Below are 44913 nucleotides of genomic sequence, written 5' to 3' on the forward strand. Positions count from 1 at the left end.
GGCTGATGCCCAGCAGCTCGGCCTGGCGCTTGATCGGCAGTTCGTGTTCGCGCTCGATCATCGCTTTGCGCTCAGCAAACCGGCCTTGCTGAGCGCGCCTTCCAAAAAATCTACAGGGACTTCCCAAACAGTCAAGCAACGGTTTTCGGTTTTCTTCCTTGATAAGCGGTATTCCTGGCAGTGCGTGATTTGAAGCCGCGATCAAACGAGGAACAGACTGCACATCTACAGACGGCCTTGTTGCATGCTCTGCGCGTGCGGACCCAGATACGAACCGCTCAGCGGGGCTCCATTCATTCTTCGGCGTCACCAACTTTGGTGCGACAGATTTTTTATCGAGCTTGCCCGCCGCCGGTCTGACCTGTTCAATGCATCTTCGAACTCACGTCTTGCAGGAAACAAACAATAGTTCGGGCGGCACTATGCCGGCGTGGCTGTCATGACCGGGGACGCTTTGATCAGAGCCCCGGGCTTCACGCTCACATGGTGGGCATCGAATGCCTTGCCTCGCACGAATACGGCCCAGAGAATGCGCGCATTCTTGTTGGCCAGCGCGACCACCGCCTTTTGCCAGCCAGACTTCTCACGCAGCCGGTACGCCCACTTCGAGATCGGATCGTCGCGCCGGTGCGCCGTCATCACTGCCGACTTCGCGCCTTGAATCAGCAGGGTGCGCAAGTAGGTCTCGCCTCGCTTGGTGATAGACCCGAGTTTGGACTGGCCTCCACTGGAATGTTGTCGCGGCACCAGGCCCAGCCATGCGCCAAACTGCGCGCCATTCTTGAACTGCTTGAAGTCTCCGACCGTGGCCACGACGGCAGAGGCAGTCACCGGCCCCACCCCGATGAGCCGTTCAGCTTCGCGCACCTGCTCGTTGCTTTTGAGGTGGGCGCCAATGCGCTCGTCGCACCAAGCGAGATGCGCGTTCAGCTCCTGCCACTGCACCCAGGCCCGCTGCAGCGCCAGCCGCGCCAGAGTGGCCATTTCGTTGCTCGCGTCCTCGATGACGTCGGGCAAGGCTTGCTGCAGCACCGTGGGCTTTTGCCCGAACACCAGACCAAACTCCGCCAGTAGGCCACGGATGCGGTTGATGCATGCGGTGCGCTCGGTCTTGAAGCCTTCGCGCAGGCGATGGATGCACAGCATGCTTTGCTGCTCGACGCTCTTGGCAGGCACGAAATGCATATGGGGGCGGCTGGCGGCTTCGCAGATAGCAGCAGCGTCGTTGGCATCGTTCTTGCCGCTTTTGCCCTGCAGCCGATAAGGCTCGACCAAGTGCGCAGCGATGATGCGCGCATCCAACCCCATGCCAATGAGTCGACGTGCCCAGTGGTGTGCACTGGCGCTGGCCTCCATGGCGACAAGACAGCCATGCGGCAGTTGCGCGCACCAGCCGGTGAATTTGTCGCGCACCAGCGTGCGGCCAGTCACCCGATTGCCGGCGGCATCAACGGCGTGAACCTGGATGACCTGCTTTGCCAGATCGACACCGACTCGTGTAATCTCGTTCATGGGGCTTCTCCTTTCAAAGGTTTCAGATTGACGTCCGCACATCAATCTTGGCACTCGATGCCGCTACCAGAAAGTGGGAAGTCCCTTCGTATTCATTCTCCAGTGTCAGTTGCCCGATCTTGGCGTGCAGCACCTTCAAGTCCACCGGCGGCGTCTCTGGCGCCGTCGCGCCCCCGAAGACGCCCGCGGCGCGCTCGATCAACTGGCGTCGCCACTCTGTCACCTGATTGGGGTGAACGTCGTGCTTGAGCGCCACCTCGGCGATCGTCTTGCCGTCGGCCAGCGCATCGATCGCCACCTTGGCCTTGAATGCCGCTGAGTGATTGCGGCGGGGTCTTTTGCTCATGTCGTCTGCTCCTGTCATCCGGGCTCTGTCCTCGCCCATGGGAGCAGCCTATCCACTTTGCGGCGTGTTCAGATTTGCGCGGCTGGCTCTTTGCCATGGCGGAGCGACGCATCAAGAGCCCACCCACTGCCAGCAAAGCCAGGGCTGCGCCCAGGTAGTACCAACTCCCGCCCAACCCGACCAGCCATGCGCCCGCGATGCCAAGCGCCACTCCCACCAAGGCGATCACGACACCTGAGATCAGGGGAATCGATGGGGAAGAAGGGGTCTTCATGAAGCTTTCCAGATAGCGCGTCCCGTCCGAAGTCTGATTCAGCGTCTCACCCAGGGGTTTCCCAGACGTGTCGATTTGACGCAGCATGTCGTAGGACTTTGCCAACGCCTTCTCGGCCATCAGCCTGCTGGCGACCAGCGCCTCGCTCGATCGCTCTCCCAACAGTGCGTCAAACAGGTCGAGCGTGGGATTGGGCCGGGCTTGGCTTCGGCGACTCCGGCTGCATGTTCATTCGCCGCTGGGTCGCTCTGAGGAACTCGTGAAACCCGGCATCGATGTACGCTGTCGGGGGCAGCACATCCGTGAGCAGCTGCGCATCCACTTCAGCCTCCAGTCGCGCAGCCGTTTCGTCGACTTCTCCCTTGATCAAGGCGAGCCCCACGACCAGAACGACGAGCGGCGCAACGATCCCGATGCGCAACCAGGGTTGGCTGCCTTGGAGGAAGGTCAGGAAGCCGGGCCGGGCCATGGGCGGCCGCGCGCGCTGCAGTTCCGGTTTGCGAGCGGCGATCGCACGAAACCGGGCCGCCTGCAAGCGCTGCGTGACATCGTGCGAAAGCGCGGCTTCTCCATCCGAGAGCCAGATGGCGATCGCGCGCCCGAACTCATCGAACGATCGCTCATCGGACGCCCATGGGTCGTCCCGCCTCGCGGCAGATGCCCTCGACCTCGTCGACTTCGCCAGCTCCATGATCAGCCTCCCTTGTGAATCGCACAGCCGCAACAACGCCAGGAGTTCCGAGACGCAAGCTCGAGGGAATACAACGGCTGACGCCACGCCCAGGATGACGAGTCGTTTCAGATTTCATCACAATATGAGTTAAATTTCGCCTAGAGTCGCGAGATAGTCCGCGCGGCCGCCACCTGATTGCCGCCGCACCGGCACCAGCGTTCGGGCCCATGCGCAGATCTTCAGCCGGATATGGAAGCGCGACCCGGCAACGCTGTCTTCCAGCGACAGGGACCCACCCAATCGGCGCATGATCTGCCAGCTGATCGCCAGCCCGAGCCCGGCGCCCTGGGGCCGGGGTTGCCTCTGTCTACCCTTTTCGCGGTCGCCGCCCTCATCTAACCTGACCCTGGCTCCCGGCCTGTTCCCGATCGCAACCCGGCTGGGCATCGATCCTGTGCATCTCAGCATCATCCTGATCGTCAGCGGGGAAATCGGCGTTGCGCCGATCACGTTGTGGCTGCTGTATCGGCTGTTCTGACTCACGCGAGCCCGCGGGGCGCCGCCGAGGCGGGCCGTTCTCCCTTCTGGCTCGATTCCTCGATCTGCCGCTGGGGCAGCGACAGCACGCGCGCGGTGTTGACCAGCGCCATATGGGTCAGCGCCTGCGGAAAGTTGCCCAGCAGGTGATGCGTGCGGGGGTCGTGCTCTTTGGACATTCGGTCGAGGTCGTTGCAGCGCGCGAGCAGCTGCTCGAACAGCGCGACCGCCTGCGCGCGCCGTCCGGCCAGGCTGAGGCAGTCTGCGAGCCAGAACGTGCAGGGCAGGAATACACCTTCGCCGGGCGGGAGTTCGTCGACGCCGCTGGCAGTGTGGTATCGCAGTACCAGACCGTCCACCATCAATTCGCGTTGAATGGCATCGATCGTCGATCGAACCCGGTCGCCCCCCTGTGGCAGGAAGCCCACCAACGGAATGAGCAAGAGGCTGGCGTCGAGTTCGGTGGTTCCATAGTGCGGCACGAAGCTGTTGCGACTCGCGTCGAAGCCTTGGTCGCAGACCTGCGCATGAATGGCATCGCGGGTGCGCCGCCAGGCCTCGACCGGCCCGTCCAGCCCATTGCGCTCGGCGTCCTTGACGGCGCGATCGAAGGCCACCCAGGCCATCACCTTCGAGTGGGTGAACTGCCTGCGCGGGCCCCGGACTTCCCATATGCCCTCGTCCGGATCACGCCAATGCGTTTCCAGGAAGGCAAGCAGCGCGCGCTGGATCTGCCAGGCATGCGGCGGCGGCGTCAGACCGGCGGCTCGCGCGAGATGCAACGTGTCCATCACTTCGCCATACACGTCGAGCTGGAACTGCCTGGCCGCTGCGTTGCCGACGCGAACGGGCGCCGCCCCGCGATAGCCGGGCAGCCAGGGCAGTTCGGTCTCGTCGATCCGCCGGGCGCCCGTGACGCTGTAGAGGATCTGCATGTCGACCGGACTGCCGGCCACGGCGCGCAGCAGCCAGTCCTGCCAGGCGACTGCTTCGGCGGTGTAGCCGGCGAGCAGCAGCGCATTGAGCGTGAAGGTGGCGTCGCGCAGCCAGCAGTAGCGATAGTCCCAGTTGCGCACCCCAGCGGGCTGCTCGGGCAGGGACATGGTTGGCGCGGCAACGATGCCGCCGGTCGGCTCGTAGGTCAGGGCTTTCAAGGTGATTAGGGAGCGAAGCACCTGCGCGCGCCAGCGTCCCTGGTCGATGCAGCGTCCGGACCATTCGAGCCACCAGCGCTCGGTCACCCGCAAGACCTGCTCGGCATCGATCGGCGGTTGTGTCGGCTCGTGCGACGGCCACTTCGAAGGTGGCCAGCGTCTTCAGATCCGCGCCGTGGATGGCCACGCGGGTGTGCAGCTCCAGCGTGTCCGGCCCGCCGGTGGCCAGCAGGGTGCCGCCCGTCCTTCGAACCCGCGGGATGACGGAGCCGTAGTCGAAGCGAATGACGAGTTCCATCTGGATGCGCACCCGACCGCGCAGGCCCTCGACGATGCGCACCACGTCCCAGCGCTCGTCCGACCGCGGCATGAAGTCGATCACGCGCACCGCGCCTTCGCCGGTCTCGAACTCGGTCTCGAGGATCAGCGTCGCATCGCGGTAGCGGCGCCGCCCCTGCTCAACCGTCGCAGGGCGCGATCAGCCAGCGACCGTGCTCGGGCTGGCCGAGCATGGCCGCGAAGCACGCACCCGAATCGAAACGCAGCAGGCACAGCCAGTCGATCGAGCCATCGCGGCCGACCAGGGCGGCGGTATGACAGTCGCCGATCAACGCGTAGTCCTCGATGGGCAAAGGCATCGCGTCAATCCGGGCGTCCGGGGTTGTGCCAACCCCCGTCTGCCGCGATGAAATGGCTGGCCGCCGCCGGGCCCCAGCTGCCTTTTGCATAGACAAGGGAGCGAGGAGGGTTGATCAGCACCGGCTCCACGGCTGCCCACGCCGCCTCGATAGCGCTCTCTCGGGTGAACAATGCGTCGTCGCCGGCCATCGCGTCGCCCAGCAGCCGCTCATATGGACTCTGTTCGTTCGGTGCTTCCTCGAGCAGCCGAAACTCCCGCTGATCGCCCAAGAAGGCCTTGCCCGCCCGCTTGACGCGGGCTCCCAACGCGATCATCGAACGCGGCGAGAGATGGAAGCGCAAGTAGTTTGCGTCCTCGGAGGTCCCCGAGTCCGCGAACAGGGTTTGCGGCGGCCGCTTGAAACGCACCATCACCTCACACACGTTCTCGGGCAGCATCTTCCCAGAGCGGAGGTACCAGGGCACGCCGTCCCATCGCCAGGAATCGACATAGAGCCTGACGGCGCAGTAGGTTTCGACGTCCGAGTCGTCCGCGACCTGTGGCTCGCTGCGGTATCCGGCGTATTGACCGCGCACGATGTCGTGAGGCCCCAATGGCCGCAATGCAGCGAACACGTCGGTCTTGTGGCGATGGACGGCCTCGAAGTTGCGGCTGGCGGGGGGTTCCATCGCCAGCAGCGCGACGATCTGGAACAGGTGGTTCTGCACCACGTCGCGCAGGCAGCCAGCGCTCTCGTAGAAGGCGCCGCGGCCATCGACGCCGAATCTCTCGGCCAACGTGATCTGCACGCTCGCCACGTGGTGGCGATTCCAGATCGGCTCGAGGAAGGAGTTGGCGAAACGGAAATACAGGATGTTCATGATCGCTTCCTTGCCGAGGAAGTGATCGATGCGAAAGATGGCGTCTTCGGGAAAGACCTGCTGCGCGACGCGGTTGAGTTCACGCGCCGAGGCGAGGTCGCGACCGAATGGCTTCTCGACGATCACGCGCGCGTTCGAGGCAAGTCCAGCGCTGCCGAGTCGCCGGATGACTGTGGCGAACAGCGACGGCGGGATTGCAAGGTAGTGCGCCGGGCGCTCGACTGCACCCAACGTCTGCTTGAGCGTCGCGAAGGTGTCGGCGTCGTTGTAGTCCCCGCTCACGAACTGCAGTTTAGAGAGCAGCCGTTCGAGGGCAGTCGCGTCGTCGGCTCCATGATCGCCCTCGATGCTGGTCCGCGCAAAAGAACGAAACCGCTCCAGCGTCCACGGCGACGACGCCACGCCTATCACCGGCACGGCCAATGCGTGACGCTTGCACAGCGCGTAGAGCGCTGGGAAGATCATCTTGTGGGCCAGGTTGCCGGTCGCGCCGAACACCACCAGCGCATCGGACGCGACGACAGCCATCTCAGAAGGAATGCGGTTCATTCACTGTATGAGTACCTCTCAGTGCCGATGGTTCAGTATGAGCCCGGCTGTGGCTCTAATTGAGGCGCCTCCCGATCGCACCGTGCTTCCTCTGTGTGCAAAAGTCTCCTAAAGCCACGGAGGCCCCGCAGGGCTCGCCCGGCGTCCTTAGCCGGCCTGGGGGCCATTTGATCTTGCAGTGGCGCAGGCGTTCACGGCCAGCACCTTTGCCACGTTCTCGGGTCCCGTCAGGACTGCACCGTCGGACTTCAAGGGAAAAGATGCGATTACGAGCCCTGCCTTGGTAAGGATTGCCGCCTTCTCGATGTCGCGGTGCGAGCTGAACGACATCGGCGATGGCGAAGAAGCGATCGAACGCAAGAGTTCAGTGGAAATACACCCGGCGGCGTTGGTCAGCCCGTGAATTGATGCTTGCAAGGTTGTTCTCGAAAAGCGATGTCTCGAGGCGAGTGAGCCGTTTGGCGAGGGTCGCAGCCTCGGCGGCGTCTTCGGCAGGCGCACGCCAGCCAAGCTCGCAAACCATTGTATGACGAGGATATGTCATGACATGAGTAAATACCCTCACAGTTGCACCGAACGCGTGCGGTCCCCGCGCCGAGGTCACTTGCCTCGCCGGTTCTTGTCCCAGATGTCCAGCAGAGTCAAGGCCATGAGGCCATTCTTCTGTTCGATCCAGGCTCATCCGATAGCGCGCCTTCATGCGTGGCGCATCTTGCTCATAAGGTCTATAAATGCAGTTCCGATGTTGACTCGGGCGCCTATGACCGTTTCTTTGTCGCGCAACGAAATGCGGCAATTCCATACTTCGACCGAATGCCTCCTGGCAGTGTGCGGTAACGCACAGACGCCATGGCATAACGTGACAGTATCTTGAAAGTCAGGAGCATTGAGCAATGGCCATCCACCATGCCCTTTCGGGCGAAATGATCGACATCCGACCACTCGGCGACGCGATACGGGCGACGCAAAGCGCCACGCTGTACAAGACGCAGCACCTCGAGGTGTTTCGCATGGTCCTGTCCGCCGGCAAGGAGATTCCCGAGCACAAGGTGGTCGGCGAGTTCACGATTCAATGCCTCGAAGGCAGCGTCGAGTTTTCCATCGGCACCACGCGCGACATCATGCGAGCGGGCGACCTCAAGTGCTTGGCAGGGGGCGTGAGGCATTCGCTCTTGGCCATCGAGGACTCGTCTCTGCTGGTCACGTTGCTGCTTCATGGCGCCTAGGTTCATGCGAACGATAAGTCCATCGTGGAAGCGCGGGGGGTGGTCTTCACCATCGGCCATTCGAGCCGGGCGATCGAGGACTTCATCGGTCTGCTGTGGTCGAATGAGGTGGCCGAGGTGATCGATGTGAGAACCATCCCGCGCTCGCGCCGCGACCCTCAGTTCAATCTCGAGACGCTCCCCGGGTCGCTCGCTGTTGCGCGCATCGACTATTCGCGCATGGCGGGTCTGGGTGGGCTGCGCCGCGCACGCACCGATTCGCCGAACATCGGTTGGCACAACGCCTCGTTCAGGGGTTACGCGGACTACATGCAGTCCCCAGAGTTCGCCGCGAACGTCGACGCGGTCGTGGCGCTTGCGCGCTCCCGGCAGTGTGCGCTGATGTGTGCGGAGGCTGTCCCCTGGCGGTGTCACCGTTCGCTGATCGCCGACGCGCTTCTGGTGCGAGGCGTACGCTTGGAGGACATCCTTGGGCTCCACGGGCGCAAGCTGCATGCGCTCACCTCGTTCGCCCAAGTCGAGGGCCTGCGTGTCACGTATCCTGCAGTAGGGTCAACTCCGGATCGGGCGAGACCATGAATGCGGCGGCGCCCCCGCGGCGGCTCGAGGCGATCACGCCTAGCCAGGACCTCGACAGTGTGTTGGCTGCTGCACGCGGCTGTCGTGCGTGCGAGGCCCGTCTCCCGCTGGGGCCGCGTCCGGTGCTGCAAGCCGGCTACACCTCACGTCTCCTCGTGGTGGGCCAAGCTCCTGGTGTTCGCGTGCACAAGTCGGGAATCCCATGGGACGACCCCAGTGGAGAGCGGCTGCGAAACTGGACAGGCCTCTGCGAAAACCGCTTCTACGACGCACGCCACGTAGCGATCATTCCGATGGGATTCTGCTACCCCGGGCGCGGGCAAGGCGGCGATCTACCGCCTCGGCGCGAATGCGCGGACCTGTGGCTAGATGGGTTGCTCGCCCGGCTGCCTCACGTCGAGCTCACACTGTTGATTGGCCTGTACGCACAGCGTCATTTCCTGGGCCGTCGACGCAAGGCATCGCTCACGGAGACGGTCAAGGCCTGGCGGGAGTTCGCGCCCGATTTCATTCCGCTGCCGCATCCTTCGGCCCGCAACACACCCTGGTTTCAGCGGAACCCCTGGTTCGAGCAGGAACTGCTGCCAGCGTTGAGGCAGCGCGTCGGCTTGTTAAAGCTGGATGGAGTGACCGCATGAGCCGGCGCGCCCCGGCTCGACCGGTGTTCTTCAAACTGAACCAGATTCAGATGCCGGTGGGGGCGCTCACATCGATCGTCCATCGCGTCACGGGCGTGATCCTGGCGATCGGCATCCCGTTTTGCTTCTACGCGATGCATCTTTCGCTCGACAGCGCGCAGTCGTACGAACGCCTGACACGAATGGCGAGCAACGGCTTGTTCAAGTTCGCGCTGATTGCTTTCATCTGGGCGTTGTCGCACCACCTGTTGGCGGGCGTGCGACATATGCTGATGGACATCGGCATCGGTTCGCACTTGTCCGACGCGCGCCGCAGCGCCTGGACCGTGAATGTCGGCGGCGTGGCCATGGCGCTGATGGCCGCTGGAGTCGTGCTGTGAGAAGACCCCTCGGCGGCCTCACGCCATGGTTGGTGCAGCGCCTGAGCGCGGTGTTCATGCTGGCCTTCATCGGCTTCGTGCTGGCGAACTTCCTGGTCGATCCGCCGGCTTCGTACGAGGCCTGGAGAGCCTGGATGGGCAATCCCGGCGTCAGCGTCGCCGCGCTCCTCTCCTTCGCCGCCCTGCTGATGCATGCATGGGTCGGCCTGCGCGATGTGACGCTGGACTACGTCAAGCCCCTTGCCGCCCGCGTCGCCGTTCTGGCGTTGATCGCAACCGCGCTGCTGGGTGCAGGGGCTTGGGTCTTTCGCATTCTCTGGCTGGTTCGGGCGTGAAATTTTCTCGCGGCGCTTCTCTCGCATCCCTTGAAAGACGTTCATGAAATTCTCGATCTATCGCTTCAATCCCGAGCAAGCCGTCAAGCCCTACATGCAGGATTTTGAGCAGCCCATTGGAGACGAGGATCACATGCTGCTGGACGTGATCCTGCGCATCAAGGCGCAAGACAACACGCTGACGATCCGTAAGTCGTGCCGCGAGGGCGTCTGCGGCTCCGACGCGATCAACATCAACGGCCGCAACGGACTGGCGTGCATCACACGGGTGCGGGACCTGAAAGAGCCGGTCGTTTTGCGCCCGCTGCCGAGCTTCCCCGTGATTCGCGACTTGGTGGTCGACATGACGCGCTTCTACGCCCAATACACCTCTGTCAAGCCTTGGCTGATCAACGACGAGCCTCCGCCCGAGAAAGAGAGACTGCAATCGCCTGAGGAACGCGACCGCTTGGACGGGCTGTACGAATGCATCCTGTGCGGTTGCTGCACCAGCCAATGCCCTTCGTCCTGGTGGAACCCGGAAAGGTTCGTGGGCCCCGCAGGCTTGTTGCAGGCAGACCGCTTCATCGCCGACAGCCGCGACCGCGCGACGCGCGAGCGGCTGGACGACCTGAACGATGTCTACAGGTTGTTTCGCTGCCGCTCGATCATGAACTGCACGGAGGTGTGCCCCAAGGGACTCGCCCCGTCGCGGGCGATCGAGAGTATCCGGCTGACCCTGCTGAAGGAGGCGCTTTGAGCACCGCGACCGGCAGCGTCGCGGCGCAGCCGTTTAACGAAGACGACGGCGCGCTGTCACCTTGGTGGATACGTGCCGTCGTGATCGTGATGATCCTGGGCTTTGCCGGGTTGATCCTGATTACCGCCCTGTCGTACCGGAACGCGCCGCCGATTCCGGCACGCGTGGTCGACCCGCAAGGCGCGTTCTTGTTCGGGTCGGACGACGTCGGCGATGGGCAGGCGGTATTCCTGCGCTACGGCCTGATGGCCAATGGCAGTATCTGGGGCCACGGGGCCTACCTCGGGCCCGATTACTCGGCCTCCGCATTGCACCGCATGGGACTCGTCACGGCAGAAGCCATGGCGCAGGAGCGGCACCGAAAGGCTTTCGGGGCATTGGACCGAAGCGAGGCGGCGGCGGTCCAGGCGGAGACTGCGGTGGCACTGAAGACCAACCGCTACGACGAAGCCACCGGGACGCTGCAGTTCACTGACGCGCAAGCGGCCGCCTTCACGGCCGAAATCTCCCAATGGACCAGCTATTTTCATGACCCTTCACGCAATGGCGGCCTGAAGGCCGACCTCATCACCGACCCGGCCGAGCTGCGCCAGTTCACGGCGTTTGTGACCTGGGCGGCTTGGGCATCCGTGGCGGCACGACCTGGCGAAGAGCACTCTTACACCAACAACTTCCCCTACGACCCGAGCGTGGGCAACACCCCCATCTCGGGCGCATTGCTGTGGAGCGCCATCAGCCTGATGGTGCTGCTCGCAGGGATTGCCAGCGTGTTGCTGGCGTTCGGGAAGTTCGACTACCTGGGATGGATCACACGCGGCCACAGCGTCAAGCCGCAGATGTTGCCGGGGCGTTCCAGTCGGGGGCAGAACGCGCTCGTGAAGTTCTTCGTGGTCGTGGCGCTCCTGCTTCTGGCGCAGGCGCTGGTGGGCGGCGCCGTCGCCCACTACCGCGCCGATCCGGGCGGCTTCTACGGCTTCCAGCTCGAACGCATCTTTCCCAGCAACCTGATGCGCACTTGGCACCTGCAACTTGCCATCTTCTGGATCGCGACGGCCTACGTGGCCGCAGCACTGTTTCTGGGTCGATCACTGCGCACGGACGAACCGCGCTGGTTGACGGGCTGCATTCATGCGCTGTTCGCTGCGTTTGCAGTAGTCATCTTCGGGAGCCTGCTGGGCGAATGGGCGGGCATCGCGCAGCTCCTCGGGCCGTTGTGGTTCTGGTTCGGCAACCAAGGCTGGGAATACCTCGAGCTCGGCCGCGTCTGGCAAATTTTGCTGGTCGTTGGGCTGTTCGCCTGGTTCGCGCTGCTCTGGTCGCTGGTGCGCCCGAGCGCGCTGGCCGAGCCCGCCGCGAAGCCGATCGTCCGGATGTTCATGGTCGCGGCGCTTGCGATTCCAGTGTTCTACATCCCCGCGATGTTGTTCGGCGCGAAGACCAACTACACCGTGGTCGATACTTGGCGCTTCTGGATCATCCATCTGTGGGTCGAAGGGTTCTTCGAGTTCTTCGCCACCACGGTCGTGGCCCTGACTTTCTACCAGCTGGGTCTGACCCGCCGCAACGTGGCGCTGCGGGTGATTTACCTCGACGCGATCCTGTACTTCCTGAGTGGCTTGATGGGCACCGGACACCACTGGTACTTCACAGGGCAGACGAACGTCAACATGGCGCTGTCGGCGCTGTTCTCGGCGCTGGAGGTCGTGCCGCTGACCTTGCTCACGCTGGATGCGTGGGACTTCGTTCGCACCACGCGCGGCGATCGAGACGCCGCTGGCAAGCAGATGGTCATTCCCCACAAATGGACCTTCTATTTCCTGATGGCGGTGGGGTTCTGGAACTTCGTCGGCGCAGGCATTTTCGGCTTCCTGATCAACCTGCCGATCGTCAGCTACTACGAAACCGGCACGCTGTTGACACCGAACCACGGACACGCCGCCATGATGGGGGTGTTCGGCATGCTGGCGATCGCGCTCATGGTGTTCGTGCTCAGGCAGACGAGCCGCGATGAGGACTGGCCGGGCGTTGAGAAATACATCCGTTGCGCCTTCTGGGGCACCAACGTCGGGCTGGCGATGATGGTGGCGATGAGCCTCTTCCCAGGCGGTCTGCTGCAAGTCTGGGACGTGCTGCAGAACGGGTACTGGCATGCACGCAGCCTCGACTACATCGGCAGCGAAAGATCCCACATGATTGAATGGCTGCGCATGCCGGGCGACGTGGTGTTCATCGTCTTCGGAGCGGTGCCACTGGCGATTGCGGCTCTCAAGAGCTATCTGGCATTGGGCGCGCAGCCGGAAGGCTGCAAGCTTGCGCCGCATCACCCGGCGTGAAGCGTTGAAAGTCGCTTGTGATAAGGGCAGCAGCAGGACCATAGCGACCTTTGCATCACTGCAGAGACCATCGTGCGCGCTGAGCGGGGCCCGTCAGATCAGGTGCGGCTCCGATCCCCTTCGGTCGCCAAGACGAGCAATTGATTCTGCATTTCCGCGATGTTGTGCTCGTGCGAAGAGAGCATCTCGCCCAATTCTTCCTGAAGCAGACTCTCGGGCAAGCGCGGAATCAGGTGTCGCAGCCGTCTGACGACCCACTCCTGGCCGCGGTTCAGGAACGCCAGGCGCGCTGCCAAGCCATCGATCGCCATGGTCTTCGCGAAGAAGTCGCCGGTCCGTGTGCTGGGCGTTTCGCGCCGAGCCTGGATGGCCTTGATCAACATGCCACACCACCTGACCTCGTCGCGCCGGGCAGATTGGAGCACCTGTCGCAGCCCCTCTCCTACTTCCTGCGGCTCCGCCTGGCCCAGGTACGCCCCGTCCAATTCGACCGCCTAGCAGACAGGCGACGAGAGCTCGACGGGGAGCGCTGGAGCGTCGAATGCGACGTGCAACGCCTTGGCCGCATCGCGGGCGATGTCACGAAGGCGCTCGGCTGCGAAGAGCACGTCCCGGATGCGTGCGACGCCCTCTCCCGCGTAGAGCGCCATGGCTTCCAGATCCGCCGGTTGTCGACCTCAAAGGTGAGTCCGTATTGAACAGATAGATCGGGCGCTTCGGCTCGGCGCCAATGGGCGTTCGGCTGCTCGAGAAAGGGTCTCCGCGCTCCCCTTTGGTCACGCTGTTCTTCAGCACGCGCACCATGTCGCCGCGTGGCCAGTTAATGTGGAAGGCGTCCGTCAACACGGTCCCTCCCTCCTTTGCCTCAACGATCGCCTGCTTGTGGAAATCGTGCGCGAACGACTCCTTGGTCGCGAGGAGGGCCGTTCCCAGCAGCGCGCCCTGCGCGCCCAACGACAGGACGGTCGCCACGTCGTGTCCGTCTGAAAGGCCCCGCAGCCAGAACGGGAACACCGACCGCGTCCAGCACTTGGAGAAGCACTTCGATTAGCGGCAGGCGGTCCCGCACATGCCCACCGGCTTCGCAGCCCTGGGCCACCACGACCTGCGCTCCCGCCTGCTGCGCCATCCTCGCTTCGTCGGCGGAACCCACTTGGCACATGACCAGGATGCCCGCTGACCGCAGGCCGGATGAAGGCCGGCGTCTCGCGCACCATGCCCAGAAGGCCGAATCCACCCGCAAGACTCACCGCACTCACGAGCTCCGAACGCGCAACGCCGCCCATCCCCGCAAGCACCAGCGGGTAGCGACACCCGAGGAGGTCGCACACAGGTCGATGGAGGGAAACCGACTCCAGCGCCCCTCTGGCGACGAATCTCGTGTCAGCCTTCATCGCGGCACCTTTCAGCGTATAACCAGCACCGGCACTTTCGAGTGCGCCAGGACCTGATCCGTGTCGCTGCCGATCAACAAGCGCGCAAAGCCGGATCGACGATGAGACGCCATCACGATCAGATCGCTCCCGTGCTTGTTTGCCGCAGCGATGATGGCATCGGCGACGCCATCCGAGACGGCAATCGACGTCGTCAGGTGTATGCCGCTGGCCTCGGCGCGCGCCACCATGGATTGAAGCCCACCTTCGGCCTGACTCACGGATCGGGCCTCGGCGCTTGCGATCTCCTCGGGCGAGAACGCTACGACGCCATCAAAGTAGTTCATGGCATACCGGGGCACGACACGCAGCGCCACTACGTCCGCGTTGCGCTCGAAGGCCAGTTCGATGGCGCTGTTCATGGCCCTGTCGCAAAAGCTCGTGCCGTCTGTGGCAACCAGGATGTGCTGGAACATGAGAATTTCTCCTTCAAACGTTGATTGAGGCCGTGCCCGGCGGTCAAAACATGGGCTGCCATTCGCCGTACTGCAATCGCCGGTCTTCCACGCCGCATACGCCCGGAATGTTCTCGGCGGCGATGCGCGCGGCATCGCGGTCGGCGGCCCGCTGCACGACCCCCACGTAACTGACGATGCCGTTATTGACGAAGACATTCGACCAGGTCCCCGACCACCAGGACTGCCTGCTCAGCTCCGCCAGCAAGTTCTTCCGTATCGATTCATCGTCCATGCCCGGTGGCGCAGGTGTGGCGGAAAAGCCGTCGCTCGCGGCCAGCGCGCGCATCAGGTCAGCGCGCGTGACCAAGCCCTTCAGTTCTCCGCGTTCGAGCACGGGAATGCGCCGAATGTTGCGCGCCTCGAAGATCACCGCGATCTGCGAAAGCGGCGCGTTCACCGAGACGGAAACGAAATCGCTGCTCATGACATCCCTGGCGCGCCCGCCGTTGGCCCGGACATAGGCGGCGGGAGCGGGGTCGAGATGCGTGAGCCGTTGCCACCATGTCCGATAGTCTCCCCAGTGGTCCGTCCCGATCTCGTGGCGGTGCAGAAGATCGCCGTCGCCGACTACACCGACGACCTTGTCGTCCTCCATCACCAGCACGCCGCTGATGCGGTGCGCGAGCAGGATCTCGACGATGTCGTGCAGGCTGGTCTCCGGTGTCACGGTAATGACCGCTGAGGTCATGATGTCGCTGGCTTTCATGGTCGCTTTCCTTTCTGGGTCTGGGCGCAGGAAGCGCCCTTCGATCAACACGTCTTTCAGGACGATGCCGTGGCTGAGTGCGGTGTCGCTCGCATCGCAAAGCAGCGTCAGCCCGCCGCGCATGCGAAGGTCGTCGAGCAGAAGCAGAGGATCCTGATGGACCGACAGCTCCTCACAGTACTTGCGGGCAAACTCATCCTTCCTGTCAGGGTCGTGGGCATACCACTGGCGCAGATGCGGACTCGGCGCGATGTCCTCGAGCCACAGGTCGATGATCAAGGCCTCCCGCGACACACCCCGGGGCCACAGACGATCGACGAGCACGCGCATGCCGTCGTCGGGGGAGGCCGGCTCGCGGGCTCGCTTGACGCTCACGGGTTGTCGATCACCGCGGTGCCTCAGAACCTTCGCCGGCAGTGCGGGCCCGGACAAGCGCGTGAGCAGGGTGGTCAGCATGGGGCGCTTTCACCGAGTCGAGCTTCCGCATCGCGGCGTCCTACGATCAGCGCCTCCAGGACAGCGGCATCCGCCAATGTCGAGACGTCGCCCAGGTCCGAAGCTTCGTTCGCGGCGATGCCGCGCAGCAGCCGCCGCAGGATCTTCCCGGAGCGGGTCTTAGGCAGCGCGGGCGCCCACTGGATCGCGTCGAGCGTAGCGAACGGGCCGATGCGGCCGCGCACCCACTGGATGAGGGTCTCGCGCAGCTCGTCACTTGGCTGGACCTCCGCGTGGAGCGTGACGAACGCGTAGAGGCCCTCACCCTTGATCGCATGGGGAAGGCCCACGACGGCCGCCTCCACGACGTCGGGGTGCGCCGTCAAGGCGGCCTCGATCTCCACCGTTCCGATTCGATGCCCCGAGACGTTGACGACATCGTCCACCCTGCCGGTGATCCAATAGTAGCCAGTCGGCGCAGCGCGCCTCGAAGTAGGTCTTCTTGTCAGTGGTGACGAAAACCCGCGAGAGATCCTCCGGGTGATAACGCACGATGACCTCTTTCCGCGTCTCGCGCCATGCCGCGAACACGGGGTGCCAGTATCGGATATGGAAAACGGTCAAGCCATCACGCTGGATGGTCCTCAATTTGAAGGGAAGGAACTGCACGACAAATCGCAACGCCTTATCAGGGTCGGCCGGCAACTGCCGCGGCGGCGATGTGCTGGCGAGGGTCTGCCAGACTCCCGCAGGTGTGGCGTCCTGAAGGCCCCGATGCGCACTGTGGTGGTAGCGCTGTGCAATCTCCAGAACCATCCATCGCTCGTACTCCGCCAGTGTGAGTGCCGCCCGCTCTTCGGATCTTCTCTCCTTGCGGCCGTCGGTCGAACCACCCGTAGCGCCGGGTAAGCCTCGCAGGCGCTCCATCAACGTTCTGTTCAAGCGCTCGACGTGTCCGCCGAAGTGAGGTCGCCCTATCGGACGATAGACCAGATCGATCCCGTACTGAGCGCAGCCGGTACGAAGCGCCCTGCTCCTGAACTCGGCGGCGTTGTCCAGGTGCAATGCCTTGGGCAGCCCATGCATTGGCCAGTTCGTCTCGACGCCAATGCTGGCCAGCCAAGCCGCCTTCGGCAACGCCACTCGGGTCAGCAACAATGCGACCGTGGCAGCACTCGGCCGCTCCATGGCGATATAGACCCCGACGACACAACGAGTGGCAATATCAATCGCCACCGTGATCCACGGACGGCCGATCGGTTTGCGCCAATGCTCGTCCACCACAACCAGGTCGGACTGGGTGTGGTCGATCTGGATCAGTTCCATGGGGTCTTCGGCAACCAGGTGACCGGGCGGGTTCTGCGCGCCCGGCGCATTGGCCAACCGTGCCGCTTCCGCTTCCCGATGCTGTGTCCAACGGCGCGCCACCGTACTGCGCGATGGCGACGTCAGGCCAGCACGAGAGCAGCGCGCCCGAATCTGAAGCGTGAGGTCCAGCTGCGGATGAGCAAGGTCTCGCTGTCGGGGCAGCCATCGGGTCAGGGTGTCGCGGATGACCTCCTCCACCTCGGGATCCAATCTTCTAGCACCGACTTCGGGCCCCGGTGCTTTGGCCGAGACTGATGTCGCAACCGGATCCTCCAGAAATCGTTTGCGTAGTCGATATACGCTGGTCCAGTGCAGGCCAAGCAACTTGCCAGCGCTTTGCGCCTGTTTCATCGACATGGCCTTTCGGCCAAGCGGGCGCAACACCCGCGCGATCTGGGCGGCACGTTCAGAGGGCTCGGAATCGCTGGTCATGGCTGCACTTGCGAGATTCAAGAGCATCGCAGGCGCACTTGCAAGAACTCAGAACACACCGTTGCCGCTGTTGCCGGCCCACGACAGCCAGAACCTCGCCGCAAAATTTGAAATTCTTCCGACAAAACAATGACTTATCGAAACCAGTCAATAGCACCGTCTTTGCACATGATTAGCGGGATCTAAGAACGCCAACAAAATTCGCCAACTTTTCAACCTTCCGTGCTCGCCCCCGAAGGGACGCCAAGGAGACGGATGTTGGTTCTTTATGTCACCTTGGTCTTAGCCCCCCGGAGCAGCCCATGGAAAGCCCCAGTTCGAACGCCAGCACCTTCCCGCCGCGCGGTGGCCGCGGGATTCAGGAGGCCCAGGTCTGGGAAGCGGCCGACGCGCTGCTGCATGAAGGCCTGCGCCCGACCATCGAGCGCGTACGCCAGAAGATCGGCAGCGGCTCGCCCAACACCGTGAGCCCCATGCTGGAGCGCTGGTTCGCCACGCTCGGCAAGCGCCTGGATGGCCACGGAGCCAACCTGACCGACGGCGAGGCGCATCAGCTGCCCCTGGGCATCGTCCAGGCCGCCAAGCTGTTCTGGGAAACTGCCCGCCGCGAGGCCGATCAGGTCCAGGTCCAAAAGACCGAGGCAGCCCGGCGCGAGATCGAGCTGCAGCGCGAGGCCCTCGCCCAGAAGGAGTCGGAGCTCACCCAGCGAGAGACCTCCTTCGAGCAGGCCCGGGTGGCGCTAGATGAGGCCATGGCGTCCTCGCGCCAGGCGGTGACGGCCATGGAGGCCCAGATGCACACACAGCAGCAGGAATCTGCTCGCCTGCTCAGTGACGCCGAAGCCGAGGTGCGGCGCCTGCGCAAGGCGTTCGACGAGGCCGTGGCCGGCAAGGAAGCGCTGCGGGAGAAGGCGGCGATGGAACTGGGCGCTGCGCAACGTGATGCCAGGGAGGCCGAGCAGCGCCATGTCGCCCATGAGCGCCGGCTTCTGGCCGACGTCGACCGTGAGCGGGTGGCCGCGCGCCAGGCTGCCGCGGATCTAGCGAAAGAGCAGAAGGCCCGCGCGGTGGACCTCGACTCGGCACGCGCCGCGCAGGAGGCGGCACAGCAGGCGCTCCAGGCCGAGAAGGCCGCGCACCGCGATGCCGCCGCCGCGTGGTCCCGCCAGCAGCAGGAGGGCCAGGTCGAACTTGCGACACTGCGCGAGCGCGCCGCCGGGGCAGAGCAGCGGGCCGCCGACCTGGCCGCGCAGCTGGAGCGCCAGCAGGGGCAGGCCGAGCGGGAGATTGCGCAATTGCGGGACAGCCAAGCAGCTACGGCAGCAGCGCTGCGCCAGCTCGAGGCGCGCAGAAGCGACGATGGGGGCGCAAAGCCTCCGACGGGCCGCGCAGCAGCGAAGGGCAAGAAGACGACCTAGCCGAGAGCCCTGGGGGTCGCATGTCTTCCCATACGGATGATGAACGAGGACCATCGCGGATTCGAAAGGACGCGCGCTGATGCTCCTGCCTTCGGTTCCCAGCGCAGTCATGCGCTGGCGCTGTCATGCACGTCCAGACTCTCGAGTCGCTGATCGAAGACCTATCCATCCACCTGATGGAAAAACGCGGCCTGGGCACTTCGTAGGCCGGGTGATTGGCACCCTCTCTTCCGGGCCACCGTGGTCGAAATCGCCACGGGTCATCGCGCGCTCCTCCGCAAGAAAGCTTGCGCCGGGTTCGGCTCCATGCTGCACCAGCCCATCCGCGCAGGTGGGAGCGCGGACAAGAGCCCTCAGGAACCCATATCGATGTCGAACCTGCGCCATGTCGAGCTCTCGCACCGCTGCGGCACCCCGCCTGTGCACAATGCGCGCCCACGCACCAACCCGCTACCGCTTCACCTCTAGCCTGGCGGCGCACTGTGCTGCGATCATTCCAATGTGCTGTCAACGCAAATGGTCGCGCCGCGGCTCACCGCCTCCACTGGTAGCGTGCATTCAAGACATGCGACATCGGTCAATTGGTCGTCTCATCCCTCTGCGTTGGCAGCGCCGTTGCGCCCCGGCACCGACAATCAGCGCACGTGTAGCTTGCTGCAATCTTCAGCCGCCTGAAGCCCTCGTCGGGCGGCGATAGGTCGCACCGTCCGAGACTCCGCAGGCGACAAATGCCGTCCCCAGCGAATCCAGCAGCTTCTGACGTCCTCGCACACGTGCGGATCCGCTGCCTCGCACGGGTCACTCACTCGGGTGGCGGGGCCACGCCGGCGAAAGCCGACACGCGCCCATAGCCTGAGATCGACTCCGACAGGACTCGCGCGCTTTACTCGCCGGCCAGGGTGCGCCGAGCCTGGAGGACCACCGGCACATCGACCATGTGGCCGAGTTGGCACGCGCAACGCGCCGGTGCTGCCGCCACAACTCCCACTTTGCAACTGTTTATCTTGACGGGTCAATCCGTCGCCCGTATCATTCTTCCTGTGGAATACTATTCTTCCACGCGAATTTCTTGCCAGGATGCTTCCATGTCGCTTTCCTTTCAGTTCTCCAACGAACACGAGTCGGTACGAGAGACCATTCGTCGGCTGTGCCGTGACGAAATGGCCTCGCTTGTCGAGGCGGCCGAAGAGAACGAGGTGTTCCCGAAGCACGTCTTCAGGCGATGGGGCGAGCTCGGTCTGCTCGGGGTTCGCTACCCAGACACCGATGGCGGCAGCGGCATGGACAAGGTGTCCGACTGCATCGTGCGCGAAGAGCTGAGCTACATGAGCCAGGCCTTCGCGACCAGTTGGTCGGCCCACACCCACCTGGGCATCTGGCCCATCTGGAAGATCGGCACCGAGCACCAGAAAGAGACCTACTTCAAGCCCGCGCTTACGGGCGAGAAAATCTCGGGTTTCGGCCTGAGCGAACCCGATGGCGGCTCGAATGTGCGGGCGCTCAAGACGCGGGCCGAGAAGGTCGATGGGGGGTGGAAGCTCAACGGCAGCAAGCTCTACATCACCAACGCCCCCTTTGCCGACTTCCTGCTGGTAGCCGCGCGCACGCGCCCGGAACTGACACCCGAAGCCATCAGCCTGTTCATCGTGGACCTGCCCAACAAGGGGTTCGACATTCACAAGCTGCGCAAGGAAGGCATCCGCGCGTCCGAAACGGGCCTGATCCACATCGAGGACGCCTTCGTGCCAGACAACTGTCTGCTCGGTGAAGTCGAAGGCACCTACCCAGTCATCATGGAATGCCTGAGCGAGAACCGGGTGGGCGTGGCCGCCAACGCATTGGGGATGGCCCGTGCCGCCTTCGATGTGGCGCAGGCCTATGCCAATGACCGCATCGTCGCCAACAAGCGCATCGGCGACTACCAGGCCATTGCGCACAAGCTGGCCGACATGTCGGCCCAGATCGAGGCGGCCAAATGGATGGTCTACTACGGCGCCTGGCGAGTGGACGAAGGCACGCTGGACGCCGCCACGGCCGCCCGCATCAAGCTCATTGCCAGCGAGACCGCCCTGGCCGTGAGCGAGCAGGCCATCCGCATCCACGGCGGGGCCGGGATCATGCGCGAATACCCGGTCGGCCGCATCCACCGCGACGCCTTCGTCTATGTGATCGGCGAAGGCACCAGCGAAGTGCAGCGCAACATCATCGCGCGCAGCCTGGGTTTCAAGCCGTGACGATGAACGCCTTCATCACCGGCGCCTTCGACACCGCCGTGGGCGAATTGCCCGGCAGCAGTTGCATGGGCCTGCACGCGCAGGCCGCCATGGGTGCGGTGGACGACGCGGGCCTCAAGCTCTCAGACATCGATGGCGTGCTCTGCGCCTATTCCTTCACCCAGCCGCACCTGATGCTGGCCTCCGTATTCTGCGAGTACCTGGGCATTCACCCCGGCTTCTGCGCCGCCGTCCAGGCAGGCGGGGCGAGCGCGGCCATCATGCTGATGCAGGCCGCGGCCCTCGTGGCCAGCGGCCAGTGCAGGCATGTGCTCGTGGTCACTGGCGACAACCGTGTCACCGGCATGTCTCGCGATGGTGCTGTCGCCGCACTGTCGGAGGTGGGGCATCCCGAATTCGAGCGGCCGTTCGGCATCAGCGTGCCGGCCTCCTACGCCCTGGTCGCGCAGCGTTACATGCACGAGTATGGCGTGACGTCGGAGCAACTCGCCGCCATCGCGGTCGAGCACCGCCGCCACGCCGGGCGCCACCCCAAGGCCCACAAGCGAGAACCCATCACGGTCGAGGAGGTGCTGGCCTCCCGGATCATCGCCTCGCCGCTGCACATGCTGGACTGCTGCCTGATCTCCGATGGCGGAGCTGCACTGGTGATCAGCTCGCGAGCTGCTGCGGCCGACACGCGCGGCAAGCCGGTGGAGATCCTCGGTGCGGGCCAGGGCCATACCCATGAGCACATCGTCGCCGCGCCCAGCCTCACCGACTTCGGCTGCAAGGCGTCGTCGCGTGCCGCCTTTGAGCGCGCCGGCGTCAAGGCGGCTGACATCGACGTTGCCGAGATCTACGACTCCTTCACCATCACGCTGGCGGTCGAGCTCGAATCGATCGGCTTCTTCCAGCGCGGCGAAGCCGGCGCGGCGGCAGCCCAAGGCGAACTGGGCCTGGGCGGCCGCCTGCCCTGCAACACCCATGGCGGACTGATGTCCTATGGCCACTCCGGCGCGGCCGGCGGGATGTTCCATGCCGTGGAAGCCGTTCACCAACTGCGCGGCCGCGCCGAGGCGCGCCAGGTGAAGGATGCCCGGCTCGCATTCGTCCATGGCGACGGCGGGATCCTGTCCGCCCATTGCTCGCTGGTCCTGGGAGTGAATTGAGATGCCCCGTCCTTTGCCCAACCCCACCGCCGATTCCCGTCCCTTCTGGGACGGTTGCGCGGCCGGCGAGCTGCGCTATCAGCGCTGCGCCCGCTGCGGTCAGACGCAATTGATCCCGCGCGCGCTTTGCGCCGCCTGCCAGCACGACCAGTTGCAATGGCAGACCTCGCGCGGCCTGGGCCGCATCCTGAGCTTCACCGTGGTGCACCGCGCCCCGACGCCGGCCTTCAAGGAGGAGGTGCCGTACGTGATTGCCATCGTCGACATGGAAGAGGGCTTTCGGCTCATGGTCAACGTGAAGGATGGCGCCGGCAAGGCCTTGTCCATCGGCCAGCCCGTGTGCATCGGCTACCGCGCCGTCGACGGTTCCACCCTGCCGCAAGCCGAGGTCGTCGAATGAAAGCGCAGGCCATCACCTTCGCCGATTTCGAGCCCGGCCGCGAACTGGGCGCCCATGTCGAAGCCTACGCACCCGCATTGGCGACATCTTGGCAGAGTATTTTCGGCCGCACGGCTGCCGGGGGAATGGCCGAGGGCGCGAGCCTCGCGGTGGTGCTTGCCATGCGCGCCTACCTGACAGTAGTGAGCCCGCGCCCCCCCGGCAACATCCAGGCACGGCAGCGCTTTCAGATGCACAGCGTGCCTCGTACCGGCGAAGCCATTCGCTCCGAGGTCCGCTGCATCGACAAGCAGATCAAGCGCGAGCGGCTGTACGTCGACCTGCAGGTCCAGGGCACTGGCGAGGACGGGCGCGTGCTCTATACGGCCGTGATGAGCCTGATCTGGGCCCAGTGAGAACACCATGAACCAACTACCCGGGACGCTCGCGTCCGCGCGCCTGACCGTCGAGCCGCCGCTCATCGCGTCCTATGCGGATCTGACACAGGACTTCAATCCCATCCATCTGGATCCGGCATTCGCCGCCAAGACGCCCATGGGCGGGCTCATCGCCCACGGGACGATGTCCATCGGACTGATCTGGCAATCGCTTGAACAAAGCCTGGGGGCAGCGGCCTTTGCCGACGCCGACCTGGACATCCGCTTCGTCAAGCCGGTGCGTCTGGGCGAGACGCTGGTGGCCGGCGGACGCCTGCGGGCGGACGATCCCCGGACCTATGACGTCTGGGTCCGCGCCGAACAGGACGACAGCGACCGACTGATCGGCAGCCTGCGGCTTGCCGCCCCCCTCGCCACCGGAGCCACACCATGAGCACCCGAAAAAATGCGCCGTCCCCTGCGGCGCAGCAGGAGCGCCTGCTTGCGCTGTGGCAGACCATGACGCTCGTGCGCCAAGCCGAGCTGGCCCTGGTCCGCCTGTTCGCCGACAGCGAAGTGCCAGGCTTCATCCACTTGAGCGTCGGCCAGGAAGGCATCTCCACAGGCGTCGCGTCTGCGTTGAAGCCGCAGGACACCCTGGCCACGAATCACCGCGGGCACGGCCACGTCCTGGCGCGCGGCATGGACCTCGACGGCTTTTTCAAGGAGATCATGGGCCGCGCCGGCGGCCTGTGCCAGGGGCGCGGCGGTTCCATGCACGTGGCCGATCTGAGCCTGGGCATCCTGGGTGCGAACGGCATCGTCGGCGCCGGCATTCCCATCGCGCTGGGCAGCGCCATCGCTCACGCGGTGCGTCGCACCCAAGGGGTGGCCGTCGCCTTCTTCGGTGACGGCGCCATGGCCGAGGGCGTGCTGCACGAGACACTGAACATGGCCGCCCTCTGGAAATGCCCGCTGCTGCTGGTGTGCGAGAACAACGGCTGGAGCGAGTTCTCGCCCACCTCGCGCCAGTTTGCCGCGCAGCTGGAGGCCCTGTCGGGCGCTTTCGGCATCGCCTACCAGAAGGTCGACGGCAACAACGTGCTAGCCGTGAGCGACGCCTCCCGGCGCGCCGCAGAGGCGGCGCGCAGCGGCAGCGGACCGCAGGTGCTGGAATGCATCACGCAGCGCGTGCGCGGCCACTACGAGGGCGATCCCCAGAAGTACCGCGATGCGGCCGAAATGGGCCTGGCCGCCGAAGCCGACCCCGTGCAGCGCGCACGCGCCGCCCTTCTCGAGTTGGGCTGCACCGAAGCCCAGTTGCAAGCCGCAGGCGCCGAAATCGACGCCCGCGTCGAGGCTGCAGTGGCCGCGGCCCGCGCGGACGCCCTCCCCGCCTTCGAACCGGCCCTGGCCGATGTCTACACCCCGGAGCACAGCCGATGAGCGCGACGCCAAAGCAACCGAGCGAGATGCGCTATGCGCAGGCCGTCAGCGAGGCCCTGCGCGACGCCATGCAAGCCGACGACAGCGTGGTCCTCTGGGGCGAGGACATCGGCGCGGCCGGTGGTTCCTTCAAAGCCACGCGCGGCCTGCAGGAGGCCTTCGGCGCCGAGCGCGTACGGGACACGCCAATCTCCGAAGCCTCCATAGTGTCAGCCGCCGTCGGCGCTGCGCTCACGGGCCTGAAGCCGGTAGTGGAGATCATGTTCATGGACTTCATCACCTTGTCGATGGACGCGCTGGTGAACCAAGCTGCCAAGGCACGCTTCATGTTCGGCGGCCAGGGCAGCGTGCCCATGGTGCTGCGCACGCCGCATGGCGGTGGCCTGAGCGCCGGCCCGCAACACTCGCAGTGCCTGGAGGCCTGGCTGGCCCACATCCCGGGGCTCAAGGTGGTCTGCCCCAGCGCGCCGCAGGACGCGTATTCGCTGCTGCGCGCATCCATCCAGGACCCGGACCCCGTGATCTTCGTGGAGCACAAGGGCCTATATGCACGCAAAGGTCTGGTGGACACAGGCGAATCCGCCGCGATCGGCCAAGCGCGCATCGTGCGTCCGGGTAAACATGCCACGGTGGTGAGCTACGGGGCGACCGTGGCCACCAGCCTGCAGGCGGCGCAGCAGCTGGCCGGCGATGGGATCGAGGTCGAGGTGATCGACCTGCGCTCGATCCAGCCCTGGGACCGGGCGACCGTGCTCGAGTCGCTGTCGCGCACCCATCGCATGGTCGTGGCGCACGAGGCCGTTCGCGACTTCGGCGTGGGCGCCGAGATCGTGGCTACGGTGATGGAAGAAGGCTTCGACGAGCTCGATGCCCCCGTGTTGCGCGTTGGCGCCCCGTTCATGCCGGCCCCCTTCGCCACCTCACTCGAACAAGGCTACGCGATCCATCTCGAGTCGATCGTGCGCGCCGTCCGCCAGACGCTTTGAAACGAACAGGAGACGCCATGTCCGAAACCACCAACGATCTGATCCTCACCCACGTGCAAGACGCGGTGGGCGTCATCACCATCAACCGTCCCAAGACGCTCAACGCTCTGAACGTCGAGACGCTGCTGGCCCTCGAAGCCGCGCTTACCGGTTTCGAGCAGGATCCGCAGGTGCGCGTCATCGTGCTGACCGGCGCGGGCGACAAGGCGTTCGTGGCCGGTGGCGACATCGCGGACCTCAACAGCCGGCAGGGCCTGGCGCACTACCGGGAATTTGCGGAGGTGATTCATCGCGTTTTCCGGCGCTTCGAGGTCTGCGACAAGCCCACCATCGGCGCCATCAATGGCTGGGCGCTCGGCGGCGGCACGGAACTGCTGCTCACGCTGGACATCCGGCTGGCGGCCGAGGAGGCCAAGCTCGGCCTGCCCGAGATCACGCTGGGCCTCTTCCCCGGGGCCGGCGGGACGCAGCGAATCATTCGCCAGGTGCCCCTGTGCCGGGCCAAGGAGCTGATGTTCACGGGCGACCAGATCACGGCACAAGAAGCGGTGCAGATTGGCCTGATCAATCGCACCGTGCCGCGCGCCGCGCTGATGGACGAAGCCATGACACTGGCGCGCCGCATCGCCGAGAAATCACCCATCACGCTCAAGTTGCTCAAGCGCACGCTGCGCGACGGCGCGGACATGCCCCTGAGCGCGGCCATCGGCCACGAGCAGGCCATGATCGGCCTGGTTCTCGACAGCCAGGACGCGCACGAGGGCTGCAGCGCTTTCCTCGAAAAGCGCAAGCCCCAGTTCACGGGACGTTGAGCGATGCGCCGTGAACTGCTGATGCCCAAGCTGGGCCTGACCATGGCCGAGGGCGTGATGACGGAATGGCTGCTCGCGCCGGGCACCGCTTTCAAGGCCGGCGACAGCATCTTCATCATCGAGTCGGAAAAGGCGGCCGTGGAAGTGCCGGCCGACGCCGATGGGGTGCTGCTGGAGATCACCGCCCAGCCCGGCGAAACGGTGCCGGTCGGCGCCGCCATCGGCTGGTGGGACGACACGCGCACGGGGGACGACACGGCCACCGCACCTGCAGCTGATGCGCACGAGCGGAAACCGGGAGCGCCTGCCGCTGTCGCGCCCGCCCCTGCCCCTGCCAAATCTCCTGCCACGGTCCCTGCAGCCACCACTGGCGGGCGCGTAGTCGCCACACCGCTGGCTCGGCGACTGGCCCAGCAGCGCGGCGTCGACCTGCGAAACCTGCGCGGCAGCGGTCCGCGCGGGCGTATCCGCGCCGACGATGTGCCGGTCGCGCAAGCATTGCCAGCGGCCGCGGCATCCACCGCGTCGGGAGCCGATGGATCCTTGCGCAAGCCAACCGCCATCGAGAGCACGATCGCGCAGCGGCTGGTCGCCGCCAAGCAGCAGATCCCGCACTTCTACCTCTCCTCCGAGGTGGAGGTCTCTGCGCTGCTGACCCTGCGCAGTGAGATCAATGCGGCCCAGTCCGGCGTTCGCCTCACGCTCAACGACTTCCTGGTCGCCGCGGTGGGCCGCGCGCTGGCTGACATGCCCCAGTCCAACCGCGTGTGGACAGATGACGGCATCCTCAGCCTCCCCACGGCTGACGTAGGCATGGCGGTGAACACCGAGCGAGGCCTGATGGTGGCCGTGGTGCGCGACGCGGGCCGCCTCCCAGTGTCGGAAGTGTCCCGCAGCGCCAAGGCGCTGATCGAGCGCGCCCGCATCGGGAAGCTTGGGTCTGTCGACATGGCCGGCGGTGCCATCACCGTGTCCAACGCCGGCATGCATGACGTTACCGCGATGAGTTCCATCATCAATCCGGGCCAGGCCATGATTCTGGGCGTAGGCAGTGTGCGCGAGCTGTTCCGGCCCGATGCGACCGGCGCCCCCGGGTTGCGGCGCGAGATCACGCTCGTGCTCTCGGCCGACCACCGCGTGCTCGATGGAGCCTCGGCGGCCGAGTTCCTCAAGCGCATTCGGGAGCACCTTGCTCGTCCCCTCGGATTGATGGTGTCCTGATGAGCACGCCATCCGACAACTTCGATGTGCTGGTGCTGGGCGGCGGTCCCGGTGGCTACGTGGCCGCGCTGCGTGCCTCGCAACTGGGACTGAAGACTGCGCTGGTCGAACGCGAGCACTTGGGCGGCATCTGCCTGAATTGGGGCTGCATTCCGACCAAGGCGCTGCTGCACGGCGCCGACCTACTGCGCACCTTGCGCCATGCGGCCGACTACGGCATCCAGGTGAGCGAGCCACGGACCGACCTTGCCGCCATGATCGCGCGCTCGCGCGGCGTGGCGAACCGGCTCAGCGGTGGCATCGGCGGCCTGCTCAAGAAAGCCAAGGCACAGGTCTTCGCGGGCGAAGCGCAGTTCGCATCGGGGGAACAGGTGCGGGTGACGATGGCGGACGGCAGCATCCAATCCCTCCAGGCTCGCCACACCATCATTGCCACAGGCGCTCGCGCGCGGGCCCTGCCCGACCTCCCCTTCGACAGCAACAAGGTGTGGAGCTACCGAGACGCGCTGTCAGCACAGCGTCTGCCCTCATCCCTGCTGGTCGTGGGCGCCGGCGCCATCGGCCTGGAGTTCGCGAGCTTCTATGCCGCACTGGGCACGCGTATCACGGTGCTGGAAGCGCAGCCGCGCGTGCTGCCCGGGAGCGACGCCGACGTCTCCGCCTTCGTGGAGAAGACGATGACGCGCGACGGCGTTGCATTCCTCACCGGCAGCACGCTGGTGCGCACGGAAGAAACGCCAACGGGCCTGCGCGCGACCGTGTGCGGCCCGCGCGGCGAAGAGACGATGGAGACCGAGCGCATGCTCGTCGCCATCGGGCTGGTCGGCAACACCGAGACCCTTGGCCTCGAGAAGACCCGGGCCAAGGTCGAACGCGGCCTGATCAAGGTCAACGACTGGGGCGAGACCACGCATCCCGGCATTCATGCCATCGGCGACGTCGTCGGTCTGCCAATGCTGGCGCACAAGGCCATGCATCAGGGCATGGTGGTTGCGGAACGCATCGCCGGTCAGCACCTCAATGGACCCGCGCCGCACCCGGCCATCCCGGCCTGCACCTACGGCCACCCGCAGACGGCCGGCATCGGCATGAGCGAAGAAGAAGCCAAGGCGCAGGGGCGCACGCTGCGCGTCGGCCGCTTCCCGCTGGAAGGCAATGGCAAGGCCGTGGCGGTGGGTGAAGCGGCCGGCTTCGTCAAGACGCTCTTCGACAGCGGGACCGGCGAGTTGCTCGGCGCGCATATCGCGGGCCCCGAGGCCACCGAAATGATCCAGGGCTTTGCAGTGGCCATGGGACTGGAGAGCACCGAAGCCGAACTGATGGCGACCGTATTTCCCCATCCCACCATCTCGGAAGCGATGCACGAATCTGTGCTCGCGGCCTACGGACGCGCACTGCATATCTGAACGCCCGAAAGGGCAACCACCAGGCACAGGAGACACACACGTCATGAACTCGCTTCGCAATGCACTCCAGGGCATCCGGGTGCTGGATTTCAGCCAGGGCATCGCAGGCCCCCACGGCGCCTGCCTGCTTGGAGAGATGGGTGCCGAGGTGTTCAAGATCGAGCCGCCCGAAGGCGACTGGCTGCGCGTGCTGGGCGCCCGGCGAGGAAAGTCCAGCGTGCTCTACGCCACCTTCAACCGGGGCAAGCGCGGTCTGATGCTTAACCTCAAGGACAAGAAGGCGCGTGAGGTGGCGCTCCAGATGATTGCCGAAGCCGACGTGATGTTGGAAAGCAACCGGGCCGGTGTGATGAAGCGGCTCGGGCTGGACTACGCCACGGTGCGCGAGATCAACCCGCGCCTGGTCTACGTCTCGGTGTCGGGTTTCGGCCAGGACGGCCCCTACACCGACCGTCCGGCTACGGATGCGGCGGTGCAGGCCTACACCGGTTTTTCCTTCGGCGTCAGCGACATGGTCACGCCGGTGCGAGTGCGACTATCGCTGGTCGACGTCATCACTGGAATCTACACCAGCAACGCCGTCGTGGCTGCGCTGCTGCAGCGTGGGCGCACGGGCGAGGGCCAATACATCGACATGGCCCTGGCGCACTGCATCACCGCGGTGCAAGGCTACAAGTACGCCGAGCACGAACTGACCGGAGGCGAAATCAGCGGCGAGCTCTTCGCGGGCATCGGCATCTACAAAACGGCCGACGGCTTCATCGCCATGTCGGCGATGAAGGAGCAGCACGTCATCGATCTGATGACGGTCCTCGGCCTTGAAAGCCAACTGCTGGAACCCCGCTTCGCGACGCCCCAGGGCCGTTTCGAGCGCCAGGGAGAACTGCGCCAGATGATGGCCGAGCGCTTCGCGCGTCAGCCCTCCGCGCACTGGCTGCCAGCGCTGCGCCGAGCCGACCTGATCCACCAGGAAGTTCTCAGCTACGACGCCTACCGGCGCGACCCCCAGGTGCTGGCCCGGGAGTTGTTCGTGCCTACCGACCTCAACGAGATGGGCACCTTGCCCACCGTGCGCATGCCCGGCCTGCTCGCGGGCAGCCCCAGCCCTGCCCCACCTCCTTCCATCGGTCAGCACACCCGCGAAGTGCTGTGTGAAATGGGACTGGACGCCGCCGCCATCGAAGCCTTGACCCCCTGAAGCCAGCAACGCTCAACCACCTGAGGAGACAACCCATGAACATGTTCCGACGCTCGCTCGTCTTCGCCGCTATGCTGGCCACCGGCCTGAGCGCGACCGCCCAGAATCTGCCCGCCGACAAGCAGATCCGCATCATCGTGCCCTATGCAGCGGGTGGCACGTCCGACATCCTCGGCCGCAAGCTGGCACAGGCCCTCGGCGACAAGCTGGGACGCCCGGTCATCGTGGACAACCGCGCCGGCGCCGGTGGCGCCATCGGCACGGAAGCCACCGTGCGCGCCGACCCCGACGGGACCACCATCCTGCTGCACAGCGGTGCCATAGGGACCGAGCCGGCGCTCAAGCGGCAGATCCCTTACGACGTCACGCGTGACCTCGCGGCCGTCACCACCGCCGTGCAAGGCCCCTTCGCCCTGCTGGTCGCGCCGCAATTACCTGTCAAATCGGTGCCCGAGCTGATTGCCTATGCCAAGGCCAATCCCCAGCTCGTGAACTTCGGCACGCCCGGAGCCGGCACTTCGGTGCACCTGGCCAGCGAGCAGTTCAAGCTCGCGGCAGGCATCGACGCGACACATGTGCCCTACAAGGGTGCCGGTCCGGCCCTCACCGCCCTGATGGCAGGCGACGTTCAATTCGTCGTGGATCCGCTGGCCACCGCCAAGAAATTCGCCGAATCCGGCAAGGTCAGAGCCATCGCAGTCACGACCGCGAAACGCAGCGATCTTTGGCCCTCTATGCCTACGGTCGCGGAAGGCGGCCTGTCCGGCTTCGACTCCACGGTCTGGTACGGCATCTACGTGCCTGCCAAGACGCCCGCCGAAACCGTTCGACTGCTCAACAACCATTTCGTCGCCATTCTCAAGTCCAAAGAGATGGTCGAGTGGCTGCGTGAACAGGGCCTGGAGCCGGTGGCAGACACGCCCGAGCAAGCGCGCCAATGGCTCCTCAAGGACATCCAGCGCTGGAAGTCGGTGGTCCAGGCCGCCGGCATTAAGCCCGAGTAAGCCCCCCAACAACTAGGACCGACAGACCATGGACTTCCAACTTAATGACGTGCAGCGAATGATGGTCGAATCGGCTCGCCAGGTGGGCGAGCGATTCGGACTCGAATACTGGCGCGAGCACGACGCCAAGAAGGCCTTTCCCAAGGAGTTCTGGCTTGCCGTCTGCGAAGCCGGCCTGGGGGGCGCGGCGCTGCCCGAAGCCTACGGCGGCAGCGGCCTGGGCATGTTCGAGCTCTCACTGATCGTGGACACACTGGCCTCCACCGGCGGCGGGTCCACGGTGGGGCAACTGTTCATGATCAATCCGATCTTCGGCGGCGTCTCGATCTCTCGCTTCGGTAGCGAGAAGATGAAGCAGGAGGTGCTGCCCAAGATCATTTCTGGCGAGATCAACTGCAGCATGGCGCTCACGGAGCCTGATGCCGGCACCAACACTTTGGAGCTCAAGACCTTCGCACGCGCGGAGGGCGACGGCTGGCGACTTTCGGGTCGCAAAGTGTGGATCACGGGCGTGGCCTCGGCACAGAAGATGCTAGTTATTGCGCGCACCAAGAAGCTGGCCGATTCCAAGTCGCGCACCGACGGCCTGACCATGTTCATGATCGATGTGGAGCGCGAAGGCTTGACCCACACGCCCATCGACAAGCTCGGCACCTGCACACTCGATTCAAGCAGTGTGTTCTTCGACGACGTGCGCGTGGAGCCGGACGAATTGATAGGCACGCTGCACGGCGGCTGGCGCGAGCTGCTGGACGTGCTCAACACCGAGCGCATCGTGACGACCTCCGGCCTGGTGGGCTCGGGCTCGCTCGCGATTCGCCTGGCCGTGGAGTACGCCAACGACCGTAAGGTTTTCGGCGATCGCTCCATCTCCTCCTACCAGGGCATCCAGTTTCCGTTGGCCCAGGGCTATGCGGAGATTCAGGCCGCCCGCTTGCTCAACCACAAGGCCGCGACCAATTTCGACCAGAACCTGCCCTACGGCAGCGAAGCGAACGCCGCCAAGCTGCTGGCGGCGCAGGCTTGCAGCACCGTCACCGAGAAGGCCATGCAGGCGATGGGGGGCATGGGCTACGCCAAGGAGTTCCACCTCGAACGCCTGTGGCGCGACTGCCGCTTGTTCCGCTTCGCGCCGGTGTCGGAGGAGATGGTGCTGAATTTCATCGCCAACCACGACCTGGGCATGCCGCGTTCTTACTGATCGCCCTGGAGCACGCCCATGGTCAGTCTTCACAACGCGGTCCGCTACTGGGCCGGACGCGCGCCGGAACGATGTGCCCTGGTCTACGCCGGGCAGCGCATCGGCTACGGAGACCTCGAACGGCGGGTGCAGCACGCCGCAGCCCTCCTCGCTGCGCAGGGCATCGCGAAGGGCGACGTGGTTGCGCTACTCATGAAGAACAGCGCCGCCTTCATCGAACTGTCCCTGGCCGTCGGCCATCTCGGCGCGGTACTGTTGCCCATCAACTATCGGCTGGGTGCGGAAGAGGTGGAGTTCATCCTGCGTCACGCGGGCGCCAAGCTGCTGCTTGCCGACGAAGAGTTCCCGCTACCGACGGGGGTGCTCCCCCAGGTGTTGCATGTGAATTCGAAAGCGCAAGCCGACAGCCGCAGGCTCGGGCCGGCCACGCCATGCAAGGAGGGCGACCTCGTGCGGCCGGAGGACCTGTTCCGCCTGATGTACACGTCCGGCACCACAGATCGCCCGAAGGGCGTGATGCACAGTTATCAGAATTACCACTGGAAGTGCCTGGACCACATCAGCGCGCTGGGCCTGACCGAGCACAGCCGCCTGCTGGTGGTGGGGCCCCTGTACCACGTTGGCGCCTTTGACCTGCCGGGCTTGGCCGTCCTGATGACAGGCGGCATGCTGGCGGTGGTGCGCGATTTTTCCGAGGAGGCGGTCCTGTCACTGATCGCACGCGAGCGTCTCACCGGCGCTTGGCTGGCGCCCGTCATGCTCAGTCGCCTGCTCGCTCATGAGCGGCGATCCGCGCATGACGTGTCGAGCATGCAGTGGGTCATCGGCGGCGGGGAACGCACGCCCGAGCAACGGATCCGGGACTTCGGCTCGCTGTTCGGCCACGCGCGCTACATCGATGCCTATGGCCTCACCGAAACCTGCTCCGGCGACACCATGATGGACCCGGACCGCGAGATCGAAAAGATCGGCTCCACGGGCCGGGCGCTGGCGCATGTGGAGATCCGCGTTTGCGACGACACCGGGACTCCCTTGCCCGCCGGCGAGGACGGGGAAATCTGCCTGCGCGGCCCGAAGGTCACGTGCGGCTACTGGCGCGACGAGGCCAGGACCCGCGCGAGTTTCCATGGCGGCGACTGGTTCCGGACCGGCGACGTCGGCTACCTGGATGCCGAGGGCTACCTGTTTCTGACCGACCGCAAGAAGGACATGATCATCAGCGGCGGCGAAAACATCGCCTCGTCCGAGGTAGAGCGCGTGCTCTACCAAATGCCCCAGGTCGCGGAGGCGGCGGCGATCGGATTGCCGGACGAGCGCTGGGGCGAATGCGTGGTCGCCGTGGTGGTGCTCAAGGCCGGAGAGAGCCTGGACCTGCCTCAGCTCCTGACCTTCTGCTCCGGCCGCCTCGGCGGTTTCAAGACACCCAAGAAGCTCTTCATCCGGACCGAGCTGCCCCGCAACGCCTCGGGCAAGGTGCTCAAGCGAGACCTCCGCGACCTGCTGGGCGCTTCGGCCCTTTAGTCCCCCCTTCACCAGGAGTTCCCATGAATATTGCCCTGCAACTGGCCGGTCAAACAGCCCTCGTCACAGGCGGTGCCAGCGGCATCGGCTTGGCGTGTGCGCAGCAGCTGAGAGAGTCGGGTGCCCACGTGGTCGTTGCCGACCTGAACTTCGACCTGGCCCAGAAGGTCGCCGCATCGCTCAACGGAGAAGCGCTGGCAATCGACGTGGGCGACGAAACCTCGGTCCAAGCGGCGGCGCAAGCCATGCGCGAGCGCCATGGAGCCCTCCACATCCTGGTCAACTCTGCGGGCGTTCTGCAGCGCACGCTTCCGCCTGAGAAGCTCTCGCTCAAGGAGTGGGACTTCGTGTCTCGCATCGATCTGCGCGGCACCTACCTGTGTTGCGCATTGTTCGGCGCCGACATGGCTGCACGGGGCCGTGGAGCCATCGTGAACATCGCATCGGTGGCGGGCATGACGTCCGGACCGCTGCATTCCTACGGTCCGGCGAAGGCCGGCGTCATCAGCCTGACCGAGAACCTGGCCGCCGAATGGGGACCGCGCCGGGTCCGTGTCAACTGCATCTCTCCCGGCTTTACCGAGACGCCGGCGCTCGACAAGGGCTTCTCTACCGCCACCCTGTCGCAGGACGATCTGGAGCGAAGTTCGGCCCTGGGACGACTCGTCAAGGCCGACGAAATTGCGAAGACCGCTGTCTTCCTGTCTTCCGATTGGGCTTCGGCGATTACCGGCGTCAATCTGCCTGTCGATGCCGGCTTCCTGGTGGCCACGCCTTGGGCTGCCTATGGAGGCCTCAGGAAGTCCTCGCCAACCGCGCATCAGAACTAAAGAGAGGCCTGAAATGAAGATTCTTGTCCCCGTCAAGCGGGTCGTCGACTACAACGTCAAGGTGCGCGTGAAGAGCGACGGCACCGGTGTCGATATTGCCAACGTGAAGATGAGCATGAACCCCTTCGACGAGATCGCCGTCGAAGAGGCTGTGCGACTGAAGGAGAAGGGCGCCGCCACCGAGATCATCGCGGTCTCGTGCGGCGACGCGAAGTGCCAGGAGACCCTGCGCACCGCGATGGCCATCGGCGCCGACCGCGGCATCCTGGTCGATACCACCGAAGAGCTGCAGCCGCTGGCCGTGGCCAAGCTGCTGAAGGCGCTGGTCGACAAGGAGCAGCCCGGGCTGATCATCCTGGGCAAGCAGGCGATCGACGACGACGCCAACCAGACCGGCCAGATGCTGGCGGCCCTGGCCGATCTGCCGCAGGCCACATTCGCCTCGAAGGTCGAAGTGGCGGGTGACAAGGTCAACGTGACGCGTGAAGTCGATGGCGGGCTGGAAACCATTTCTCTTTCCGTGCCGGCCGTCATCACCACCGACCTGCGCCTGAACGAGCCGCGCTATGTGACCTTGCCCAACATCATGAAGGCCAAGAAGAAGCAGCTGGACACGTTCAAGCCGGAAGACCTCGGCGTGGACGTCAAGCCGCGCCTGAAGACCCTGAAGGTCAGCGAGCCGCCCAAGCGCGGTGCCGGCATCAAGGTGCCCGATGTGGCAACTCTCGTCGACAAGCTGAAGAACGAAGCCAAGGTCCTCTGAGGAACAAAAAATGACCGTACTTGTTATTGCCGAACACGACCACGCCACGCTCAAGCCGGCGACCCTCAACACCGTGACCGCCGGGATCGCCTGCGCCAGCGGCGATGTCCATGTGCTGGTGGCCGGTGCCAACGCCGCCGAAGCCGGCAAGGCCGCGAGCCAAGTCGCAGGCGTGGCCAAGGTGATCGTCGCCGACAGCCCGTCCCTGGCCGAGAACCTCGCCGAGAACGTCGCCGCCCAGGTGCTCGCGATCGCCAAGAACTACAGCCACATCCTGTTCCCCTCGACCGCCAACGGCAAGAACGTCGCCCCGCGCGTGGCCGCCCTGCTGGACGTCGCCCAGATCAGCGACATCACCAAGGTCGACAGCCCCGACACCTTCGAGCGGCCGATCTACGCGGGCAATGCGATTGCGATCGTGCAGAGCAGCGATGCGATCAAGGTCGTGACCGTGCGCACCACGGGTTTCGATGCGGCAGCGGCTACCGGTGGCAGCGCAGCGATCGAGACCGTGGACGGCGTCGCCGACAGCGGCAAGTCCAGCTTCGTCGGCCGCGAAGTCACCAAGAGCGAGCGCCCCGAACTGACCGCCGCCAAGATCATCGTCTCGGGCGGCCGGGCGCTGGGCAGCGCCGAGAAGTTCCAGGAAGTGATGGCGCCGCTGGCCGACAAGCTCAACGCGGGTCTCGGCGCCAGCCGCGCTGCAGTGGACGCGGGCTACGCCCCGAACGACTGGCAGGTCGGCCAGACCGGCAAGATCGTCGCCCCGCAGCTGTACATCGCCTGCGGCATCTCGGGCGCGATCCAGCATCTGGCGGGCATGAAGGACTCCAAGGTGATCGTGGCGATCAACAAGGACGAAGAAGCCCCGATCTTCTCGGTGGCCGACTACGGCCTGGTCGCCGATCTGTTCACGGCTGTACCGGAACTGGTCAAGGCACTCTAGGCCCCGAACAACCCTCGCCCCAGGGCCGGTCCAGCAACTCTCCTAACCTCAGTATGATTGGCGCGCCGCGAAGGCCATGGACATGGATCAGGCATTTTCCCATTGTCGAGCGTTCATCCTCGCGACCGTTTTCATTCTCATTGAGTCAAGATGCCCTCGGACATTTCACCAGACAAGCCTGTCGGAGCCCTCGTGAGCGGGCTTGCAGTCGTGCGCTATCTGGCCGCATCGAATTCACCCGTGGGCGTAACCCGCATCGCGCGCGACCTGGAACTGAACTCCAGCACCTGCTTCAACCTGCTCAAGACGCTGGTCCACGAAGGACTGGTCAATTTCGACGATTCGACCAAGACCTACACCATCGGCCTGGGCGTGGTCGAACTTGCCAAGGGGGCCTTGGAGCAGTCCGCCCATGTCAGGATGGTCCATCCGATCCTGCAGGAGATCGCCACCAGCCACCGGGTCACTGCGACACTCTGGCATCGCACGCGCGGGGAACGCGTCATCCTGCTGGACCGCGCCGACAACGAGGCGACGATTCGGGTCCACATGTCCATTGGCCAGCGCCTGCCGATGTACATCGCTGCCTTGGGTCGCTGCATGGCCGCCTACTCGGGACTCGACACCGATCAGTTGCGCGAGAGGTTCGAGAAGCTGAGATGGGAGAAGGGCCCGACCTTCGAGGTCTATCTGGCCGAAGTGGAGCAGGTGCGCAAACGCGGCTATGCCGTCGACCACGGCAGCTATGTGGAGGGTGTGACAACGGTGTCGGCGGCGGTCCTCGATCGCGAGGACCTGCCGGTCATGGCCATCAGCGCGGTCGGCTTCAGCGGACAGCTGGACAAGACCGCGATCAAGGATCTTGGCAACCTTCTCAAGGCCAGGGCCGACCGGGTTTCGAGGGCACTGACGGGGCGGGCGCAGAGCAGCGCCGTCACCTGAGCGCGTCCTGCACGCGGCCCCCGCGCGCCAACCAGGCCCGGCTGTGGCCGCCCACCTGGTACCCAACGATCCGGCTCGCGATGTCGATCGCTCCGCACAGGGCGTCCAGGTCGATGCCGGTCTCGAATCCGCATTGCTGCGCCATCAGCGCCAGGTCTTCCGTTGCCAGGTTGCCCGCCGCCCCGGGCGCGAACGGACAGCCGCCGAGGCCGCCGATGCTGGCATCGAATCGACGCACCCCCAGCGCCAGCGCGCACCAGGCATCGGCCAGTGCCATCCCGCGCGTGTCGTGCAGGTGCATGCCGATGCTCTCGACCGGCAGATGCGGCAGCAGCGCATCGAGCAGGCGTGACACATCCGTCGGCGCGGCCGCGCCGATGGTGTCCGCGATGACGATCTCCCCGGCACCGGCCGCGCGCATTTCCTGCGCCAGTTCGAGCACCTTCGCCGGCGCGGTCGCACCTTCGAACGGGCAGGCAAATGCCACCGCCACATAGGCACGCGTTCGCAGGCCTGCGCGCGATGCCTCGGCCAGCGTCTCCCGGCAGGTGCGCAGCGCGGCGTCGAGGCCCATGCGGATGTTCTTCTGGTTCATCGTCTCGGTGGCCGAGAGCACGACGGCGATCTCGCGCGCACCCGCCTCGACGGCGCGTTCCAGGCCGCGCCGGTTCGGCACCAGCACCGACACCCGCGCATCGTTGGGCACCGCGAGGCTGCGCATCAATTCGTCCGCATCGGCCATTTGCGGCACCGCTTGCGGCGACACGAAGCTGGTGGCCTCGACCTGCCGCAGCCCGGCGTCGAACAGTGCGCCGATCAGCGCGCGCTTGCCGACGGTGTCGACCATCGCGCGCTGGCTCTGCAGACCGTCGCGCGGGCCGACATCGGTGATGTGGAGAGAATCGGCCACCCCTCAGACCCCCACCGCACCGGCGTACTGCAGCGCATCGATGCGGTCGTCGTCGTAGCCCAGCATTTCCGACAGGATCCGTTGCGAGTCCCGCCCGACGCGCGGCGGCGCCGCATAGCAGGCCTCGGCGCTGTCAGAGAACTTCATCGGGTTGCCCGGCATGCGCACGACTTCGCCCGAATCCAGCGTCATCGACACCACCATGTTGCGCGCCAGGACCTGGGGGTCCGACAGCGCCTGCGCGAAGTCGTTCACCGGCCCGCAGGGAATGCGCGCGCCACGCAGCCTGTCGAGCCAGTGCGCGGTGGATTGGGTGGCGAAGGCTTCGCCGATGGCCGCATCGATCAGCGCCTTGTCAGCCAGCCGCGCAGGTTGGCGCGCGTACGCCGGGTTCAGCAAGGTCGGCAGCGGCAGCATCTCGCGGAAGCGCTCGAAAAAAGCGTCGCCGATGCAAGCGACCACCACATGGCCGTCCTTCGTGGCATAGACGTTGTAGGGCACATGGACGAAGTGCCCATTGCCGATGCGGTCGGGCACGTGGCCGGACATCAGGTGCATGGTCGCCATGTAGTTGAGCAGGGAAATCTGGACGTCGAGCATCGATACGTCCACGTGCTGGCCCTTGCCGGTGCTGTGGCGGGCGACCACCGCGGCGAGAACGCCCATGGCACCGAAGATGCCGCCGCCGAGGTCACCGATCGGGATGCCCGAACGCGTCGGCGGCATGCTCGGCTCGCCTGTGATCGACATGCCGCCGCCCATCGCTTGGACGACCTGGTCGAAGGCGGGACGCTGCGTGTCGGGTCCGGTCTCGCCGAAGCCCGAGACGGTGCAGGTAATGATGCGCGGGTTGATCGCCGCCAGCGTGTCGTGGTCGATACCCAGGCGCCGCGTGACGCCAGCGGTGAAGTTGTCGAAGACGATGTCCGCATGCTGCACGAGGTCGTAGAAGACGCTGCGCCCCTCGGTCGACTTCAGGTCAAGGGCGATGCTTTCCTTGCCGCGGTTCAGGGTCAGGAAGTACGCGCCCATCCCCTCGCGGGCGTAGTCCGGGCTCTCGGCGAGCAGCTTGCGTGTGCCCTCGCCTTCACCGGGCGGCTCGATCTTGATGGTGCGCGCACCGAGGTCCGCCAGTGTCATCGTGCCGTAGGGGCCCGAAAGCATGTGGGTGAGGTCGAGGACTGTCAGTCCGGCCAAGGGCGCATTCTTGTTGCTGGTCATGTGCGAGTTCAATTCCGGTCTTGCTCTGTCATGTTTCGCCGCGGCGCCTTCACTGAGGCGAGAAAGGCGCGGGGTTCAGGATTTCGTTGTTCATCTCGCGGATCAGGGGCAGCACCTTGGGCACGAAGGCGATCCATGTCCCGAGCGCGGCGAGCGCCGCGCGTCGCTGCTGGCGATCCTCGAACGATTCGTAGCCCCAAAGGTGGATCACCTTGTTGATGGCCCCGATCTCGGTGGTGTAGAAGCCCAGCAAGCGGCCCAGCACCGGCTGCTCGATGGCGATGCCCTCGTCGCCCATCAGCCGCATGAACTCGGGCAGCTTGCCCGGCACCAGTACATAGGAGCGCATTTCCACGATCATGTCGGCCCCCTCACGCCCACATGGCGAGGCTGCCATCGGGCATGCGGCCGATGAAGGAACCGATCGACACCCGGCTGCCGCCCGGTTCGGTCGTCCCAGGTGCGATCTCGTGCGGATTGCGGGTGTTGAAGATCACCACGTCACCCGCCGTCGGCCGGTAGACGAACGCAGGGGCGCCTTCAATCAGGCTGCGTTCGAGTCCATAGCTCTTAGGTATTTCGCCCGGGCCGACGACCGGATCCCAGGGGCTGTTGTGGACCGTGGTGTGTCCGCCGGAAGCGAGTTCCTCGGCGAAGAAGTTCCATCCGAGCTGGCCGTCGATGGCGCCGATCGCGTAGTCCGGCGAATTGACGGGCGCCCAGTCGACGTGGAGGTCGATCTTGTCGCTGGTGGAGCGGATGATGCCGGCGAAGTAGGGCTGACCGGCCTCTCGCGCAACATCCACCGGATGTGGCCAGACCGCGCGCAACTGCGCCATGACGCGCTGCACCGGATCGAAGGAATCGGCAAACACCTGCTCCACGTCCGCGCGCGCCTTCGGCACGTCGGCCAGGAACTCTTCCTTGGTCTTGCTCCATCGGTACTGGTATTGCGCGAGACCGATGTAGCCGATGCGGTCGCTCACGTTGTAGTACTGCATGTTTCCGCGCTTGGCCGCGGCCGCGAAGCTGCGGCTCTCGTCAGGGGTGGCGAAGGCCTTGAGCCTGATGGCAGGTATCTTGTTGTCCAGCAGGAGGCGCAGGTTGTCTTGCGTGAGCGGGTGCTCCTCGCTGTCGATCCAGGTGGGTTTGGGGTTCATCGTTTTCCTTCAGTCGATCTGCCGGTTGACCAGTCGGGCGGGCAGGAGAATGGTGACGACGGCGGCCATCACCAGGCTGCCGGCGGTCAGGTACATGCCGACAGCGCCGCTGCCGGTGGTGTCACGCAGCCAACCCACCAGGTAGGGACTGACGAAGCCGGAAAGGTTCGCCACCGAGCTGATGATCGCGATGCCGGCCGCGGCGGCCCGGCCGCTCAACAGGACCGTCGGCAGCCGCCAGAATTGCGCGAAGGCCGTCAGGATGCCCGCAGTCGCCACCGTCAGCGCGGCGATCGCGAAGACGGTGTTGTCCTTGAAGGACATGCTCAGATAGAGCGCCGCGGCGCCGATCAGCGCGGCCAGCGCCAGGAAGAACTTGCGGTCGCCGCGCGCATCGGCCACCTTAGCGACCCACACCATCGAGATCGCCGCCGCGCCGTACGGGATGGCGCTGAACAAGCCGATGTTCAGCAGCCCGCTCACGCCAGCCTCGCGGATCAGGGTCGGCATCCAGAAGCCCATGCCATAGATGCCCAGCCCGATGCAGAACTCGATCAGGCACATCACCCAGACCAGCGGGAGGGTGAACGCATCCTTGACCGAGACGCCGATAGTGTGCGTGCGTTCCCGCTCGAGGTTGCGGGCGAGCGTCTGCTTATCGGGCTCGCTGAGCCAGACGGCATCCTTGATGCGGTCTCGCAGCACCACCAGGACGACGATGCCGAGCAGGACGGATGGCAGCCCCTCGACCAGGAACATCCATTGCCATCCCTGCAAGGAGCCGACCTTGTGGAAGCTCTGCAGCAGCCACCCCGACAGCGGACCGCCGATCACGCCCGCGAAAGGCACGGCGAGGAAGAACAGCGCCAGCGCCTTGCCCAGCCGGCTCGGCGGAATCCAGTAGGTGAGATACAGCACGATGCCCGGAAAGAAGCCGGCCTCGGCCACCCCGAGCAGGAAGCGCAGCACGTAGAAGGAGGTGGGCGTCTTCACGAACATCATCGCGGCCGACAACAGCCCCCAGGTGATCATGATGCGGGCGATCCAGCGCCTGGCACCGACCCGATGAAGGATCAGGTTGCTCGGCACCTCGAAGATGAAGTAGCCGAGGAAGAACACCCCGGCCCCGAGCCCGTAGACGGTCTCGCTGAAGCCCAGGTCGCCGAGCATCTGCAGCTTGGCGAAGCCGACGTTGATGCGGTCCAGGTAGGACATCGCATAACTCAGGAAGAGGATGGGGACCAGCCTCCAGAGGACCTTGCGGTAGAGCAACTCGTCGCTGGCGGCCTGGGCCGGGGAGAGGTAGCTCGGATTTTTCAGTGCTTGCGCGTCTGTCATGATGTCCTGCCTCGATGGTGTCTAGGGGGGAGTCGATGCTTCGGTGCGGCGGGGGCATCGCCCCTATTCGCTGACCCAGGTCTTCTTGGGCGGCGACTTGATTTCCAGCTGTTCGCAGTCCTCCAGCGCTTCGCTGAAGTGCTCGACGCCGCGCGGGTGGATCCACGAGGTGCCGGCCTCGGCGATGAACTCCTGGTCGCCGATCACCAGGCGCAGGCGGCCCTTGATCAGGTAGGCGACCGTCTCGTGGTCCAGGTGCTTGTGCACCGGGTCGACCAGGCCCTTCTCGCGGAAGACGTGGAGCATCAGGATCTCCTCGCCGACCATCAGCCGCCGGATTTCCACGATGCCCTTGGGCTTGACACCCTCGACGGCAGCCAGCCGCTCGACCGGAAGGTCGTCGCGGACCGAAAAATAGCCCTCGGTTCGGGGCAGGGAACGCTCTGTATCGCTCATGGTTTTCTTCCTCAGGATCAAGCCAATCAACGGGGGTAACGAAGCCTCAATGTCGACAATCGGTGCGCTCAAGCACCATTTTGGACGCATAAAAGGGTTGAAATCTCTTCGATTGTGGACAATCATAGGCCACCTGATTTCAACGATGCAAGCGTTTTCGAAGGAACGACATGACCGACTCCCTGGGCTGGCGACAGAAGTTCGCTGTGCTGATCCCCTCCACCAACACCAGCGTGCAACCCGAGTTCGACGCCATGCGCCCGACCGGCGTGACCAACCACATCAGCCGCATCCGCATCCCGAACATCGCCCTGAACAACGACGCGGACTTCGAGCGCCTGATCGAACTGATCGCCGCGGCGCAGGACGAGGCGGTCGATGCCGTCATGTCCTGCGAGCCGGACCGGCTGGTGCTCGGCATTTCCGCCGAGACCTTCTGGGACGGCCTGGCTGCCAGCCGCCGCCTCAAGGCGCAGCTGGAAGAACGCACGCGCCTGCCCGTCTCCATGGGTTCGGAAGCGTGCGCGGCGGCTTTCGGGGTGCTCGGCATCCGGCGCATCGCGGTGCTCACGCCCTACCAGGCGGTGGGCGACCGCAACGTCGTGCGCTTCTTCGAGGAGGCCGGCTACGAGGTCAGGCGCATCAAGGGCCTCAAGTGCGAGAGTCCGGTCCAGATCGCGCATGTGCAGCCGTCCGAGCTGCGCGATGCGCTGCGGGAACTCGACGGCGACGACATCGACGGCCTGATCCAGGTCGGAACCAATCTCGCGATGGCGCGGCTCGCGGGCGAGGCCGAGGTGTGGCTGGGCAAACCGGTGGTGGCCATCAACACGGCCATCTACTGGCATGCGCTGCGCCAATCCAACATCGCGGACCGCCAGAGCGGCTTCGGCGCGCTGCTGGAACGATACTGAGCGCCGACATGCAAGCTTGCCCCAGGAGGAGGCCTTGAAACAGATCACCGGCACGGCCACCGTCGCCCACCAGCTCTACGCCATCGTCAAGGAACGCATCATCAACGGCACCTACGGGCCGGGCATGCGGCTGACCGAACAGCAGATGGCGGCCGAGTTCAACACCTCGCGCACCCCGGTGCGCGAGGCCATGCGCCTGCTGACCGCGGACGGGTTCATGGTCTTCAAGCCCAACAGCGGGACCATGGTGCGAACCTGGTCCAGCGCCCAGATCACCGAGATCTTCGAGCTGCGCGTGCTGATCGAGGGCGAGATCGCCGGCCACGCCGCGCGCCACATCGGCCAGGACGAGATCGCGCAGCTGCTGGCCTTGCAGGCCGAGATCGAGTCCTGCGGACCGGACACCAGCGAAGCCAATGCGGCGCGCATCGGTCCGCTCAACCGCAAGTTCCACCGGGTGATCGCGCAGGCCAGCCACAACGAGCGGCTGGTCACGACCCTGGCCAATGCGATCGAGCTGCCGATCGTGCAGAGAACCTTTCGCAGCTACAGCCTCGACCAGCTTCGCCGCAGCTTCGACCAGCACCGGGAGCTGATCGAGGCCTTCCAGGTCCATGACGCCGGCTGGGCGCAGAGCACCATGTGCTGCCACATCCATGCCGCCAAACACACACTGCTGAGAGCCAATGAAAACCACGATGAATGACATGACACCCAAGGGCGATACCGGGCTTGCCGGCAACTACAGCCGAAGCGGTGCCTTCGGCGCCCGGCTGGGTGCCGGGACCCGTCAGGGCCTGCTGATGGTCGACTTCGCCCGCGCCTATTTCGAGCCCGAGAGCCCGTTGTTCGCCAACGTGCCTCAAGTCGCAGACGCGGCGTCGGAGTTGCTGGAATGGGCCCGGGGGCGGGGACTTTTGGTGTGTCACACGCGGGTCGTCTACGACGCCGACGGCTTGAACGGGGGCGTGTTCTATCGAAAGATCCCTGCCCTGTCGGTGTTCCGTGAGGGCGATCCGCTGGGAGATTTCGTCGAGGCGCTACGGCCCGCGGCGCATGAACCGGTGATCTCCAAGCAGTACGCCAGCGCGTTCTTCGGAACCTCGCTGGCCAGCCTGCTGAACGCGCAGAAGATCGACTGCGTGATCGTGGCAGGCATGAGCACCAGCGGCTGCGTGCGGGCCACGGCCGTCGATGCCATCCAACACGGCTACATCCCGATCGTAGCCTCGGAGGCGTGCGGTGACCGGCATCCCGCGCCCCACGACGCCAGCCTTTTCGATTTGCAGGCCAAGTACGCAGATGTCCTGAGCATTCAGGAGATACGCCACCTGGTCGAGTCGGCAGCTGGACGGTGAGGCTGTCGGCGCCGGTTGAACTTTGACCCACCCTGCCGGTTGAACTTTGACCCGGGGATGGAAGCCGGCATCGTGGTTGCCGACTGTGGATAACTGTAGCTGTTTCCTCCTTTC

48 protein-coding genes and 3 pseudogenes are annotated in these 44913 nt (G+C 65.2%); 33 read left to right on the plus strand and 18 right to left on the minus strand.

Features of this window, described 5'->3' with window-relative positions; all coding sequences use genetic code 11:
* Positions 1 to 193, plus strand: a 193-nt coding sequence (locus QZH52_RS35800) for a hypothetical protein (protein WP_301816110.1), incomplete at its 5' end; no start/stop codon positions are given.
* A gap of 227 nt (positions 194 to 420) precedes the next feature.
* On the opposite strand, the gene QZH52_RS35805 is transcribed toward QZH52_RS35800, so the two are convergent.
* From QZH52_RS35805 to QZH52_RS35815, 3 genes and pseudogenes are all read right to left on the minus strand, one after another.
* Positions 421 to 1512: an IS110 family RNA-guided transposase gene (locus QZH52_RS35805; RefSeq protein ID WP_301816062.1), complete on the minus strand. Its 1092-nt coding sequence runs from the start codon at positions 1510 to 1512 to the stop codon at positions 421 to 423.
* Positions 1513 to 1600: 88 nt separating this feature from the next.
* Positions 1601 to 1858, minus strand: a pseudogene (locus QZH52_RS35810) (transposase); the annotation flags it as partial.
* A gap of 443 nt (positions 1859 to 2301) precedes the next feature.
* On the minus strand, positions 2302 to 2823 hold the full coding sequence (locus QZH52_RS35815; protein WP_301816063.1) for a DUF3619 family protein: 522 nt from the start codon (positions 2821 to 2823) through the stop codon (positions 2302 to 2304).
* Positions 2824 to 3112: 289 nt separating this feature from the next.
* Here QZH52_RS35815 and QZH52_RS35820 point away from each other — a divergent pair, with 289 nt between their 5' ends.
* Positions 3113 to 3343, plus strand: a complete 231-nt coding sequence (locus QZH52_RS35820; RefSeq protein WP_301816064.1) for a hypothetical protein — start codon at positions 3113 to 3115, stop codon at positions 3341 to 3343.
* 1 nt (position 3344) lies between these two features.
* Here QZH52_RS35820 and QZH52_RS35825 read toward each other — a convergent pair.
* Positions 3345 to 5134 (minus strand): annotated as a pseudogene (locus tag QZH52_RS35825) (glycoside hydrolase family 15 protein).
* 4 nt (positions 5135 to 5138) lie between these two features.
* On the minus strand, positions 5139 to 6545 hold the full coding sequence (zwf, locus tag QZH52_RS35830; RefSeq protein ID WP_301816065.1) for a glucose-6-phosphate dehydrogenase: 1407 nt from the start codon (positions 6543 to 6545) through the stop codon (positions 5139 to 5141).
* 178 nt (positions 6546 to 6723) lie between these two features.
* Here zwf and QZH52_RS35835 point away from each other — a divergent pair, with 178 nt between their 5' ends.
* The 8 genes from QZH52_RS35835 to QZH52_RS35870 all read left to right on the plus strand — a co-directional run bounded on the left by QZH52_RS35835 (position 6724) and on the right by QZH52_RS35870 (position 12775).
* Positions 6724 to 6948 (plus strand): hypothetical protein, encoded by a 225-nt coding sequence (locus tag QZH52_RS35835; protein ID WP_301816066.1) that lies wholly within the window; start codon positions 6724 to 6726, stop codon positions 6946 to 6948.
* Between the two features lie 490 nt (positions 6949 to 7438).
* Positions 7439 to 7771: a cupin domain-containing protein gene (locus QZH52_RS35840; RefSeq protein WP_301816067.1), complete on the plus strand. Its 333-nt coding sequence runs from the start codon at positions 7439 to 7441 to the stop codon at positions 7769 to 7771.
* Positions 7772 to 7810: 39 nt separating this feature from the next.
* Positions 7811 to 8350, plus strand: a complete 540-nt coding sequence (locus QZH52_RS35845) for a DUF488 domain-containing protein (protein WP_301816068.1) — start codon at positions 7811 to 7813, stop codon at positions 8348 to 8350.
* Complete coding sequence (locus QZH52_RS35850) at positions 8347 to 8988, plus strand: uracil-DNA glycosylase family protein (RefSeq protein ID WP_301816069.1); 642 nt, start codon at positions 8347 to 8349, stop codon at positions 8986 to 8988. The genes QZH52_RS35845 and QZH52_RS35850 overlap by 4 nt, the downstream gene beginning before the upstream one ends.
* A complete protein-coding gene (gene sdhC / locus QZH52_RS35855) occupies positions 8985 to 9368 on the plus strand; it encodes a succinate dehydrogenase, cytochrome b556 subunit (RefSeq protein ID WP_301816070.1) in 384 nt (127 codons plus the stop codon). Before QZH52_RS35850 ends, sdhC begins: the two co-directional genes overlap by 4 nt.
* Positions 9365 to 9703, plus strand: a complete 339-nt coding sequence (sdhD, locus tag QZH52_RS35860; protein ID WP_301816071.1) for a succinate dehydrogenase, hydrophobic membrane anchor protein — start codon at positions 9365 to 9367, stop codon at positions 9701 to 9703. The genes sdhC and sdhD overlap by 4 nt, the downstream gene beginning before the upstream one ends.
* Positions 9704 to 9746: 43 nt before the next feature.
* The gene (locus QZH52_RS35865; RefSeq protein WP_301816072.1) at positions 9747 to 10442 is read left to right on the plus strand and encodes a succinate dehydrogenase iron-sulfur subunit; all 696 of its coding nucleotides are present in this window, start codon (positions 9747 to 9749) and stop codon (positions 10440 to 10442) included.
* Positions 10439 to 12775, plus strand: a complete 2337-nt coding sequence (locus tag QZH52_RS35870; protein WP_301816073.1) for a nitric-oxide reductase large subunit — start codon at positions 10439 to 10441, stop codon at positions 12773 to 12775. Before QZH52_RS35865 ends, QZH52_RS35870 begins: the two co-directional genes overlap by 4 nt.
* Positions 12776 to 12873: 98 nt before the next feature.
* On the opposite strand, the gene QZH52_RS35875 is transcribed toward QZH52_RS35870, so the two are convergent.
* The 7 genes and pseudogenes from QZH52_RS35875 to QZH52_RS35910 all read right to left on the minus strand — a co-directional run bounded on the left by QZH52_RS35875 (position 12874) and on the right by QZH52_RS35910 (position 17607).
* Positions 12874 to 13260 (minus strand): DUF6306 domain-containing protein, encoded by a 387-nt coding sequence (locus QZH52_RS35875; RefSeq protein WP_301816074.1) that lies wholly within the window; start codon positions 13258 to 13260, stop codon positions 12874 to 12876.
* A 9-nt stretch (positions 13261 to 13269) separates the two neighbouring features.
* Entirely contained in the window at positions 13270 to 13425 is a 156-nt protein-coding gene (locus QZH52_RS35880) for a hypothetical protein (RefSeq protein ID WP_301816111.1), read from the minus strand.
* Positions 13355 to 13937: pseudogene (locus QZH52_RS35885) on the minus strand (nitronate monooxygenase). The gene QZH52_RS35880 and the pseudogene QZH52_RS35885 overlap by 71 nt, the downstream one beginning before the upstream one ends.
* 243 nt (positions 13938 to 14180) lie before the next feature.
* Positions 14181 to 14624: a universal stress protein gene (locus tag QZH52_RS35895; RefSeq protein ID WP_301816076.1), complete on the minus strand. Its 444-nt coding sequence runs from the start codon at positions 14622 to 14624 to the stop codon at positions 14181 to 14183.
* 43 nt (positions 14625 to 14667) lie between these two features.
* Positions 14668 to 15828, minus strand: a complete 1161-nt coding sequence (locus QZH52_RS35900) for a DUF488 family protein, N3 subclade (RefSeq protein WP_301816077.1) — start codon at positions 15826 to 15828, stop codon at positions 14668 to 14670.
* Positions 15822 to 16193 (minus strand): AMP-binding enzyme, encoded by a 372-nt coding sequence (locus QZH52_RS35905; protein WP_301816078.1) that lies wholly within the window; start codon positions 16191 to 16193, stop codon positions 15822 to 15824. Before QZH52_RS35905 ends, QZH52_RS35900 begins: the two co-directional genes overlap by 7 nt.
* Complete coding sequence (locus QZH52_RS35910) at positions 16129 to 17607, minus strand: TnsB C-terminal domain-containing protein (protein WP_301816079.1); 1479 nt, start codon at positions 17605 to 17607, stop codon at positions 16129 to 16131. The genes QZH52_RS35905 and QZH52_RS35910 overlap by 65 nt, the downstream gene beginning before the upstream one ends.
* Between QZH52_RS35910 and QZH52_RS35915 the strand changes: the two genes are divergently transcribed.
* From QZH52_RS35915 to QZH52_RS36010, 20 genes are all read left to right on the plus strand, one after another.
* Entirely contained in the window at positions 17606 to 17740 is a 135-nt protein-coding gene (locus tag QZH52_RS35915; RefSeq protein WP_301816080.1) for a hypothetical protein, read from the plus strand. The two genes, QZH52_RS35910 and QZH52_RS35915, sit on opposite strands and share 2 nt — an antisense overlap.
* Before the next feature lie 169 nt (positions 17741 to 17909).
* Positions 17910 to 19025 (plus strand): DNA-binding protein, encoded by a 1116-nt coding sequence (locus QZH52_RS35920; RefSeq protein ID WP_301816081.1) that lies wholly within the window; start codon positions 17910 to 17912, stop codon positions 19023 to 19025.
* A gap of 1085 nt (positions 19026 to 20110) precedes the next feature.
* Positions 20111 to 21259 carry an acyl-CoA dehydrogenase family protein gene (locus QZH52_RS35925; protein ID WP_301816082.1) on the plus strand — a complete coding sequence of 383 codons (1149 nt, stop codon included), beginning with the start codon at positions 20111 to 20113 and terminating at the stop codon, positions 21257 to 21259.
* Positions 21256 to 22410: a thiolase family protein gene (locus QZH52_RS35930; protein WP_301816083.1), complete on the plus strand. Its 1155-nt coding sequence runs from the start codon at positions 21256 to 21258 to the stop codon at positions 22408 to 22410. The genes QZH52_RS35925 and QZH52_RS35930 overlap by 4 nt, the downstream gene beginning before the upstream one ends.
* A 1-nt stretch (position 22411) precedes the next feature.
* Positions 22412 to 22810 carry a Zn-ribbon domain-containing OB-fold protein gene (locus QZH52_RS35935; RefSeq protein WP_301816084.1) on the plus strand — a complete coding sequence of 133 codons (399 nt, stop codon included), beginning with the start codon at positions 22412 to 22414 and terminating at the stop codon, positions 22808 to 22810.
* The gene (locus QZH52_RS35940; RefSeq protein ID WP_301816085.1) at positions 22807 to 23205 is read left to right on the plus strand and encodes a hypothetical protein; all 399 of its coding nucleotides are present in this window, start codon (positions 22807 to 22809) and stop codon (positions 23203 to 23205) included. The genes QZH52_RS35935 and QZH52_RS35940 overlap by 4 nt, the downstream gene beginning before the upstream one ends.
* A 7-nt stretch (positions 23206 to 23212) precedes the next feature.
* On the plus strand, positions 23213 to 23620 hold the full coding sequence (locus QZH52_RS35945) for a MaoC family dehydratase (RefSeq protein ID WP_301816086.1): 408 nt from the start codon (positions 23213 to 23215) through the stop codon (positions 23618 to 23620).
* Positions 23617 to 24612 (plus strand): thiamine pyrophosphate-dependent dehydrogenase E1 component subunit alpha, encoded by a 996-nt coding sequence (locus QZH52_RS35950; RefSeq protein WP_301816087.1) that lies wholly within the window; start codon positions 23617 to 23619, stop codon positions 24610 to 24612. Before QZH52_RS35945 ends, QZH52_RS35950 begins: the two co-directional genes overlap by 4 nt.
* Positions 24609 to 25598, plus strand: coding sequence for an alpha-ketoacid dehydrogenase subunit beta (locus QZH52_RS35955; protein ID WP_301816088.1), 990 nt, complete (start codon positions 24609 to 24611; stop codon positions 25596 to 25598). The genes QZH52_RS35950 and QZH52_RS35955 overlap by 4 nt, the downstream gene beginning before the upstream one ends.
* A 17-nt stretch (positions 25599 to 25615) precedes the next feature.
* On the plus strand, positions 25616 to 26410 hold the full coding sequence (locus QZH52_RS35960) for an enoyl-CoA hydratase/isomerase family protein (RefSeq protein ID WP_301816089.1): 795 nt from the start codon (positions 25616 to 25618) through the stop codon (positions 26408 to 26410).
* Between the two features lie 3 nt (positions 26411 to 26413).
* Complete coding sequence (locus tag QZH52_RS35965; RefSeq protein WP_301816090.1) at positions 26414 to 27631, plus strand: dihydrolipoamide acetyltransferase family protein; 1218 nt, start codon at positions 26414 to 26416, stop codon at positions 27629 to 27631.
* Positions 27631 to 29037: a dihydrolipoyl dehydrogenase gene (gene lpdA, locus QZH52_RS35970; protein WP_301816091.1), complete on the plus strand. Its 1407-nt coding sequence runs from the start codon at positions 27631 to 27633 to the stop codon at positions 29035 to 29037. The genes QZH52_RS35965 and lpdA overlap by 1 nt, the downstream gene beginning before the upstream one ends.
* A 43-nt stretch (positions 29038 to 29080) precedes the next feature.
* Entirely contained in the window at positions 29081 to 30235 is a 1155-nt protein-coding gene (locus QZH52_RS35975) for a CaiB/BaiF CoA transferase family protein (protein WP_301816092.1), read from the plus strand.
* Positions 30236 to 30276: 41 nt separating this feature from the next.
* The gene (locus QZH52_RS35980) at positions 30277 to 31239 is read left to right on the plus strand and encodes a Bug family tripartite tricarboxylate transporter substrate binding protein (protein WP_301816093.1); all 963 of its coding nucleotides are present in this window, start codon (positions 30277 to 30279) and stop codon (positions 31237 to 31239) included.
* Positions 31240 to 31267: 28 nt separating this feature from the next.
* Positions 31268 to 32440 (plus strand): acyl-CoA dehydrogenase family protein, encoded by a 1173-nt coding sequence (locus QZH52_RS35985; protein WP_301816094.1) that lies wholly within the window; start codon positions 31268 to 31270, stop codon positions 32438 to 32440.
* 18 nt (positions 32441 to 32458) lie between these two features.
* Positions 32459 to 33961, plus strand: a complete 1503-nt coding sequence (locus tag QZH52_RS35990; protein ID WP_301816095.1) for an AMP-binding protein — start codon at positions 32459 to 32461, stop codon at positions 33959 to 33961.
* A 23-nt stretch (positions 33962 to 33984) separates the two neighbouring features.
* Positions 33985 to 34791 carry an SDR family NAD(P)-dependent oxidoreductase gene (locus tag QZH52_RS35995; RefSeq protein WP_301816096.1) on the plus strand — a complete coding sequence of 269 codons (807 nt, stop codon included), beginning with the start codon at positions 33985 to 33987 and terminating at the stop codon, positions 34789 to 34791.
* A gap of 13 nt (positions 34792 to 34804) precedes the next feature.
* Complete coding sequence (locus QZH52_RS36000; protein ID WP_301816097.1) at positions 34805 to 35554, plus strand: electron transfer flavoprotein subunit beta/FixA family protein; 750 nt, start codon at positions 34805 to 34807, stop codon at positions 35552 to 35554.
* 10 nt (positions 35555 to 35564) lie between these two features.
* Positions 35565 to 36500 carry an electron transfer flavoprotein subunit alpha/FixB family protein gene (locus QZH52_RS36005; RefSeq protein WP_301816098.1) on the plus strand — a complete coding sequence of 312 codons (936 nt, stop codon included), beginning with the start codon at positions 35565 to 35567 and terminating at the stop codon, positions 36498 to 36500.
* 150 nt (positions 36501 to 36650) lie between these two features.
* On the plus strand, positions 36651 to 37442 hold the full coding sequence (locus QZH52_RS36010) for an IclR family transcriptional regulator (RefSeq protein WP_301816099.1): 792 nt from the start codon (positions 36651 to 36653) through the stop codon (positions 37440 to 37442).
* On the opposite strand, the gene QZH52_RS36015 is transcribed toward QZH52_RS36010, so the two are convergent.
* From QZH52_RS36015 to QZH52_RS36040, 6 genes are all read right to left on the minus strand, one after another.
* The gene (locus tag QZH52_RS36015) at positions 37435 to 38352 is read right to left on the minus strand and encodes a hydroxymethylglutaryl-CoA lyase (protein WP_301816100.1); all 918 of its coding nucleotides are present in this window, start codon (positions 38350 to 38352) and stop codon (positions 37435 to 37437) included. The two genes, QZH52_RS36010 and QZH52_RS36015, sit on opposite strands and share 8 nt — an antisense overlap.
* Positions 38353 to 38355: 3 nt before the next feature.
* Positions 38356 to 39573, minus strand: coding sequence for a CaiB/BaiF CoA transferase family protein (locus QZH52_RS36020; protein ID WP_301816101.1), 1218 nt, complete (start codon positions 39571 to 39573; stop codon positions 38356 to 38358).
* 49 nt (positions 39574 to 39622) lie between these two features.
* Positions 39623 to 39922 carry an NIPSNAP family protein gene (locus QZH52_RS36025; RefSeq protein ID WP_301816102.1) on the minus strand — a complete coding sequence of 100 codons (300 nt, stop codon included), beginning with the start codon at positions 39920 to 39922 and terminating at the stop codon, positions 39623 to 39625.
* 22 nt (positions 39923 to 39944) lie between these two features.
* Positions 39945 to 40733 (minus strand): 2OG-Fe(II)-dependent halogenase WelO5 family protein, encoded by a 789-nt coding sequence (locus QZH52_RS36030; RefSeq protein WP_301816103.1) that lies wholly within the window; start codon positions 40731 to 40733, stop codon positions 39945 to 39947.
* Between the two features lie 9 nt (positions 40734 to 40742).
* Complete coding sequence (locus tag QZH52_RS36035; RefSeq protein WP_301816104.1) at positions 40743 to 42071, minus strand: MFS transporter; 1329 nt, start codon at positions 42069 to 42071, stop codon at positions 40743 to 40745.
* 63 nt (positions 42072 to 42134) lie between these two features.
* Positions 42135 to 42527, minus strand: coding sequence for a cupin domain-containing protein (locus QZH52_RS36040; protein WP_301816105.1), 393 nt, complete (start codon positions 42525 to 42527; stop codon positions 42135 to 42137).
* Between the two features lie 170 nt (positions 42528 to 42697).
* On the opposite strand from QZH52_RS36040, the gene QZH52_RS36045 reads away from it, so the two are divergent.
* From QZH52_RS36045 to QZH52_RS36055, 3 genes are read left to right on the plus strand one after another with little or no spacing between them, the layout of a single operon-like run.
* The gene (locus tag QZH52_RS36045; RefSeq protein ID WP_301816106.1) at positions 42698 to 43441 is read left to right on the plus strand and encodes a maleate cis-trans isomerase family protein; all 744 of its coding nucleotides are present in this window, start codon (positions 42698 to 42700) and stop codon (positions 43439 to 43441) included.
* Between the two features lie 34 nt (positions 43442 to 43475).
* Positions 43476 to 44147, plus strand: coding sequence for a GntR family transcriptional regulator (locus QZH52_RS36050; protein ID WP_301816107.1), 672 nt, complete (start codon positions 43476 to 43478; stop codon positions 44145 to 44147).
* Positions 44128 to 44799, plus strand: a complete 672-nt coding sequence (locus QZH52_RS36055; protein ID WP_301816108.1) for an isochorismatase family protein — start codon at positions 44128 to 44130, stop codon at positions 44797 to 44799. The genes QZH52_RS36050 and QZH52_RS36055 overlap by 20 nt, the downstream gene beginning before the upstream one ends.
* The last annotated feature ends 114 nt before the right edge of the window (positions 44800 to 44913 follow it).

The sequence above is a fragment of the Variovorax ginsengisoli genome, from assembly GCF_030486595.1.
Lineage (GTDB): Bacteria > Pseudomonadota > Gammaproteobacteria > Burkholderiales > Burkholderiaceae_C > Variovorax > Variovorax ginsengisoli_B.

Bases quoted from the DNA above. Each gene is read 5' to 3' on its own strand.
- QZH52_RS35805 (WP_301816062.1), bottom strand. From the start codon at position 1,512: ATGAACGAGATTACACGAGTCGGTGTCGATCTGGCAAAGCAGGTCATC.
- QZH52_RS35815 (WP_301816063.1), bottom strand. From the start codon at position 2,823: ATGGAGCTGGCGAAGTCGACGAGGTCGAGGGCATCTGCCGCGAGGCGG.
- QZH52_RS35820 (WP_301816064.1), top strand. From the start codon at position 3,113: ATGATCTGCCAGCTGATCGCCAGCCCGAGCCCGGCGCCCTGGGGCCGG.
- zwf (WP_301816065.1), bottom strand. From the start codon at position 6,545: ATGAACCGCATTCCTTCTGAGATGGCTGTCGTCGCGTCCGATGCGCTG.
- QZH52_RS35840 (WP_301816067.1), top strand. From the start codon at position 7,439: ATGGCCATCCACCATGCCCTTTCGGGCGAAATGATCGACATCCGACCA.
- QZH52_RS35850 (WP_301816069.1), top strand. From the start codon at position 8,347: ATGAATGCGGCGGCGCCCCCGCGGCGGCTCGAGGCGATCACGCCTAGC.
- sdhC (WP_301816070.1), top strand. From the start codon at position 8,985: ATGAGCCGGCGCGCCCCGGCTCGACCGGTGTTCTTCAAACTGAACCAG.
- QZH52_RS35865 (WP_301816072.1), top strand. From the start codon at position 9,747: ATGAAATTCTCGATCTATCGCTTCAATCCCGAGCAAGCCGTCAAGCCC.
- QZH52_RS35880 (WP_301816111.1), bottom strand. From the start codon at position 13,425: ATGGCGCTCTACGCGGGAGAGGGCGTCGCACGCATCCGGGACGTGCTC.
- QZH52_RS35895 (WP_301816076.1), bottom strand. From the start codon at position 14,624: ATGTTCCAGCACATCCTGGTTGCCACAGACGGCACGAGCTTTTGCGAC.
- QZH52_RS35900 (WP_301816077.1), bottom strand. From the start codon at position 15,828: ATGCTGACCACCCTGCTCACGCGCTTGTCCGGGCCCGCACTGCCGGCG.
- QZH52_RS35915 (WP_301816080.1), top strand. From the start codon at position 17,606: ATGGCTGCACTTGCGAGATTCAAGAGCATCGCAGGCGCACTTGCAAGA.
- QZH52_RS35910 (WP_301816079.1), bottom strand. From the start codon at position 17,607: ATGACCAGCGATTCCGAGCCCTCTGAACGTGCCGCCCAGATCGCGCGG.
- QZH52_RS35920 (WP_301816081.1), top strand. From the start codon at position 17,910: ATGGAAAGCCCCAGTTCGAACGCCAGCACCTTCCCGCCGCGCGGTGGC.
- QZH52_RS35925 (WP_301816082.1), top strand. From the start codon at position 20,111: ATGTCGCTTTCCTTTCAGTTCTCCAACGAACACGAGTCGGTACGAGAG.
- QZH52_RS35935 (WP_301816084.1), top strand. From the start codon at position 22,412: ATGCCCCGTCCTTTGCCCAACCCCACCGCCGATTCCCGTCCCTTCTGG.
- QZH52_RS35940 (WP_301816085.1), top strand. From the start codon at position 22,807: ATGAAAGCGCAGGCCATCACCTTCGCCGATTTCGAGCCCGGCCGCGAA.
- QZH52_RS35945 (WP_301816086.1), top strand. From the start codon at position 23,213: ATGAACCAACTACCCGGGACGCTCGCGTCCGCGCGCCTGACCGTCGAG.
- QZH52_RS35950 (WP_301816087.1), top strand. From the start codon at position 23,617: ATGAGCACCCGAAAAAATGCGCCGTCCCCTGCGGCGCAGCAGGAGCGC.
- QZH52_RS35955 (WP_301816088.1), top strand. From the start codon at position 24,609: ATGAGCGCGACGCCAAAGCAACCGAGCGAGATGCGCTATGCGCAGGCC.
- QZH52_RS35960 (WP_301816089.1), top strand. From the start codon at position 25,616: ATGTCCGAAACCACCAACGATCTGATCCTCACCCACGTGCAAGACGCG.
- QZH52_RS35965 (WP_301816090.1), top strand. From the start codon at position 26,414: ATGCGCCGTGAACTGCTGATGCCCAAGCTGGGCCTGACCATGGCCGAG.
- lpdA (WP_301816091.1), top strand. From the start codon at position 27,631: ATGAGCACGCCATCCGACAACTTCGATGTGCTGGTGCTGGGCGGCGGT.
- QZH52_RS35975 (WP_301816092.1), top strand. From the start codon at position 29,081: ATGAACTCGCTTCGCAATGCACTCCAGGGCATCCGGGTGCTGGATTTC.
- QZH52_RS35980 (WP_301816093.1), top strand. From the start codon at position 30,277: ATGTTCCGACGCTCGCTCGTCTTCGCCGCTATGCTGGCCACCGGCCTG.
- QZH52_RS35985 (WP_301816094.1), top strand. From the start codon at position 31,268: ATGGACTTCCAACTTAATGACGTGCAGCGAATGATGGTCGAATCGGCT.
- QZH52_RS35990 (WP_301816095.1), top strand. From the start codon at position 32,459: ATGGTCAGTCTTCACAACGCGGTCCGCTACTGGGCCGGACGCGCGCCG.
- QZH52_RS35995 (WP_301816096.1), top strand. From the start codon at position 33,985: ATGAATATTGCCCTGCAACTGGCCGGTCAAACAGCCCTCGTCACAGGC.
- QZH52_RS36000 (WP_301816097.1), top strand. From the start codon at position 34,805: ATGAAGATTCTTGTCCCCGTCAAGCGGGTCGTCGACTACAACGTCAAG.
- QZH52_RS36005 (WP_301816098.1), top strand. From the start codon at position 35,565: ATGACCGTACTTGTTATTGCCGAACACGACCACGCCACGCTCAAGCCG.
- QZH52_RS36010 (WP_301816099.1), top strand. From the start codon at position 36,651: ATGCCCTCGGACATTTCACCAGACAAGCCTGTCGGAGCCCTCGTGAGC.
- QZH52_RS36020 (WP_301816101.1), bottom strand. From the start codon at position 39,573: ATGACCAGCAACAAGAATGCGCCCTTGGCCGGACTGACAGTCCTCGAC.
- QZH52_RS36025 (WP_301816102.1), bottom strand. From the start codon at position 39,922: ATGCGCTCCTATGTACTGGTGCCGGGCAAGCTGCCCGAGTTCATGCGG.
- QZH52_RS36030 (WP_301816103.1), bottom strand. From the start codon at position 40,733: ATGAACCCCAAACCCACCTGGATCGACAGCGAGGAGCACCCGCTCACG.
- QZH52_RS36035 (WP_301816104.1), bottom strand. From the start codon at position 42,071: ATGACAGACGCGCAAGCACTGAAAAATCCGAGCTACCTCTCCCCGGCC.
- QZH52_RS36040 (WP_301816105.1), bottom strand. From the start codon at position 42,527: ATGAGCGATACAGAGCGTTCCCTGCCCCGAACCGAGGGCTATTTTTCG.
- QZH52_RS36045 (WP_301816106.1), top strand. From the start codon at position 42,698: ATGACCGACTCCCTGGGCTGGCGACAGAAGTTCGCTGTGCTGATCCCC.
- QZH52_RS36055 (WP_301816108.1), top strand. From the start codon at position 44,128: ATGAAAACCACGATGAATGACATGACACCCAAGGGCGATACCGGGCTT.